At 50.5% G+C, this 56,284-nt stretch carries 59 protein-coding genes and 1 pseudogene (1 of these 60 only partly in view); 41 read left to right on the top strand and 19 right to left on the bottom strand.

Annotated elements, in window-relative coordinates; genetic code table 11:
- The 3 genes from mqo to ACSPHG_RS09955 all read left to right on the top strand — a co-directional run.
- Positions 1–260: the 3' portion of a malate dehydrogenase (quinone) gene (mqo, locus tag ACSPHG_RS09945; RefSeq protein ID WP_435953307.1), read on the top strand. It extends 1,399 nt beyond the left edge of the window; the window shows 260 of its 1,659 coding nt (coding positions 1,400–1,659); its start codon lies beyond the left edge, outside the window; it ends in the stop codon at positions 258–260.
- Positions 261–385: 125 nt separating this feature from the next.
- Entirely contained in the window at positions 386–1,699 is a 1,314-nt protein-coding gene (locus ACSPHG_RS09950) for a serine hydrolase domain-containing protein (protein ID WP_435953308.1), read from the top strand.
- A gap of 328 nt (positions 1,700–2,027) precedes the next feature.
- Positions 2,028–2,966 carry a hypothetical protein gene (locus tag ACSPHG_RS09955; RefSeq protein ID WP_435953309.1) on the top strand — a complete coding sequence of 313 codons (939 nt, stop codon included), beginning with the start codon at positions 2,028–2,030 and terminating at the stop codon, positions 2,964–2,966.
- A 45-nt stretch (positions 2,967–3,011) separates the two neighbouring features.
- Here the strand turns inward: ACSPHG_RS09955 and ACSPHG_RS09960 are convergent, their stop codons facing one another.
- Positions 3,012–4,352: an AppA family phytase/histidine-type acid phosphatase gene (locus tag ACSPHG_RS09960; protein ID WP_435953310.1), complete on the bottom strand. Its 1,341-nt coding sequence runs from the start codon at positions 4,350–4,352 to the stop codon at positions 3,012–3,014.
- Here ACSPHG_RS09960 and ACSPHG_RS09965 point away from each other — a divergent pair.
- Complete coding sequence (locus ACSPHG_RS09965; protein WP_435953311.1) at positions 4,330–4,548, top strand: hypothetical protein; 219 nt, start codon at positions 4,330–4,332, stop codon at positions 4,546–4,548. The genes ACSPHG_RS09960 and ACSPHG_RS09965 overlap by 23 nt on opposite strands.
- A 45-nt stretch (positions 4,549–4,593) precedes the next feature.
- On the opposite strand, the gene ACSPHG_RS09970 is transcribed toward ACSPHG_RS09965, so the two are convergent.
- Together ACSPHG_RS09970 and ACSPHG_RS09975 are read right to left on the bottom strand one after the other, a co-directional pair.
- Positions 4,594–4,755, bottom strand: a complete 162-nt coding sequence (locus tag ACSPHG_RS09970; RefSeq protein ID WP_435953312.1) for a hypothetical protein — start codon at positions 4,753–4,755, stop codon at positions 4,594–4,596.
- 105 nt (positions 4,756–4,860) lie between these two features.
- Positions 4,861–6,069: a hypothetical protein gene (locus tag ACSPHG_RS09975; RefSeq protein WP_435953313.1), complete on the bottom strand. Its 1,209-nt coding sequence runs from the start codon at positions 6,067–6,069 to the stop codon at positions 4,861–4,863.
- 241 nt (positions 6,070–6,310) lie between these two features.
- On the opposite strand from ACSPHG_RS09975, the gene ACSPHG_RS09980 reads away from it, so the two are divergent.
- The 10 genes from ACSPHG_RS09980 (at position 6,311) to ACSPHG_RS10025 (ending at position 15,315) form a co-directional block, all read left to right on the top strand.
- The gene (locus ACSPHG_RS09980; RefSeq protein ID WP_435953314.1) at positions 6,311–6,847 is read left to right on the top strand and encodes a fimbrial protein; all 537 of its coding nucleotides are present in this window, start codon (positions 6,311–6,313) and stop codon (positions 6,845–6,847) included.
- Between the two features lie 54 nt (positions 6,848–6,901).
- Positions 6,902–7,459, top strand: a complete 558-nt coding sequence (locus tag ACSPHG_RS09985) for a fimbrial protein (protein ID WP_435953315.1) — start codon at positions 6,902–6,904, stop codon at positions 7,457–7,459.
- Positions 7,459–9,975 (top strand): outer membrane usher protein, encoded by a 2,517-nt coding sequence (locus ACSPHG_RS09990; protein WP_435953316.1) that lies wholly within the window; start codon positions 7,459–7,461, stop codon positions 9,973–9,975. Before ACSPHG_RS09985 ends, ACSPHG_RS09990 begins: the two co-directional genes overlap by 1 nt.
- 88 nt (positions 9,976–10,063) lie before the next feature.
- The gene (locus ACSPHG_RS09995) at positions 10,064–10,816 is read left to right on the top strand and encodes a fimbria/pilus periplasmic chaperone (RefSeq protein ID WP_435953317.1); all 753 of its coding nucleotides are present in this window, start codon (positions 10,064–10,066) and stop codon (positions 10,814–10,816) included.
- 5 nt (positions 10,817–10,821) lie between these two features.
- The gene (locus ACSPHG_RS10000; protein ID WP_435953318.1) at positions 10,822–11,442 is read left to right on the top strand and encodes a fimbrial protein; all 621 of its coding nucleotides are present in this window, start codon (positions 10,822–10,824) and stop codon (positions 11,440–11,442) included.
- A gap of 10 nt (positions 11,443–11,452) precedes the next feature.
- A complete protein-coding gene (locus ACSPHG_RS10005) occupies positions 11,453–11,959 on the top strand; it encodes a fimbrial protein (RefSeq protein ID WP_435953319.1) in 507 nt (168 codons plus the stop codon).
- A 10-nt stretch (positions 11,960–11,969) separates the two neighbouring features.
- Positions 11,970–12,494 carry a fimbrial protein gene (locus tag ACSPHG_RS10010; protein ID WP_435953320.1) on the top strand — a complete coding sequence of 175 codons (525 nt, stop codon included), beginning with the start codon at positions 11,970–11,972 and terminating at the stop codon, positions 12,492–12,494.
- A gap of 9 nt (positions 12,495–12,503) precedes the next feature.
- Positions 12,504–13,064 carry a fimbrial protein gene (locus ACSPHG_RS10015; protein ID WP_435953321.1) on the top strand — a complete coding sequence of 187 codons (561 nt, stop codon included), beginning with the start codon at positions 12,504–12,506 and terminating at the stop codon, positions 13,062–13,064.
- Between the two features lie 17 nt (positions 13,065–13,081).
- Positions 13,082–13,999: a fimbrial protein gene (locus ACSPHG_RS10020; protein ID WP_435953322.1), complete on the top strand. Its 918-nt coding sequence runs from the start codon at positions 13,082–13,084 to the stop codon at positions 13,997–13,999.
- Positions 14,000–14,550: 551 nt separating this feature from the next.
- Entirely contained in the window at positions 14,551–15,315 is a 765-nt protein-coding gene (locus ACSPHG_RS10025) for a winged helix-turn-helix domain-containing protein (RefSeq protein WP_435953323.1), read from the top strand.
- Positions 15,316–15,493: 178 nt separating this feature from the next.
- Here ACSPHG_RS10025 and ACSPHG_RS10030 read toward each other — a convergent pair whose 3' ends face one another.
- The 8 genes from ACSPHG_RS10030 to ACSPHG_RS10065 are packed head-to-tail and all read right to left on the bottom strand — an operon-like array spanning position 15,494 to position 20,277.
- The gene (locus tag ACSPHG_RS10030; protein ID WP_435953324.1) at positions 15,494–15,997 is read right to left on the bottom strand and encodes a lytic transglycosylase domain-containing protein; all 504 of its coding nucleotides are present in this window, start codon (positions 15,995–15,997) and stop codon (positions 15,494–15,496) included.
- Between the two features lie 44 nt (positions 15,998–16,041).
- Entirely contained in the window at positions 16,042–16,398 is a 357-nt protein-coding gene (locus tag ACSPHG_RS10035; protein ID WP_435953325.1) for a hypothetical protein, read from the bottom strand.
- Positions 16,391–17,071, bottom strand: a complete 681-nt coding sequence (locus ACSPHG_RS10040) for a type III secretion protein (protein WP_435953326.1) — start codon at positions 17,069–17,071, stop codon at positions 16,391–16,393. The genes ACSPHG_RS10035 and ACSPHG_RS10040 overlap by 8 nt, the downstream gene beginning before the upstream one ends.
- A complete protein-coding gene (locus ACSPHG_RS10045) occupies positions 17,052–17,582 on the bottom strand; it encodes an OrgA/MxiK family T3SS sorting platform protein (RefSeq protein ID WP_435953327.1) in 531 nt (176 codons plus the stop codon). The genes ACSPHG_RS10040 and ACSPHG_RS10045 overlap by 20 nt, the downstream gene beginning before the upstream one ends.
- A 20-nt stretch (positions 17,583–17,602) precedes the next feature.
- On the bottom strand, positions 17,603–18,373 hold the full coding sequence (gene sctJ, locus ACSPHG_RS10050; RefSeq protein WP_435953328.1) for a type III secretion system inner membrane ring lipoprotein SctJ: 771 nt from the start codon (positions 18,371–18,373) through the stop codon (positions 17,603–17,605).
- Positions 18,373–18,696: a type III secretion system inner rod subunit SctI gene (gene sctI / locus ACSPHG_RS10055; RefSeq protein ID WP_038482293.1), complete on the bottom strand. Its 324-nt coding sequence runs from the start codon at positions 18,694–18,696 to the stop codon at positions 18,373–18,375. Before sctI ends, sctJ begins: the two co-directional genes overlap by 1 nt.
- 50 nt (positions 18,697–18,746) lie before the next feature.
- On the bottom strand, positions 18,747–19,010 hold the full coding sequence (locus ACSPHG_RS10060; RefSeq protein ID WP_435953329.1) for a type III secretion system needle complex protein: 264 nt from the start codon (positions 19,008–19,010) through the stop codon (positions 18,747–18,749).
- On the bottom strand, positions 19,003–20,277 hold the full coding sequence (locus ACSPHG_RS10065) for a PrgH/EprH family type III secretion apparatus protein (protein WP_435953330.1): 1,275 nt from the start codon (positions 20,275–20,277) through the stop codon (positions 19,003–19,005). The genes ACSPHG_RS10060 and ACSPHG_RS10065 overlap by 8 nt, the downstream gene beginning before the upstream one ends.
- A 469-nt stretch (positions 20,278–20,746) precedes the next feature.
- Here ACSPHG_RS10065 and ACSPHG_RS10070 point away from each other — a divergent pair, with 469 nt between their 5' ends.
- The 22 genes from ACSPHG_RS10070 to ACSPHG_RS10175 all read left to right on the top strand — a co-directional run bounded on the left by ACSPHG_RS10070 (position 20,747) and on the right by ACSPHG_RS10175 (position 43,171).
- The gene (locus tag ACSPHG_RS10070; protein WP_435953331.1) at positions 20,747–21,577 is read left to right on the top strand and encodes a helix-turn-helix domain-containing protein; all 831 of its coding nucleotides are present in this window, start codon (positions 20,747–20,749) and stop codon (positions 21,575–21,577) included.
- The gene (sctC, locus tag ACSPHG_RS10075; RefSeq protein ID WP_435953332.1) at positions 21,570–23,351 is read left to right on the top strand and encodes a type III secretion system outer membrane ring subunit SctC; all 1,782 of its coding nucleotides are present in this window, start codon (positions 21,570–21,572) and stop codon (positions 23,349–23,351) included. Before ACSPHG_RS10070 ends, sctC begins: the two co-directional genes overlap by 8 nt.
- Positions 23,352–23,365: 14 nt before the next feature.
- Entirely contained in the window at positions 23,366–24,487 is a 1,122-nt protein-coding gene (sctW, locus tag ACSPHG_RS10080) for a type III secretion system gatekeeper subunit SctW (protein WP_435953333.1), read from the top strand.
- Positions 24,488–24,534: 47 nt separating this feature from the next.
- Positions 24,535–26,586, top strand: coding sequence for an EscV/YscV/HrcV family type III secretion system export apparatus protein (locus ACSPHG_RS10085; protein ID WP_435955991.1), 2,052 nt, complete (start codon positions 24,535–24,537; stop codon positions 26,584–26,586).
- A 12-nt stretch (positions 26,587–26,598) separates the two neighbouring features.
- Complete coding sequence (locus tag ACSPHG_RS10090) at positions 26,599–27,006, top strand: InvB/SpaK family type III secretion system chaperone (RefSeq protein ID WP_038482313.1); 408 nt, start codon at positions 26,599–26,601, stop codon at positions 27,004–27,006.
- Between the two features lie 17 nt (positions 27,007–27,023).
- Complete coding sequence (gene sctN, locus ACSPHG_RS10095; protein WP_435953334.1) at positions 27,024–28,319, top strand: type III secretion system ATPase SctN; 1,296 nt, start codon at positions 27,024–27,026, stop codon at positions 28,317–28,319.
- Positions 28,303–28,764, top strand: a complete 462-nt coding sequence (locus ACSPHG_RS10100) for a SpaM family type III secretion system protein (protein WP_435953335.1) — start codon at positions 28,303–28,305, stop codon at positions 28,762–28,764. Before sctN ends, ACSPHG_RS10100 begins: the two co-directional genes overlap by 17 nt.
- Positions 28,745–29,779 carry a SpaN/EivJ family type III secretion system needle length determinant gene (locus ACSPHG_RS10105; protein ID WP_435953336.1) on the top strand — a complete coding sequence of 345 codons (1,035 nt, stop codon included), beginning with the start codon at positions 28,745–28,747 and terminating at the stop codon, positions 29,777–29,779. The genes ACSPHG_RS10100 and ACSPHG_RS10105 overlap by 20 nt, the downstream gene beginning before the upstream one ends.
- Complete coding sequence (locus ACSPHG_RS10110; protein ID WP_435953337.1) at positions 29,776–30,699, top strand: FliM/FliN family flagellar motor switch protein; 924 nt, start codon at positions 29,776–29,778, stop codon at positions 30,697–30,699. Before ACSPHG_RS10105 ends, ACSPHG_RS10110 begins: the two co-directional genes overlap by 4 nt.
- Positions 30,689–31,360: an EscR/YscR/HrcR family type III secretion system export apparatus protein gene (locus tag ACSPHG_RS10115; RefSeq protein ID WP_435953338.1), complete on the top strand. Its 672-nt coding sequence runs from the start codon at positions 30,689–30,691 to the stop codon at positions 31,358–31,360. The genes ACSPHG_RS10110 and ACSPHG_RS10115 overlap by 11 nt, the downstream gene beginning before the upstream one ends.
- Positions 31,357–31,611, top strand: a complete 255-nt coding sequence (gene sctS, locus ACSPHG_RS10120; RefSeq protein WP_006820278.1) for a type III secretion system export apparatus subunit SctS — start codon at positions 31,357–31,359, stop codon at positions 31,609–31,611. Before ACSPHG_RS10115 ends, sctS begins: the two co-directional genes overlap by 4 nt.
- Positions 31,612–31,623: 12 nt before the next feature.
- A complete protein-coding gene (sctT, locus tag ACSPHG_RS10125) occupies positions 31,624–32,388 on the top strand; it encodes a type III secretion system export apparatus subunit SctT (RefSeq protein ID WP_435953339.1) in 765 nt (254 codons plus the stop codon).
- Positions 32,389–32,400: 12 nt separating this feature from the next.
- Entirely contained in the window at positions 32,401–33,513 is a 1,113-nt protein-coding gene (locus tag ACSPHG_RS10130; RefSeq protein WP_435953340.1) for an EscU/YscU/HrcU family type III secretion system export apparatus switch protein, read from the top strand.
- A 132-nt stretch (positions 33,514–33,645) separates the two neighbouring features.
- A complete protein-coding gene (gene sicA, locus ACSPHG_RS10135) occupies positions 33,646–34,197 on the top strand; it encodes a type III secretion system translocator chaperone SicA (RefSeq protein WP_006820274.1) in 552 nt (183 codons plus the stop codon).
- Positions 34,198–34,199: 2 nt separating this feature from the next.
- Complete coding sequence (sctE, locus tag ACSPHG_RS10140) at positions 34,200–36,251, top strand: type III secretion system translocon subunit SseC family protein (protein WP_435953341.1); 2,052 nt, start codon at positions 34,200–34,202, stop codon at positions 36,249–36,251.
- Positions 36,252–36,298: 47 nt separating this feature from the next.
- A complete protein-coding gene (locus ACSPHG_RS10145; protein WP_435953342.1) occupies positions 36,299–37,543 on the top strand; it encodes an IpaC/SipC family type III secretion system effector in 1,245 nt (414 codons plus the stop codon).
- Between the two features lie 63 nt (positions 37,544–37,606).
- Entirely contained in the window at positions 37,607–38,713 is a 1,107-nt protein-coding gene (locus ACSPHG_RS10150) for an IpaD/SipD/SspD family type III secretion system needle tip protein (protein WP_435953343.1), read from the top strand.
- A 20-nt stretch (positions 38,714–38,733) separates the two neighbouring features.
- The gene (locus ACSPHG_RS10155; protein ID WP_435953344.1) at positions 38,734–39,201 is read left to right on the top strand and encodes a hypothetical protein; all 468 of its coding nucleotides are present in this window, start codon (positions 38,734–38,736) and stop codon (positions 39,199–39,201) included.
- A gap of 21 nt (positions 39,202–39,222) precedes the next feature.
- Positions 39,223–41,352, top strand: a complete 2,130-nt coding sequence (locus tag ACSPHG_RS10160; protein ID WP_435953345.1) for a hypothetical protein — start codon at positions 39,223–39,225, stop codon at positions 41,350–41,352.
- A 10-nt stretch (positions 41,353–41,362) separates the two neighbouring features.
- Positions 41,363–41,611, top strand: coding sequence for an acyl carrier protein (locus ACSPHG_RS10165; RefSeq protein ID WP_435953346.1), 249 nt, complete (start codon positions 41,363–41,365; stop codon positions 41,609–41,611).
- Between the two features lie 65 nt (positions 41,612–41,676).
- A complete protein-coding gene (locus ACSPHG_RS10170; protein ID WP_435953347.1) occupies positions 41,677–42,591 on the top strand; it encodes a hypothetical protein in 915 nt (304 codons plus the stop codon).
- Positions 42,592–42,670: 79 nt separating this feature from the next.
- Entirely contained in the window at positions 42,671–43,171 is a 501-nt protein-coding gene (locus ACSPHG_RS10175) for a LuxR C-terminal-related transcriptional regulator (protein ID WP_435953348.1), read from the top strand.
- A gap of 125 nt (positions 43,172–43,296) precedes the next feature.
- Here the strand turns inward: ACSPHG_RS10175 and ACSPHG_RS10180 are convergent, their stop codons facing one another.
- Entirely contained in the window at positions 43,297–44,499 is a 1,203-nt protein-coding gene (locus tag ACSPHG_RS10180; RefSeq protein WP_435953349.1) for an MFS transporter, read from the bottom strand.
- A gap of 63 nt (positions 44,500–44,562) precedes the next feature.
- Between ACSPHG_RS10180 and ACSPHG_RS10185 the strand changes: the two genes are divergently transcribed.
- Both ACSPHG_RS10185 and ACSPHG_RS10190 read left to right on the top strand, forming a co-directional pair.
- Positions 44,563–45,585 (top strand): AraC family transcriptional regulator, encoded by a 1,023-nt coding sequence (locus ACSPHG_RS10185; protein WP_435953350.1) that lies wholly within the window; start codon positions 44,563–44,565, stop codon positions 45,583–45,585.
- A gap of 225 nt (positions 45,586–45,810) precedes the next feature.
- On the top strand, positions 45,811–46,251 hold the full coding sequence (locus ACSPHG_RS10190) for a GNAT family N-acetyltransferase (protein WP_435953351.1): 441 nt from the start codon (positions 45,811–45,813) through the stop codon (positions 46,249–46,251).
- A 261-nt stretch (positions 46,252–46,512) separates the two neighbouring features.
- On the opposite strand, the gene ACSPHG_RS10195 is transcribed toward ACSPHG_RS10190, so the two are convergent.
- Both ACSPHG_RS10195 and ACSPHG_RS10200 read right to left on the bottom strand, forming a co-directional pair.
- Complete coding sequence (locus ACSPHG_RS10195; RefSeq protein ID WP_435953352.1) at positions 46,513–47,256, bottom strand: SDR family oxidoreductase; 744 nt, start codon at positions 47,254–47,256, stop codon at positions 46,513–46,515.
- A 102-nt stretch (positions 47,257–47,358) separates the two neighbouring features.
- On the bottom strand, positions 47,359–48,501 hold the full coding sequence (locus ACSPHG_RS10200; RefSeq protein ID WP_435953353.1) for an NADH-dependent flavin oxidoreductase: 1,143 nt from the start codon (positions 48,499–48,501) through the stop codon (positions 47,359–47,361).
- Between the two features lie 720 nt (positions 48,502–49,221).
- Between ACSPHG_RS10200 and ACSPHG_RS10205 the strand changes: the two genes are divergently transcribed.
- Positions 49,222–49,842, top strand: a complete 621-nt coding sequence (locus ACSPHG_RS10205; RefSeq protein ID WP_435953354.1) for a TetR/AcrR family transcriptional regulator — start codon at positions 49,222–49,224, stop codon at positions 49,840–49,842.
- A gap of 45 nt (positions 49,843–49,887) precedes the next feature.
- On the opposite strand, the pseudogene ACSPHG_RS10210 reads toward ACSPHG_RS10205, so the two are convergent.
- The 3 genes and pseudogenes from ACSPHG_RS10210 to ACSPHG_RS10220 all read right to left on the bottom strand — a co-directional run bounded on the left by ACSPHG_RS10210 (position 49,888) and on the right by ACSPHG_RS10220 (position 52,375).
- Positions 49,888–50,477 (bottom strand): annotated as a pseudogene (locus ACSPHG_RS10210) (flavin reductase family protein).
- A 225-nt stretch (positions 50,478–50,702) separates the two neighbouring features.
- Complete coding sequence (locus ACSPHG_RS10215) at positions 50,703–51,086, bottom strand: nuclear transport factor 2 family protein (protein ID WP_435953355.1); 384 nt, start codon at positions 51,084–51,086, stop codon at positions 50,703–50,705.
- Positions 51,087–51,439: 353 nt separating this feature from the next.
- The gene (locus ACSPHG_RS10220; protein WP_435953356.1) at positions 51,440–52,375 is read right to left on the bottom strand and encodes a LysR family transcriptional regulator; all 936 of its coding nucleotides are present in this window, start codon (positions 52,373–52,375) and stop codon (positions 51,440–51,442) included.
- 87 nt (positions 52,376–52,462) lie between these two features.
- On the opposite strand from ACSPHG_RS10220, the gene ACSPHG_RS10225 reads away from it, so the two are divergent.
- Positions 52,463–53,116 carry an SDR family oxidoreductase gene (locus tag ACSPHG_RS10225; RefSeq protein ID WP_435953357.1) on the top strand — a complete coding sequence of 218 codons (654 nt, stop codon included), beginning with the start codon at positions 52,463–52,465 and terminating at the stop codon, positions 53,114–53,116.
- Positions 53,117–53,191: 75 nt separating this feature from the next.
- Positions 53,192–54,247, top strand: coding sequence for an NAD(P)-dependent alcohol dehydrogenase (locus tag ACSPHG_RS10230; RefSeq protein WP_435953358.1), 1,056 nt, complete (start codon positions 53,192–53,194; stop codon positions 54,245–54,247).
- A gap of 196 nt (positions 54,248–54,443) precedes the next feature.
- On the opposite strand, the gene ACSPHG_RS10235 is transcribed toward ACSPHG_RS10230, so the two are convergent.
- A complete protein-coding gene (locus ACSPHG_RS10235) occupies positions 54,444–55,016 on the bottom strand; it encodes a TetR/AcrR family transcriptional regulator (RefSeq protein WP_435953359.1) in 573 nt (190 codons plus the stop codon).
- A gap of 96 nt (positions 55,017–55,112) precedes the next feature.
- Positions 55,113–55,979: an arginase family protein gene (locus ACSPHG_RS10240; RefSeq protein ID WP_435953360.1), complete on the bottom strand. Its 867-nt coding sequence runs from the start codon at positions 55,977–55,979 to the stop codon at positions 55,113–55,115.
- Between the last annotated feature and the right edge of the window lie 305 nt (positions 55,980–56,284).

The raw sequence follows: 56,284 nt of genomic DNA on the forward strand, positions 1-56,284 counted from the left end.
TTAACGTGCTCAAGCAGATGTTCCCGGAGCAGTTCAGCTCGCCGGAATGGCAGAGCAAAATCCGTGAAGTGGTGCCGAGCTACGGCCAGAACCTGAACGGCAATACGGCGCTGACCCAGCAGGTTTGGGATGATACCGCCGCTACGTTGCAGCTGACCAAGCCGCCGGTTATTCAGATGGATAATTTGGATAACGCGCCGCAGGCAAAACCAGCGCAGGAAAAGCCGTCGGAAGCGCCTCAACACGACATGGCGTTGTAACAACGTTATTAAAACCCTTCCCAACTCTGCGGGGGGATTTTCCCCCGCTGTCCGACCCTCGCATTTCCTTAACGTGCAGTAAAGTGGCCGCCATAACGGCTTCTTACCGCACTTAAGGAAATGACATGACCAAGCTGAACACCGGAATTTGCCTGCTTGCCCTTTGCATGGGCACCGCTCTACAGGTTCAGGCCGCCCCTGCCGCTAACGACTGCCGGACGCTAAAGCTCGCGACCTGTCCTGCGCCTGCCGATAAGCCGTTGCCCGACGTCAAAAAGATGCTGACCTGGGACCAGCAGCAGCGCGTTATCGGGTTTCGTAACGACTATCGATCCTATGAAGGCGACGTCTTTAAAGCCGGGAAGGCCGTGCCCATTCCGCGCGCGGCAAGAGATTTATCGAAGGTAGCCTATCGGTATCAGGGCAAGGAGATTGCCCTGGCAGAGTACCTCAAGCGTAACAGCGTCACCGGCATGATGGTGATTAAGGACGGGAACATCGTCTGGGATTATTACGGCAGCGGTAACACGCCGACCACGCTTTGGACGTCGCGCTCCGTGGGGAAATCCGTCGTTTCAACGCTTGTCGGGGTAGCGCTTAAAGAAGGGAAAATCGCCTCCCTTGACGATGAGGTGGTCAAGTACAACCCCGACGTGCGCGGCACGGCGTGGGAGCATGTTACCCTCCGCCAGCTTTTGCAGCACACCTCCGGCGTGACCTGGGGTGAAGACTACACCGATCCTAAGTCTGACTTTGCCCAGCTAACCCAGTGTGAGGCCAACGACGATACCTACTCCTGCGTCAACGGGCTGGTTAACGATCCGCAGCGCAGGGCGTATGCCAAACCGGGGGAGGCGTGGTCTTATTCATCCGGCGGCGCGTGGCTGCTGGGCGACACGCTGGAGAAGGCTACCGGCAAATCGCTTGCGCAAAATCTGCAGGAGCAAATCTGGCAGCCTTACGGCATGAATCACGACGGCGTCTGGCACAGCTATCAGCAGGGCAGGCACGACGTGGGCGCGCACGGCTTTAACGCCACGCTCGAGGACTGGGGCAAGTTCGGGCTGTTTATCATGAATAACGGCGTACTGCCTGACGGCACGAAAAAGCTGCCGGATAGCTGGGTTGCGCAGGCCAGAAGCTGGAACCAGGCCGCAAATTCCGTTACCGCCGCTCATCCTGACGGCAGCTACGGCTACGAATGGTGGAACAACAGCGTTCCGGCAAACGCGGGCGACGTGGGGCCGAAACACGGCCTTGAGAGCAAAGACACGATGTGGGCGCTGGGCATTTTCGGGCAGATGATCGTGGTGAACCAAAAGGAAAAGCTGGTCATCGTGCAGTGGTCAACCTGGCCGAAGGCCGAGCCGTCATTCAGCGCGCAGCCGCTTGAAGCCTCCCTCATGTTTAACGCCATCGCGAATCATCTGGCGAAGTAAATTTTCGCCGTTAGTAACTCAGCATTTAAAGATCCACGCTCCGGCGTGGATTTTTTCATTTCGAACAACGGGCGGGCCGTTTCTGGAATAAATGTTCGGACGCGTGAGACAGCCGCACGTTACTCATTAACCATTGTTATATATTGACTATATTCTTCCGTAACGCCATTTAATAAAAGTATTAACTATAAAAACGGCTGTTTTATGGTTAGTTAGCGCATTTCAGACTACTTTTAATAGTGTTACACGAATGAATTGTCTGTGGCCTTTTACTTTGTTTATCCCTGTCTGCGGTTTCATTAACCTCCTTAAATATGGGGAATTAATAATGGTCGATTATCAAACCACAAATCGTAATGACGATGTTGATGGATACCTGCCGGCTCGACGCCTGCACCTAAGAACGCTTTGCTGGAGCGCCGTTTTTGCAGGCGTGGTTATCTCTATGGTGGTCTATTTGCTGCTGATTATTCTCGGCACGGCAATTGGCCTGAGCACGATTGATCCTTTGAAGGAGCAAAATCCGCTTGATGGCATCGGTACGGGGGCGGCCATCTGGACGGGCCTGAGTATGCTGATTTCCATTGCGGCAGGTGGTTACATCAGCGGCTGGGTTGCCCGTCGTGAAGGCATGCTGCACGGCGTATTAATGTTTGGCGTGAACACTCTGCTGTGTACTTTATTTATGTTTGTTGTCGCCAACGGCGCAATGATGGGCGTATTTAACGTATTGGGTTCAGGCCTGCAGGCGGCCGGGAGCGGTATTTCCGCCGCCGCACCGCCGGTTACCGATATGGTAAAAGAGAAGCTGAATGAAAATAATATCAACCTGGGCAGCCTTCAGCGCGAGCTGGAAACGAATTTAACCCAGCCAAACGCGGGGAATACCCAGAACGGCAATAGCGATATCGCCGGGTTTATTAAAGGACTGACGGAAAGAAATGACGCGACCTTCCAGGATTCGGATCGGCAGGCGCTGAAAAATATCATCATGTCCCGCACCGGTAAAACGGATGCGGAAGCCGATCAGATCGTCGCGCAAACTGAGAAAAGCTATCAGGACGCGCGGGCAAAATATGAAGAGCTGAAAAAACAGGCTGAACAAAAAGCGCGTGAAGCGGGCGAGAAGGCTGCTGCCGCGGCGGCTAAAGCCAGCTGGTTTGCGTTCTTTATGCTGATTATCGAGGCGGTCATCGCCGGGGTGATGGGTAAAGTAGGCAGCCATACCAAACGTCACGAGCTGACGGAAGATCAACGTTACCTCTAAGCACGTTTAATACCGGCCCCTGAACTTTTAGGGGCCGGTATTTTTTTATTGCAGCTGACAATCCTTTTCGACACTCTCACTCACCAGGCGCGTAAACGTCGCCAGCGGGCAATATCCCTCGGGGGTTTGGTCCCTGCATCCCGGTATTTTTAGCGGCAATATTCCCGCCGGTTCTTTCAAACTTAGCGGCGTTTCATTACGCAGCTGCGCCAGCGTCTGATACATCATTTTAAGACTGACATAGCGTTGACCCGTTTTATCGGCCAGGCGCTCGAAGACCAGCGCGCCGCCGGGCGGCGTATTGTCCGGCTGCTCCGGAAGCGTCCAGCTGACGCCCAGCATGCCGGAGATGTTGGCGATATTGGTGTCGTGTCCCGCGATAAACAGAACGTTGTTGTTGGCATCCATCCCCGGGAAATTGCCTACGGTGGCCGTGGGTTCAAGGGCGCTTGCGACGCTTTGCAGCAGCGGCGTACCGTTGTGTCTGGCAATATAAGGCGTGCGCGACATCAGGTTAAACTGCGCGTTATGCAGCTTTAGCAGGGTCGTCCACTCTGCATCCGTTTGAATATTTCCCCACGCCGCCTTCGTCATGCCCTGCGCGTGTTCGAGGAGGAAAATTTCTGCGAGCGTTGACGAAAGCCCAACCGCACCCTCGAGCGCAATTTTGCTGCCGCCGTCTTTAATCGACAGCCTGCTCGGCATCCCCCGGGCGAAATCACAGGTTTCATCGCCTGTCTGCTTCTGACACCAGGCCGATTTCGGGAAATCCAGCACGCGGCTCATTAGCGCCAGGGAAGGAAGATACTGCTGGTTCAGCTTATCAACGGGCGCACCGGCCTGCTGTTCAACCGCCTTCTGGATCCGTGCCGAATCCATCTTGCAGATACCGGCTTTCAGCGGATGAAAAAGAGGGTCAACCTGCTTAACGTCCTGCTGATGATGGACGGTTAAACTGCAGCCGGGAGCGAAGCCTGCAAGAAACGCCTCGCCGGTTTTACGCGTGCGCTCATCCACATCTGCCCAGACGTAAACCGAACCCGGCGTCGGACACAGACCTTTTTCCAGAAGCCCCTGCTGTTGGAACCGCGCGCGATAAAACCCGCCCATCAGGCTGACTAAGCGCTCGCCACGCGGCGTGATATAGCCAAGCTTTACCGGCCATTCGGGCCAGGCGTTGGGCGTAACGTCGCGCATCAATGGAGTCATTTTGGTCGGCGAACGCACGCCGTGGCGGCTGAGGATAACGACCTTTTCTAGCCGATAGCCGGGAGATGGGGTGTCGGCTGCGTTAGCCGTCGTAGAGCTTAGCGAAAGGGCAGTGAGAAACGCGAGCAGGAGGGCGTGACCAGGAAGCTTATTAATGGCGAACACAGAGACGATCATTTACGGCCTCTTTATTATTAGCTTGATAAAGCAGAAGCGGCAGGGGTCAGATGAACACCATCATCAGGCTGCCGAGGAGAGTTACAGTCTGATAAATATACGCTTTAAACCCGGTTGGAACGATGCTTTTGTCGTATTTATGAAGGTTAATCAGGCACAAAATCCACGCCGTGGCGTGGATGCTGAAATTTTGTAAACCTAATAACAGGTGCGCACTGCGGGTGATAAAAATCAAGCGCGCTTAAAGAAAGGATTCCGCTACCAGATATAGCCAATAAATGCCGCCCACCATACCGGTCACTATCATGGCGAAGCTCAGCAGCGTAACCTGACCCGGCGTGAAGGTAACGCTTTTTGCCCAGTTATAATACTTGTCGTTAAGCCGATTTTTTAGCGCTAACATAAAGTTCCTTTTAGTGGTATGCCTGTTCGCCTGCAGGTGAATTTATGCAGTCAGGATAAAATCCACGCCGGAGCGTGGATTTAAGCTTCTGAGAAGCGGAATGACCTAGCTGTCTTGTTTTAACTGGGACTTAAGCTCGTCCATTTTCGCTGTGAGCGGGCTCTTCCTGGCTTCCAGTACAGATATATAGTCATGGCATGATTTAATTTCGCCTGATGCAATTTCCTTATTCTTTTCTAATGAGCGAATGGCTTCTTGCTTGTAATTAATTCGCTGCTCAATCTCCTGTTTTGCCGAAAGAGAATTATCAGATTTAACTTGACTGATTAAACTCCGATAATCACTCTTGGTTTGCGATATTTCTTTTTGCACAGCCTTAATGTTTTTCGGTGCTTCAAAGACATTTTTCACCAGCTGTTGCCAATTTTTTCCAGCGGAGTTAGGTTCTTTAGTCGTGGCAGAATAACTATGGGCACCTTCTTTTCGGACGTAACCAAAATTATCGATGGCATATTTATCGCTGCCCAGATGTTCACGCCAGCTGGTGGTGCCAAAGCCCGTATCGCGCTTATCATAAATATAGCCAGCCTCAGCTTTTTTAAGATCCTGCTCGGCGCTGCTTACGCCGTGCCTTCTTGCAAAATCGAGTAAAACCGCACGACTATTTTCATGCGCGGCAATTTTCTTATTTAATGCACTGATTTCGGCATTTTGTTTGGCCTCGAGCTTACTGATTTTTGCTTCAGTATCTTTTAAGCGCTTGGCATCTTTGAGCGCAAAGTCTTCCGGTGAGAGAGTCTTTAGCGCATTCTCCAGAGGCTTAATCTCATTATCCAGTTTTTTAATCTGCGCATCAGCTTTGGCAATGTTTTCCTGAAGCTTGGCAATCTCATTTTTTTCCTGAGAAACATCTCTGGCTATGCTTTGGAGATCGTTAGTAAGGCCTTTAATCTCGCCGTTTATTTTTGCATTGTGAGCATTGATTTCACTTTTGTGAATGTCCTGCACCACCGGAGCAAGCTTCTGTTGAATATTTTTAAGCTTCTCTTCTTTCTTGTCATGCATTTTGGAATTCTGCGCTTCAAGCTTGTCAAATAACTTGCTGAAAGTATCTTTTAACGCGGCAGGGTCTTTTGGACATGATTCCATTTTTGTCATTAGCAGCTGGCCGACCTCAACCTTATCGCATTTATTGAGGATTCTGTTCAGCGTGTTGACATCGCCTTTATGAATGCGTTTATCACCGTCGTTAAGTAAGTTTTTATAGGCTGAAATAAAGCTGTTTTGGTCGCGTACGCTTAATGAGTTAGACATGATTTAGTTCCGAGTGTCGATTTAGTAGGTAATTTAGCAATGTGATAAATCGTATAGCCCCTTCCGGAAAATTTCTTCTAAAAAACGCTTTTTATATATTTCGCTCGTAGGTGGAATTGAGGCGGTTTTTGATATCAGTTATTAAAACGCTCACGTAAATTAGATTATTCCCGTTGCGCAGTCGCGGCAGCGAGGCTTCTTGTGAATAACGCTAGTAAGAAACTTATAAAGGAATGAGTAAATGCAATTAACCAAATTGGTTTGGGCCTTTGGTATGGGGGCTGCCGTACTGGCAGGCCAGGCACAGGCAGGCGATCAGGGCCACGGCACGGTTAAGTTTACCGGCAGTATTATTGATGCCCCATGTTCAATTACCCCTGAAACCATTGAGCAGACCGTCGATTTGGGCGAAATCTCCAATAAATCTCTGCTCAACGGCGGAAAGTCCAACCCGCGGCCGTTTGATATCAAACTGGAAAGCTGCGACCTCTCGGGGCTTACGGATAAAACCGTCACCATTACCTTCACCGGGCCGGAATCCAGCGCTCAGCCCGGCTATCTGGCGATTGTCGGCAGCAGCGCCAGCGGGGCGGCTATCGGTATTACCAACGGTGAGGGCACCAACATTCCGCTTGGTACCGCCAGTTCCGCGACAAAAACTCAGCAGGGTGATAACACGCTGACCTACTCCGCCTACCTCAAAGGAAACGGCGGGAGCACAGCGGTCGTGCCGGGTTCCTTCACCTCGGTTGCCAATTTTACTCTGGCCTATCAGTAAGCACGCAGCAGGCCTTCTGCGTTTTTCTATACGGTTTTCGTTTGTGAGATACCTATGAATAGCAGTGCTTCGTTTGTAGTGCCCTCCCTGCTGGTGTGGCTTGTGCTATCCCTGGCCGCTTCAGGCGCGCTGGCGAAGGATGCGGCGAATCAGGGGCATGGAAAGGTAAGCATGCAGGGGTCGATCGTCGACACGCCCTGCGCGATCGCCGTGGCCAGCCGGGAACAGGTGATCGATCTGATGACTATCCCACTGGAACAGGTCATCCGTGACGGTGCTGGCCCTTCTAAGCCATTCAGTATTCATCTGGAAAATTGCGCTTTTGAGCAGCTGATTCCTAACCAGCAGGACTGGTCGCATTTCATGGTGACCTTTGATGGTCCCGTTACCGACGGCGAGCTGTTTGCTCTCCACGGTGGCGCTCGAGGTATCGGGTTAGAGATTTCCGATGCCACCGGAAACCGTATGCAGCCCGGCATTGCTTCGCAGGCGGGCCTGCTGCAGCCCGGTGCTATGCGCCTTGATTACTCACTACGTTTGGTGGGCAACCATCAAAAACTACGGGCCGGGGCTTACTCCACTACCGTGCGTTTTAAACTGGATTACTTTTGATGAGGCAGGTTTTAAATCACGCCGGCGCAGGGCTGCGCCGTTGTCCTGTAGCGCTGATGGTGGCGCTGGCTTTTCAGGGGGCAAAGGGATACGCGGCAGAGGCAATAGAATTCAACACGGATGTCCTGGATATTAGTGACCGTTCACACATCGACCTTAGCCAGTTTTCTCAGGCAGGGTACATCATGCCGGGTAAGTATCAGATGGTTATCCGTCTGAACAAAGCCGAGCTGCCGGAGCAAACGTTAGCGTTTATTAAACCTGACAACGATCCTCAGGGCAGCCAGGTGTGCCTTACGCCACAGGTCATTGCTCAACTGGGTTTAAAAGCTTCTGCCTTGCGCGATCTCAAGTGGTGGCACAGCGGGCAATGTCTGGATACCGCGAGCCTGCCGGGGGTAACCGCGCGGGCAGATCTGGGCGAAAGCGCGCTCTACCTGAACGTTCCCCAGGCGTATCTGGAATATACCGCCGACAACTGGGATCCGCCCGCTCGCTGGGATGACGGTATTGCCGGGGGCATTTTTGATTACAACCTTAACGGACAGTCGTCGCGTTTTACCGGCGCGAGCCGCAGGGATGTCCAGTCGCTTAGCGGCAACGGAACCACGGGGTTTAACCTGGGGGCATGGCGTTTTCGCGCCGACTGGCAGGGGCAGTACAACCATACCCGTGGCGCCATGAACAACACGCAGCGTGACTGGCAGTGGAGCCGCTACTACGCCTGGCGGGCGATCCCCTCGTTAAAATCGAAGCTGATGCTCGGTGAGAACTACCTCAATTCCGGCATGTTCGACAGTTTCCGCTACACCGGAACCAGCATGGAGTCTGATGACAATATGCTGCCACCAAACCTGCGCGGCTACGCGCCGGAGGTCGTCGGCGTGGCAAAAACCAACGCCAAAGTGACCGTGAGCCAGCAGGGAAGGGTTATTCATGAAACCACGGTCGCCGCAGGGCCGTTTCGGATTCAGGATTTGAACACCGCCGTTTCGGGCACGCTGGATGTGAAGGTTCAGGAGCAGGATGGCACTTCGCACAGTTTTCAGGTGGATACGGCAAGCATTCCCTATCTTACACGCCCGGGCAGCGTGCGTTACAAACTCGCCTTCGGTAAACCTTCAGATTACCGGCACGATAGCCAGGGGCCGGGGTTTGCCACCGGCGAATTCTCCTGGGGGGTGAATAACGGTTGGTCATTGTACGGCGGTAGCCTGCTGGCCGACGACTATCACGCGCTGGCGGCAGGGATTGGCCGCGATTTGCTGGCGTTAGGGGCGCTTTCATTTGACGTCACCCAGTCCCATGCGGAACTGCCAGGGGACAACACCAAAACGGGCGGCTCGTGGCGTCTTAGCTATTCCAAACGTTTTGACGAATACGACAGCCAGGTCACCTTTGCGGGCTATCGCTTTTCCCAGCGCGACTTTATGAGCATGAGCGAATATCTGAACGTGCGCTATCACGGCATCGTCGGTAACAACAGTAAAGAGTTGTACACCATCGCTTTCAATAAGCAGTTCCGCAGTCTGGGCCTGAGTGCCTATGCGAACTATAGCCACCAAACCTACTGGAACCGCCCGGATAACGATAGTTACAACCTCTCTCTGTCGCGCTATTTCGATGCCTGGCGTTTTAAAAACGTCAGCCTCAACCTGTCGGCCTATCGAACGCTTTATAACAACACCAGCGATGACGGCATGTATCTCAGCCTGTCATTGCCGTGGGGTAATAGCAGCACGTTGAATTTCGACAGCCAGGCGGGCAGCACGGGTAATAGCACTACGGTGGGGTATTTCGACCGCCTCGATAGCAATAACAGCTATCGGGTCAAGGCCGGAGCGGGCAGCAGAGGCAATGCGGTTGGCAGCGGTTACTTCACCCATCAGGGGAACAGCGCGGAGATGAGCGTCAACACCAGCTACGAAGGTAGCCGCTATCACTCCGTCGGCCTTTCTGCTCAGGGCGGCATAACCGGCACCGCGGAAGGCGTTGCGTTACACCGTGTAAGCACAATGGGGGGGACGCGAATGATGGTCGATACCTCGGGCGTCAGCGGCGTTCCGGTGCGGGGATACGGTGGCGTTACCGAGACTAACCGGTTTGGCAAAGCCGTCGTCTCGGACATCAGCAGCTACTACCGAAGCAGCGTGAGCGTGGACGTTAACAAGCTGGCGGATGACGTTGAGGCTACGCGCTCGGTGGTGCAGGGCACCCTGACCGAAGGCGCGATCGGTCTGCGTCGCTTCGGCGTTATCGCCGGGGAAAAAGCGATGGTCACCGTCCGTCTTGCGGACGGCACTACGCCGCCGTTTGGTGCTGTAGTGATGGGGCTTGGCGGTCATCAGGCTGGGATCGTTAACGATGGCGGCCAGGTTTGGCTAACCGGAATGAATGCCGGAGAAGCGATGCGCGTGGTATGGGACGGGAAAACCCAGTGCGAGCTGAGTCTGCCGAAACCCTTACCCAAAGATCCCGATAATCTCATGCTGCTGTGCCAAAGCGTACGGGCTTAAGCCTCCTGCTATCAGGCAAAAGCGTGAATGACACTTCGGTCGCCGCGCAAGACGGCACGGCGACATCCTGCAAAGCGAGTTTCAATTGATGAAAAACTATTCTTATTTGACGATGACCTCCACCGCCCTGATTGCCGTACTGATCAGCCAAAGCGCGACGGCGGCCATTGCTCTTGACCGTACGCGTGCCGTCTTTAACGGTGCAAATAAATCGATCAGTTTAAATATCACCAACCAGAATAAAATGTTGCCCTATCTGGCCCAGGCATGGGTAGAAGATGAGCAGGGTAACAAAATCACCCAGCCTCTGACCGCGCTTCCGCCGCTACAGCGGGTAGAGCCGTTGGCAAAAGGCCAGGTGAAACTGCAGCTGATGGGCAATGCCAGCACGCTGCCTCAGGATAGAGAGTCGCTGTTTTACTTTAATCTGCGTGAAATCCCGCCCAAAAGCACGAAAGCCAATACCCTGCAGATTGCCCTGCAGACGCGAATCAAGCTGTTCTACCGGCCGGAATCCATTGAAATCAATAGATCCGAAGGCGAAAGCGTGTGGCAGGAAAAAATTACGCTTAAGCGAGAAGGGGATAAATACCGCGTTATTAATCCCGGCCCCTATTACGTGACCCTGGCCGGGGCATACGAACGCCCGGACAGCCCTCCGATTGCAGGTTTCGATCCGGTGATGGTTGCCCCTCGTTCAGACGCTTTGCTGAACATCAAGGCATCGACGCTGGGACAGAAACCGATGCTGGCATGGATTAACGACTACGGCGGGCGACCGAAGCTTATCTTCAACTGCGCGGGCAACGTTTGCCGGGTCACCGGGAGTAAAGCCGGGTGAGGCTGATGGAGAAGCAAAACAGGTGGAATGACCACGTTCTGGCAGGGTGCAGCCGCGCTGCCAGCGCCCTGGCTTTGGCGCTGGTGCTGCCGCCGACGGCCTGGGCGCTGCCCGACAACTGGAACGTTGAAGGCGTAAACGGGGCACTGCATGTTTCGGGCGATTTTGTCGAGGGGGCATGCCGCCTCGACATGACTTCTCAAACTCAGGAAGTCAGTCTCGGCAACACGTCGACCGAGGCGCTGCGAAACCCGGGCGATCGCGGTGAGCCGGTAGCCTTTACGCTGAGGTTACGTGACTGCGTGCGCAGCGGGTCAGAGATGCTCAATACGCGGAGCGGGAACAGCAGCTGGGATCCGCTTCAGCCGGCCGTCAGCGTGACTTTTTTGGCCCCCGCGGATGCCGACAGCCCCGAGCTGGTGCAGGTGAACGGCCTCACCGGGCTGGGCTTGAGGATCGCCGACAGCGCCCGGCGTGACGTGCGGTTAGGCGAGCGTACGCTGCCGCAGTTTGTCACCCCGACCAATGATGCGCTGGTCTACTACGTGCAGCCCGAACGCACTCCGGCCCCGTTAACGGCGGGGACATGGCAGGCGACGGTCGGCTTCAGGCTGAATTATGACTAAGGATCCAAAGATGATATTTGCCCGATGGAGAGCCATCGCCCTGTTCGCAATGACGGGAATGCTGCTGGCGGATGATGCGGCAGCGGCGGGCTCCAGTAATTTAGATGTTCGCATTACCGGCACGGTGGTGGCGACCGCATCCTGTACTTTTAGCGGGTCTGACCCGATTAAGGTGGAATTCGGGGACGTCTATATCAATGAAATTATTGGTGAGGCCTATAAACAGCCCGTTCCCTATCAGGTGACCTGCAAAGGCGATCCGGACGGTAAAACGCTGCAAATGCAGATTGCCGGTAGCGCTGCCAGCTTTGATGGGCAACAGCTAAAAACCGATGCCAGCGGGCTTGGCATCAAACTGCTTAAAGGAAGCGAAACGCTGCCGGTAAACCAATGGTTCAACTTCGATAACGCCAGCCAGCCTTCGCTGTACGCCGTGCTGGAAAAACAGAGCGGCGCGCGTTTTCAGGACGGACAGGCATTCAACGCCAGCGCCACGTTAAAAGTGGCTTATAACTGAGGCAATCAGGGTGAAGAACAAAGTTTACGGCGGCTGCGCAAGAAGCCTGGCGCTGGCGCTGCTGCTGTCCGGGCCAGGCGTTCAGCTCACGTCGGCGCATGCCGCAGCAACCGGCGACAGCAACGACATATCCTTTCACGGTACGCTGAGGATCCATCCGTGCCACATCAATAACGATGGTGATGTAAACATCCACTTTGACAATGTTGGCATCCATAAGGTTGACGGGGTGCGTTACCAGCAGGCTATCGCCTGGCAGCTGATTTGTGACGACGTTGACCCCGCGTGGCGTCTGACCCTTGCGGTAAACGGCAGCGCAACGTCCTTTGACCGCAGCGCGCTCGCCACCAATATCCGCGGGTTGGGGATCCAGATTAAACAGAACGGTCAGCCGATGGAGATTAACAAACCCCTCGACATCCTTTATCAGCATCCGCCCACGCTTGAGGCCGTGCCGGTAAAAGACCCCGGCATCGATGAGCTGGGCGAAGGGGCGTTTTCCGCTACGGCAACGCTGCTGGCCGAGTATTTATGAGGAGCAGAAATGGGGAGTAGAACGTTAGCCGGACGCAGCGCGGGCATGCTGTTGTTAATGATGGCTTTAGCCGGGCACGCGGCGGCAGGAAACGGTGGCCTGAAAGCCACCGGCGACAACCTGAAATTTGACGGGACGCTGGTGGCCGATCCCTGCGAGCTGGACCCGAATACGACGGATATTACGTTGGATTTCGGCACGGTAATCGATACCTATTTATACCTTAACACCCGCACCCACGCGCAGCCCTTCACCCTCAGGTTGCTGGAGTGCGATCTGAGCCTGGGTAATCAGGTAGAGGTCACGTTTAAAGGGACGCAGAGCAAGGAATTGCCGGGTTTTCTGGCGCTTAGCAACTCGGCCGCCAGCGGCATCGCGCTTGGCCTGGAGCAGAAGGACGGCACACCCTTGCCGCTCAATAAGACCGTGCCCGCTTTTACGCTCGCCGCCGGAACCAACGATCTTGTGCTGTACGGTTACGTTATTGGAGAACCTTCCGCGCTGGCTGCACATACCTTACGCCGTGGAGCATTTGAGGCGCTGGCGACATTCGAGCTTAATTATCCCTAGGAGATTCACATTAAGATATGAAATTACCCCTATTTATTATGCTGCTGGCGGTGCATCAGGGCGCATGGGCCTACTCGTGTAATTCCATTGGCTGGAACGGCGGAGATGCTGACGTTAACGTAACCGTCAGCCCGGACGTCAATACCGGTAGAAACAAGATTGTCGATCTCCGTTCGCAGATCAGCTGCAAAAACGACTCTGTAGACGGCGGTTGGGTCGATTCCATGTGGCTTGCCAGTAACGGAGTGAGCCTCAATTCCGCCATCTTCAAGGATCTTAAGGGCGGCGTTATCATTTCTGGAAAGGTTTATCCTGAGCCTGTACCCGAAGTTGAGATCTTTAGTCTCAATGCCCAGGAAACGAAAAGCTTACCCGTAGAGCTTTATTTCGAGCTAACCAGCATGGGTAAGTCGTTGCAGATCAGGCGGGGAGACAGGCTTGCGCAAATTAAGTTTATCCAGAGAAATAACCACGGTGCGCAAAACTATTACACCTGGTATTTCATTGCGGCGAACGATGTAGATATAAACACGTCAACCTGCAAAATCCTCTCCGGAGAGACGTTGTTAGTTGAACTGGGAGAGCTTGAAAGAAGTGAGATTCAAAGCTCCGGGACTTCCGCACAGACGGTGGAAAAAAGCCTCAACATAACCTGTGATGTCACCCATGAAGTTGATTTTGAGGTAAAGATGAACACAACTCCTACCTCCTGGAATAATAATGCCATTACTACCAGTAACAATAATCTCGGGGTCGTCATGCGCTGGAACGGGAATATCGTTACCAACGGTAACACGCAGCAGCTCAGCGTGGTCAATGGCAGTATTTCGGTGCCACTGAGTTTTACGCCAGTCAAACCTACCTCGGTCAGTTATGAAGATATAAAAACAGGTGCTTTTAATGCCTCGGCAACATTGATCATCACCCAGCAGTAGGATCGCTTGAGGCGTTTTTTGATAGAGCGCCTTACCCGCGCGTGTTATGTTTCTGCCTGCAAAAAAGAGGGTGTATTAAGTATTCCCTTCTCATAACACGTATTCATATTGTTAGTTATCATCCAGGAAAAAGTAAATATTCATGTAGCGTGAGGACATTACTTTCAGTGGCGACAGGGACGTCCTTTTCCAATTCTTCTTATAAGGATGAACTGACTAAAAATATGTTCCTAAAAATAAACTGAGTGATTTGTTTTGGCTATTGACCAATATACATCGATCGTTGAAAACAATTTCACATGTTATGATTTGAATGGTACTGTATTATTGCATTCACAGTAAATTCGCATCGAGATCAATTCTGTTGTCTACATCGTGATAAAGAAGACATTATTCCCCGCTAATTTGTTAAACTAAAGTTATCAATAAGTTGGATTTTTGTCATCTGAAAATTTGGCAGGAGATATTTAAGATCATGGATTGAGATATTCACTCATGCGTTTTCCTGAAGGTACCTTCACTCATAAAGCTAAACGCCAGAGGGATTTAAAATGAAAAAATGCGTAGTAAATGCAGGAAAAATTTACTTTCTTAATTTCACATTTAATCCAAAATCCAGAACGCTGCAACAAGACGATACCGTTTTACAATTAAGGAAAAAGCAGTCAGATGTGCTTGCATTACTTTGCGCAAAATACCCTGAGCCGGTTTCTCAGGCTGAATTTCTTGCTGAAGTATGGGGGGGCGGTTATGTGACTTCGCAAAGTATTGCACAGATGATCCGTTCTTTAAGAGTAAGCCTGGGGGATGATGCGAAGAGTATTATTGTCACTATCCCAAAGTTGGGGTATCAACTCTCGGCCGAGCCCTGCTGGGAGGAGCCTGAAACAGAACCCGATAAACCTGGCTTTGAGTCTTCTTTTCCTGGAAACATCGAAGTAGATAACGTTTCCTTTTCAACCCAGTCGATGATTAACGTCATTCCCGTGAGTGCTAATTCGATGTCGGTCATCCCTTATTCCGCTCCCAGAGCGGTACCTGACAGAAAGAAGTTTTCACCGCAGACGTTATTTTTAAGTGCAGTAGCTGCGCTTTTTTTTAGTCTCATTTTTGTTGCCATGACGGCAAGAAGTAACCCGTTGGATTTTATTAAAAATCATAATGATATTGGCCAGATGCCATTAGCTAACCTCGTCCCGCCGGTAGGCAATAATTTTTTGTACTGTTGCAACACGGCTGAAGGAGCAATCTGCCACCCTAAGGCGAATGTGTTAAGCGCTCAATGCGTCACGCTGCAAGATATACCGTCAAAATAATTAATAACGTTAGATATTATTTTTTGAGAATTTATTAGTAGACAACAATTAAACAGCGCAATGAACTTTTCTTTAGTGGTTTTTAGTCGCTTACCTGTTGAAGCTTATCGACTTTGCGGCCTCGTCATTCTGATGCCAAAACGCAAGCAAGATGCTTGCGTTATTTCTTACTCCTCGTTTATCGACAGACAAAACGCTCGCGGATGCCTTCTTGTCTGGCCACTTCTATTTTATCAATGACCGCCGTTTGGTGTGCAATTAGGGAAATGATTTTTTTGACATACCTGTCATGATGCACCGGCGTCTTAGAATGATAGTTACCGATTCCATCCCACGTATAGCCATAGCGCTCAATACTTTGCTTGAGCACCCAGGCACCTGAAAAAACATTCGCGCAGCTATTCTCTCGCAACAAAGCTTCATCAATGCCCAGGGACTTTAAGGCCTTAAAATGCACCGTGTTAATTTGCATAATGCCAACATCAACGGTGCTATTTGTATTGCGGTTCATTGCCTGCTGACGGTTTCTGGACTCTTGCCAAATAATAGCCTTAATCAGCAGGGGGTTAATCTGGAAGCACTGCGCGGCTTCGACAATGCAATCAACCTTTTGTGCTGTAGCAAAAGGGGAGAACAAAAAAGATAAGGTTAGAGCAACGGGCGTAAATGATTTTATTTTCATGATTTGTATGCCCGGCACACTGCCGGGATTAATGGCGGAGAAGGTTATAACGACGGATCGCTGTCGGTCTCGGTAAAGCTCTTATACATCATATTATTAAAAAACATATTCACGCCGAGCAGCTGGAAGGTGCGCTTGTCCAGCACGTTATTCGCATAATCTTTGTACTCATCGGTATTGCGCAAATAGGTATCGGAGTAGAGCAGCGCTTCGTTCAATTGATGCATCGATACGTTCTTATCGGGGGAAAGTGCCCGCATTTGATCCATCATAACGCTCAGCTTGTCGTCGGGCTTATTCTGCTGGAAATAGTGGAGCACTTTATCGTTGAAGCTCTCATCCGACGATTCAACGTCTTTAACGTACGGCGAGGAAGAGGCAACACTGTTGATGCTACTCATTGTTTTCATCCTTATCTGAGTTAACGGTTTCTGAAGGCATTCGCTGGCTCATAGCGATGAGTTTCCCAGCCAGATTGCGAAGCATGTCGGGCGTCAGGTTGTTGATGGTTTCATTAAAACCGGCGGTCTTTTCATCCGCCTGCTGTAGCCACGTGCGGCAAAGCGTTTCACTAGGAAAGCGCACCGCATCCATGTCATTTTGCACGGTGATGTGATTATCATCGGTATACATGTAGTTCGAGATGTCCGCGCCGTCCGGCAGCTTTACCGCTCGGGGAATAATGATGCGCAGCGCTTTCTGATGCCCACACTGTTCCTGAAGGTGGTGGATAATGCGCTCAACGATCGTCGGATCGTGTAGGGACTGGTTGAGCGCCGTGGCGATCTGCTGGCGATAAACCTCCTGCCGCTTTTGCTGCTGGCGCTGATACTCGTCAATCAGCGTCACCAGCTGCGAGAAAAATAGCTCAAAGCCGGTCTGGAACGCTTGCCTCTCACAGTTTTCACGCAGCCTGACCGTCTGTAACTCATACTCGGCATGAATTTCACTGCAGCGATTCAGGGTACGTTCCAGCGCCACGGCCATCCGCTGATGGCGGGTTCGCTCAGAAGATTTAATCACCGTCAGGCGGTGCAGATCTTCGGGTAACTCATCAATAGTAATGGTGCGCATAGGTGAAGGCCATTCGTAGCAAATTAATGTGGTTTAGCGTTTTGGGGGCCGCGAATTGCGCAAGCGCCATGCCGGAAGGAAAGTGCAGCATCAGACGCTCTCGCAGCGCGGCAGGTAACCCCGGGAACTGCCCCAGAAGGAACGTTGCGCCGCAGGAAGCGGTATCAAACGGGATTTCGCCTTCATCAAGCGTTACCTCGTGAAGCAGCGGCAAAGAGATAAAGGCCAGCAGACGCGGATCAGACATCAGCACCGCGCCCATTTCAGGCAGCCTGTTCCGCTGCAGATAGCCACCAATCAAATGTGCAGCAAGGGGGATCAGATGCCAGTGTGAAAGCAATAGCGAACAGGTGGCTTCGTCGGGCTGCCAGCGTGCGGGTAGGTCAGAGAGTTTGCCGTGCCTCAGCAGCCAGAAATTAAGTAGCCTGTCCTCTCGGATTTCACTCGCCCGGAATATCTCCGGCAGGTGGCTGCGATGCGTGTAGCTTGCCGGAGCGTATAAAATGGACATTATGCGCGGATCTCCGACTCTCATGGTTTTGCGGCCTCGTCTTCAATCGGTTCGGCAGGGTTATCCTGGGCTGAAGGCGGGCGGCGGCTAAGCTTATAGAGCATGAAGCCCGCCGTGCCGGCTGCGCACAAAGCCATAGCGGAAAAGAGGATAATCCACAGGGCAGGGATGCTGGCAGGTACTTTGGTCGGCGCAACGTACTGGATAACCGGGGCGGGGAACAGAACCACCGAAATATTCTCGTAGCGCACGTCATCGAAACTATTTTTGATTAACGTTTTGATCTGCGAGATAAACAAATTATCGTCAATCTCGCCTTTATAGGAAATAAGCACGCCGACGTGGCCGGTGGCTTTTTTTCCGCTCGTATCGTTATTAAAGGGGGGATAGCTGACGTGAACGCGCGCGTTAACCACCTGAGCTATCATGCGCAGCGATTGCTCAAGCCGCTGCTCCTGTAATGAGAGTACGCGAGCCTGCTCGGCGTTGGGTGAAGCAACCAGAGAGCTTTCCGGAAAAGCCTGCCCGATCTGAACGTCAGCGGCCCACGGCAGCTGGTACTGATTAATGATAGACAGCGCGGCGGTACTTTCAGACTCCCCGACCGAGACGGTGTAGCCAGCCTTAAGATTGCCGTCCTTTTTCGCTGAAATATTATGCTGCTGCAGAATAGCCAGAACCTGGTTGGCCTGCTCCTGGGTAAGGTTGAAGAGTAGGTTCTCGTCATTACAGGCGCTAAGCATAAAAGTTAACAGCACGGCAGCGAGGACGCGTGAATATTTGTTCATCATTATTGCGATTTTTCCAGGGTTTCTATGGTGCTCACCGCCTTACGTGCGAGAGTACTCACCAGGGAAACGTAGTTACTGTATTCACCGATATAGTTTTGTAGCATCTGTAGCTTTTCCGGATTGCTGGTGTAATGCGGAGATTGGCTAAGGGTATTAATCACATTTTTAAACTGCGCGTCGGTTTCGCTGACTTTAGTAAAGGTGCTGGACACTAAATTATTAAAATTTCGATCGTGAACGCTTACGGATAGGTTATCTTCGGGGTTGATGGTATTTGGCGAGAGCCGGGTTAATGCCGACAGGGCTTCATTAAATTGACTCATAATTACTCCACGGTAGAAAAGGGTACGAGAGCGACACGTACCCGGGTTAATTAACGGAAGTTTTGAATAATGGCCGCGCCAATATCCTTATAGGCTTTTACGGTACTTGTCTGGGCGTTACGAAACAGCGTGTATTGCTGTAGCTTCGACTGATAGTTGGCCAATACGGCTGGGTCAGACGGGTCGGCTTTCAATTCAGCTTCAGCCGTCTTTAATTGTTCCATCATGTCTTTAGCACCTGCTTCGAAGCCAGCAGATACTTCATCCAGATAATAGCCATTGCTATCCACGGTAGGCGCGTTTGTGTCAGCCATTTAAGTCTCCTTGTTTTAGGGGAAAGTACCAATGACGAGGGTTCAAAAACAGATAGCCATTAGAAGAGTCAACGTATGACTTATCCTGTAACCAGTTTTCGTCGAGATTAATTGAAAAATTAATCACGCGGTTTCCCCATTGGTGATTGAACTGTTTAATGAAATGCTGCAAAGAACGTAGAGCGCTGTCGCTCAGGGCATCACGAACCACCAAAGCATAACCGCTAGTGGAATTGATTTGCCGGTAGTAAATGTGTAAACGATCCAGGCCCTGGCGAGCTTCCTGTAATAACTGAGCTTTAGTTTTTACCAGGACTTTGATGTCGAGAGCAAAAGGGATTTTTTGTAAAACAATAGCCTTGAAGTTTTTTTCTTCCTGTAGGGTTAATCCTCTGTAAAGTGCAATTGTCGGGTGCTGAGGTTTGGAATAGTCAATTTGTAAAACGGGGTAACCCGCATTCGCCAGCTGCGAAATGACGTCATTTCTTTGCTGCGTTAACCAAACGGGAACCACGCTGTCCTTGCCCTGCAATTTGAAGAGCGCTTCCCGCGTCCATTCCATTGCCTGAAAGTTCTGGATAAGAACGTAGATAAGATTATTATCACGGCCACGAACAATATCCACAGGCATCGGTGCGCCCGCCAGCGCTTCATTTAATGTTAAAACCTGCCGATCGCTTTCCAGTTTTTTATACCAGATAACGCCTGCGGTAATCACAAGAAATAAGAGAATGATTGAACCGAAAACGAGAGCATGATTTTTTTTAGCATTAAACTCTTCCAGCTTTTCCTGTTCGCTGAATTCAGCATCGAGGGCCGGGGGAAGATTGAAGTTTTTAATCTCTTCAGGCCAGTCATCTTCGCTACGTTTGATGGCAAAGCGGATGTGCTCATGCACGAAAACTTCATTTTCTTTCAGCAGCGCGGGGTAACTTCTCTCCACCCCCTGTACTTCAAGACGATATCCTTCTTCCGAATCTTCATCTCGGAAAAGCGCCGACAAACGCAGGATAATGTTGGGTGACGGCATATCACAGGGTAGGTAAAGCGTATTCTGCGTGTAGGCTGCGGCATGCTCTCCGGGCGACATCGTTCCCGTGGCGTTATCCTGGAGTGCAAGCCCCGGGTTGATGATGAGAAAGTAATCGTCTGCTGGCAGGTGGAGTTCACAGCCAAACATGGGTCCAAACAGCACCTTCAGGGTGAATTTTTTCAGTGCCTCTGGTACAGGCATATCATCGTTTAATTCGTTCATGTCGCTGTTCATAGAAAGGGCCATTAATAATGTAAAACAAGCAATCGAGCGAGCAGGGCCCGTGCGATTTTATTTTAATCTGCACTACAACTTCCTCATGCTAAGCCGTGCCATTTAATAGAAACGTTTTCAAAAGGAATGAAGTGCCTCGCGCATGAAAAAACATTTTTCCATTCGCGATGAATTTATTTGACGGTATACGGATATTGCCTCTTTAAGACGGCACACTGTAGCGCTACCGATTATTAAACTCAATGTTGTTTGTTGATTTTTTGTTGAAGCTTTTTTTATGATGTTTATTCTTTTTTTATCTCTTTCAACTTGCATTGACGAACGAGAATTTTCTGATAAATTCACCGGCACTTCGAGGCGCTGTATTAGATAGTTCTTAATCGAGTGCTTAAATATAATTTCTAAACACAAACTGAGGTAAGAGAAAACTATGCTAGTTAGCAATACTCAATGCCATCAGAAAAACATAATGCGGCAACGCGTAAATGATAGCGCAAATGCGGAAATGCCGCTTTACGTGAGTGACGAATGTATCGATTTAAATAACGGCGTATTGTTTGCGCGACCGCTAAATAGTGAATCCGTTATGAGCGTATCTGCCTCAGGTGAGCTGCGGGAGAACTATGACGATCGTCTGAATAATATTCTTCAACCCATTGTGCTATCGACCCTGGATAACATGGAGATCGCATTCCGGGGTGACTGGATGGTTGAAATACTGTCGATGTCACAGGCCACCACGCTGTTTTCATTCCTGGATTATCAGGCTAAATCTCGCAGCGTTAACGCCGAGCCGCGCGTGGGGGAGACAAATACTTCGTTACTGATGCACACCGAGCGGAATCTGGCAATTTTAGTCGACGATGAATGCAAATCGCTGATGGGGATGTTGATTTTTACATTATTAAAGCCCCAGGAGCGCCGCCTGGAAAATCTCTTTTCGTTTGTCAGGAATGTCGAAAGCTATTGGATTGCCCATTTTCTGTTATCTCAGGTAATGAATGAAGATAAAGAGAGTGACAGTCATAAGATTGGTAATGCCAGTAAGATCTACGGCGTATCTGAATCCTATTTCAGGAAGCTTTGCCACCATGCTTTTACCCGGGGGCCAAAAAAACAGTTACGCCTTTGGCGAGCGGCGCACAGTGCCCTGCAGTTGATAGAAAAAGATAACTCAATTGCGGCTATCGCAGGAAATAACGGCTATGCGTCGTCGTCTCATTTTTCGAGTGAAATAAAATCACTGTTTGGCATTACACCGAGGGAGTTTAAAAAATTGGAAGGTTTGCTTCATGAATAAGATGGTTGCGAAACTGCCGGTCCGCTATCTGCCGTATTTATTGCTGGGAGTATTGAGCTGTAATTCGGCGGTCGGCGCATTGTTGGATACCCAGGATTACTCGGGTGGCACGGTCGATGTCCGTAACGGTTCGCGGGATGACGAAAATACCTATGTCGCCAGTAATAACAGCGTTCAACAGCTATTTTTTGTGATCGGTGGCGCGCTGAATAAACCCTTTGTTGTCAGTACGGAGGCGGCCAAAAAGCGGGTGTCAGGAAATTTCGATCTTAGCAAGCCGAAGGAGCTGTTAAATACCTTAGCTTCACGTACCGGGCTTATCTGGTATGACGATGGCAGCTCCGTGTACGTTTACGACGCCAGCGAAATCAAAAGCAGCATCGTGCGCTTGTCCTATGCGCCGTTTGACCGGCTGGTGGCCTTCATCAAGTCGTCAGGGCTGTACGACGCGCGTTTCCCGCTGCGTTCAGACGGGCGCTCTGGCTCTTTTTATGTCTCAGGGCCGCCGGTCTATGTCGAACTTATCGCGGCGGCTGCAAAGTATATTGATGCAACCTATGCCCGTCCCGGAACGGGTGAAAACACGATCCGCGTGATCAAGCTTAAAAACACTTTTGTGAACGATCGCACCTTTACCCAGCGCGACAGCCCTATCACCGTGCCGGGGGTTGCGACGGTGCTGAACCAGCTGCTGAATAACTCGGCCGATAACCGTGGCGGACGTTCAGCGCCGGCCGGGGCGAACATCACCGTAGATAATGATACGCGAGGCGCGCTTGAGGCCGCTTCGGCCACGCAAAAGGGAAATTTTCCGCCGCTGCCTTCATTTAATTCGGGGTCATCGGCGAAGCGGGAGTATGAGTCCGATTCCCTCGGCCAATCGTCGATCAATATTGTCGGCTATTCGGATACCAACAGCTTGCTCATTCAGGGTTCCGAAAGGCAGGTAAGTTTTGTTGAGGATTTAGTCAGCGCAATTGATGTCCCTAAACAGCAGATACAGCTGTCGCTGTGGATCATTGATATTTCGAAGGATGATATTAACGAGCTGGGGATTCGCTGGCAGGGTGCGGCAAAAATAGGCAATACCGGCGTGACTTTTAATACCAGTTCGCTGACGCCGGAAAACAGCATTCATTTTCTGGCGGACGTATCCGCACTTGCGCAAAAAGGCAATGCGCAGGTGGTTTCACGTCCGGAAATCCTTACTCAGGAAAATGTTCCGGCGCTATTTGATAATAACAGCAGCTTTTACGCCAAGCTGGTAGGCGAGCGTAACTCGTCACTCGAAAAGATTACCTACGGCACCATGATTAGCGTATTGCCGCGTCTGGCGCAGCGCCAGCAGGAGATTGAGATGATCCTGAATATTCAGGATGGCGGTCTGCCTCTCAACTCTGAGGGTAAAACCGAAAATGTCGACAGCCTGCCAATGGTGAATAACACGCAGATAAGTACGGAAGCGCGCGTGCCCGTGGGCTATAGCCTGTTGGTCGGTGGCTACAGCCGCAACCAGGATGAACATCACAGCGTGGGCATCCCGCTCCTGCGCGACATTCCCGTGTTGGGCAAGCTGTTTGACTACAGCTATACCAGCCACAAGAAAATGGTTCGCTTATTCCTGATTCAGCCGGGTTTACTGGCAAGCGGCGAAACCTGGCAGGGTCGGGGGCCGGAGGACAATAACCCCGTGCTGGGCCGAACCTGGGTGGGGAACGAGGTAACGTTGAAATCGACGGTCTCCATGTTACGTGAAACGATGAAAAACAATTAAGGACCAGGTGAGTTATGGACATTCGTTCTGTTGCTGGCGTTGACTTTAATCGCATTGAACCGCAAATCCCGGAAAACCGTAGCGCCGCAGGCCAGCCCGTATTTGATGCGGGCGAAGAAGCGCTGCCGGTTAATTTGCAGGAAGAGATGAATAATGCCGCGGAGGAAATGGCCGATCTCCTCAGCGCGTTTGGTCGCTTTAGCAAAGCCGGGCGTAAAAACGACAGCGCAGATAACGATTTTGTCTCCTCTATGCTGGAGGATATGGCTGATGAAAAGCTGGACACATTAATTAAGCATGTGGCCAAACTGCGTGACCTCAATAACCTACTGAACTTCGCCCGCCAGCTTTTCCCGGATGACAGCGATTTAATGCTCGCGCTGCGTGAAATGCTGTTGAGCCGCCAGCTCTCTGAACTTCAGAAGAAGAAAATCAAAGAAGCGATCGCCGATTTAGAAAAATTTGGCGACACCAAAAAAATGCAGTCAGGAATGAACGTAGGTCGCCTGGCAAAACGGTTCAGCGACGGTAGCGGTGACAGGCCGCTGTCGGCAAAGGATCTGCGCAATAGCTATCTTAATTTTCTTGAACTCGAGATGCCCGCAGGCTTTATCTACAAAGACTGGATTGATGTTTACGGTTATCAGAACAGAACGCGTTTATTGGCCTTTACGCTGTCGGCGCTGATTGCTGATATGAAGGCCAATGAACCCGGCATTCATTCTTCTGAATTTGGCCCACTCAGCGCAAAATTGTCCGATGCACGCCTGCTCCATACGCTGGACCAGCTGCTAAATGAAAGTTTTGCTAAGTTCCCGTTTCGGGGACAGATGAGAAACAATCAGCTGATGCTGGGCGAGGCGGATATTGTCGGGCTTTATATAGCAGGCCTGGTGGATACTGACGAATTTAAATTGGCGTTAAAAGAGTTCAGTAAAAACTTTATGTCTTTACTGCTGCTCAAGCAGCGGTCGATGGTTATTCAAGAACTGCGCAATGTTTATAATATGACGCCTGAGTTTCTCTTCGTCGATACGCTATATCGGGAAGTCATTGTCAATCATCTGGCTGCTTTGCTGCGTAAAATGCTCGAAAAAGAGAAAAATACCGGCATCTGGAATGAATATTACAAATAGTCGCAGGCAAACTCGTTTGTCTGCCATGGATTGATGTGCAACTACTCATGCTTAGAAGATTTATTCTCGAAATTCGTAACAGGCCAGAGCTTATTATCTTAACGATAATGGTTATGGTCGTGGTGATGTTGATTATCCCGTTGCCGACATACCTGGTTGATTTCCTTATTGGACTTAACCTGACGATGGCACTGCTGATTTTTTTGGGTTCTTTTTATATTACAAGGATTTTGGATTTTTCGACTTTTCCATCAATTCTGCTCATTAGTACGATATTCCGTCTGGCAATCTCTATTAGTACCAGTCGTCTGGTGCTGGCGGATGCCGACGCCGGGGAAATTATTGCCAGCTTCGGGGAGTTCGTCATTGCGGATAACCTGGTGGTGGGCTTTGTTATCTTCTTTATCGTGACTATCGTGCAGTTCATCGTCATCACCAAAGGGTCGGAGCGCATCGCGGAAGTGGCCGCACGATTCTCTTTAGATGCCATGCCGGGCAAGCAGATGAGCATTGATGCTGACCTCAAGGCAGGGGTTATCGATGAAAAAGAAGTCAAGCGTCGCCGCAGCGATCTTGAAGCTGAAAGCCAGCTCTACGGCGCGCTTGATGGTGCGATGAAGTTTATAAAGGGCGACGCCATCGCGGGGATCATTATTATCTTTGTGAACTTACTGGGTGGAATAGCGGTGGGCACATTACAGCACGGCATGGATTTATCTCATGCGATGTCTGTGTTTACCTTATTGACCATCGGCGATGCTCTGGTTGCACAAATTCCGGCGCTGTTAATCTCCATCAGCGGCGGGCTGATCGTCACCCGCGTAAATAACAGTGAGAACACGAACCTCGGCGCAAAAATCCTGCAGGATATGTTTCATAATAAATTCATCCTGCTTGTTACGGCCGTATTGGCTATTGCTCTGGGGCTATTGCCGGGCTTTCCGCTGCCGGTCTTCGTTCTGCTGGCAGCGTTACTATTAGGCATATTCATCAAGGATAAGCTTGATGCTAAAAAAGGTAAAAAGCCGACGGTTAATTCTGTAGAAGAAGATGAAGAACCGGTACTGAAAAGCAAACCGGTGATGATCGACGGGGAGTACATTCCAGAAACGATTCCGCTCATCATTACTGCCTGGAAAGGCTACGAGAACTATTTCCAGGAACATAATTTGTGCTCGTTGCTCAAACGTAACTTCTTTATTGAGTACGGCGTTCGTCTGCCGGAAGTGGTGATGAACTACGACCAGCAAATGGTGCGCGGCAAGTTAACGGTTGCAATCAATGAAATTCAGGTTGCCACGTATGACATTTTACCGGGCATGTGCAAAGTGCTGATGCGCGGCGACGAGCTGCAGGTGATTGACTCTACCGTGCAGGCGGTAGAAACGGCTCAGGGTATCGCTTATTGGATCCCGGAAGAACGGAGTGAAACCGCCTTACAGCTTGGTTTTTATTCAAGAAACGCGATCGATGAATTCTATGCCTGCGTCTCGACGTTGCTGGTGCACAATATTTCCGAGTTCTTCGGCATTCAGGAGGCCAAAACGCTGCTTGACGATTTGGAGAAAAAATATCCTGAGCTACTCAAAGAGTGCTATCGAAATAATACCGTGCAGCGTATTACCGAAGTTTTCCAGCGGCTATTACAGGAGCGTATTTCTATCCGCAATATGCGTCTGATTCTTGAGGCCTTAGTTCAATGGGCGCCCAAGGAAAAGGACCCCATTATGCTGGTGGAGCACGTTCGCAGCGTGTTATCACGTTATATCTCTAACCGCTTTGCGGCCAACGGGCAGATTCGCACCCTGGTTATGTCGCACGATATGGAAAGCCTGGTTCGTGGTGGAATTCGCCAAACTTCCGGCGGGACATTTATCAATCTGCCGCCACCGGAAACTGAAAGTATTATCAGAAGCCTCGAGCAGTGTATTAGCAGCAACGGTGCTAACGCTCGCGATATTATTTTGATGGTGTCACTGGATATTCGTCGCTTTGTGAAAAAAATCATTGAAGGAAGCTACCCGGAAATGGAAGTGCTTTCTTATGGCGATGTTGCATCCGGCGTGGATGTTGATGTCATTGGTTCGTTAGAAAATTAATTGAGGTAATAAATGAAATACGACGTTGTTGCACTGCTATCCACCATGCTTAACGATGCCGGGATGGCTGATATTCTGGATAGCGATCTGAGCAACCACTCAACCATCTCTCTGAACATGAAAGATGATATTCCAACTATTCACGTCAGAAGTGAAGATGATGAAGTATGGGTGTGGGCGAAAATTGTTGAGCAGGCTCCAGCCTCTTTAAGCTATTGCAGCGCGAGCCTTTTGCCGCTGATGCTTAATCACAACGAAGAGTATTTTTACACCGGACAGCCGTGTTTATACCCCGTTGACGGCAATATCGAACTGCGCGCTCAGGTGAAAGAAAAATACCTGCAGGCGCCGGATGATTTTTTATCGATGCTGGATAACTACCTGAGTATTTTGCAGGAATACCGCGCCGTACTGGTTTAATTACTGAGGTTCACACAATGGTAGCCCAATGCCTGGTTCATCTGGCACACCCGTTACGTATTCAGGGAAATGTGATTGAAGCGCATTTGCCGGGGACGCGCATCGGTGAGATATGCGAGATTCAGAAATCATTACTTGAACCCGAAGTGCTGGGGACGGCCCAGGTGATTGGGTTCAATAAGGAGCATACGTTACTGAGCTTGCTTAACGATAATCAGGGCTTTTCACGCAGCAATGTCCTGCTGCCGACCGGCAAGCCTTTTCGTATCGATGTTCATAAAAATATCGCCGGGGCAATCATTGACGCGACCGGCACGGTTCGCGGGCGCCTGGACAACGCCGTGCAGCAGAGTTTGACCGGTGCGCAAAGCCTGGAGGCCTGCGGGGCGCCTAAAGATTTTACCCAGCGTAAGCCTATCGCTGAATCTCTGGCGACCGGCGTCAGGGCCATTGATGGCCTGCTGACCTGCGGCCAGGGGCAGCGTATGGGGATTTTTGCGGCGGCGGGCTGCGGCAAAACCTCTTTGATGAGCATGATCGTTGAACATTCCGAAGCGGATATCTACGTCATCGGGCTTATTGGCGAGCGTGGACGTGAGGTCACCGAGTTTGTTGAAGAGCTGAAGCGTTCGTCGCGCTGTTCACAGATCGTGCTGGTTTACGCAACGTCAGACCGTTCCTGCGTTGAGCGCTGCAACGCGGCGCAGATTGCCACGACGATAGCCGAGTTCTTCAGCGAGCAGGGTAAAAACGTACTTCTGTTTATAGACTCGATAACCCGCTATGCGCGAGCGCTGCGTGATGTGGCGCTAAGCATGGGAGAGCTGCCCGCCCGAAGAGGCTACCCGGCATCCGTATTTGAGGCCTTGCCGAAATTACTGGAGCGGCCAGGACGGTTTTTAACCGGTTCCATCACCGCCTTCTATACGGTGCTGATTGAGAATGAGGAAGAGTCGGATGTCATTGGCGATGAAGTCCGCTCGATTCTGGACGGGCATATTTATCTCAGCAAAAAGCTGGCCGCGAAGGGACACTATCCGGCGATTGATATTATGCAGAGCATTAGCCGCGTATTTTTACAGGTAACAGACGCGGAACACCGTCAGTTAGCAAAACGCTTTCGTGAATATCTGGTACGTCAAAAAGAGATGCAGCTCTATCTGGATCTCGGCGAATATCGACGCGGCGAGAATCCGGAAAACGATGCCGCTTTCGATCGCAAAAACCAGATGGAAGCTTTTCTCCAACAAAGCATGGACGAAAAAACCGACATGCGGGCCTGTCTGGAAAGCTTATATGGAAGCGTGGCGTAAAGGGCGCGAGTTTGTCTCCCTGCTGGAGCGCAAACAACAGATTCTGCAGGGCGATATCGTAAAAACGGAAAACCGATTAGCGAAAATAAGGCTGACAATTGCTGAGCATCAGCAGGAGTGCGCGGATATCAACCAGCAGATAAAAATGTTAACCCCTTCCGGTTTACACAGCCGTGCGGATATTTATAAGGGAATAAGACAGCAGGGGGCTTTATTGACTCACCAGCAGTTGGTTCTTCATAAAATAAATCAGCTGGAAAATGAAAAATATAATCTGGAGAACAACCTTGAGCAGCATCGCACCGCAATGAGCCTGCTGGATAAAAAGCACTACAAACTTTCTTATTATTTGCAGCCGCTGCGCCGCGAATATATACGCCGCTGCGACAATGATGCAGAAAACGAAATTCAGGAGATTGCGGGTTATGGTAGAAAAAGTTTCTGAAGTCAGTATGAGCGTTGCAATTAAAGGGGATTCAACGCCGGATGACAACGCGCTGCTAAAACATATTGCGAAAAAGAAAAAGCAGGATGAGGGCGGCGAGAATATTTCGCTGGCCGCCATGCTGCCGCCGGGCGCGCTGGTTCGGTTAACGACGCCCTTAGCGCAGGGCGGAGGCCTGCAGAAAACCGAAAAGCAGGCGGCTAAAGAAATCTCTGCCGCCTCTTTGGGCCTTGCCGCCGATGCACGCCAGACGAAGAAGGGCGATGGCCTGCGTCAGCAGGTGGCGTTGGCCGTTGCTGGCCAGATGGCTAAGCCGAACGCAGGCAAAAACGCCGTCGTCGTCCAAAAAGGCGAGGTCACCGGCCCGTTAAGCAACGGGGCTGCGGCGAGCGCATCCAGAACCGAGGGGCAATCCACCGCGCCTGTCGCCGTAAACGTTGCAGCAAATACGCTCGTAGACGCGGCGACAAAACTTCATCAATCCGCCACGGCCCAGCACCCTCAGGCTGCCGCCGTAGTTAACCCGGTCATCGTCGCTGCATCAGCCCCGGCGGCTGAAGCGGGCCGCCAGGAAAAGCCGTTACGAATAAAGGAAGATTCTGGCGAAGCAAGGCCGCTTTGGCAGGGGGCGAAGCAGCCGGAGAACGTGGCGCCAAAGCAGGGCGAAGTAGCGGCACAAAGCAAGAATAGCCCCACAACGCTCCAGCAGCTGAAGAATCAGGCCGGTTTGGCAAGCGGGGTGAAAGGCGGAAACGAAGGCCAGACGCTCGAAGTGAACTACCAGTTTCAACGCTGGTCCGGCGACCATTCGGTCAAAATTTCGGTGCCAACCGAAGCACGCCGGGAAGGGAATGTCACTTTGCTTCCTTCCGACGCGCGTGCGGCGGATGTGCTGCTCCGCAATATGGGCCATTTGACGGGTCTTAGCCCCGATCTTCTGCGCCCACAGCAGGAGCGAGATGAACAGCAGCAGCAGCGGCGGCAGCAGCAACAGCAGGATGAGGATCAGGAATGAGTTTGAGAGGTCATTTACGCAAGCTTGACGGCCGCCGGCTGACGCTTGAGCTGCTGCGTAATCATCACCCCGGCAGCGAGATCGCTGGGTTTAGCGGGCAGGAGCGCTACCTGCAGGTGCAGCTTGAGGATAAGCAGGGCAGCCGGGCACAGGCCTGGCTTAGCGTTGACGCCTGGCTCGGCTACATGGATGTCCATCTGCCCGATATCCCCTGGTCCGAGGTTCCCCTCGACTATCTGGCGCGCTGGTTAAACCATCTCGAATTGAGCTTTTTGGTCGAGGAGCAGGTGTGGGATGCGGTACAGATTGCGCTACCCGCAGGGCCCCTGCCGGAAAAGGCGCTTGCGATCCCCGCGCAGCCTTGCCGGCTGCTGTGCCTTGACTGGCCACAGAGCGGGGAGCGCGCATTGCCTGTACCGGCCATCTCCGCCAATCAGGTGCCTTTCCAGCTGAACTACGTGCTGGGATACAGCCAGCTCTCCCTTGCCCAGTTAGCAGACGTGGCCGCCGGGGATTTGCTGCTGATAAAACAGAACTTGCCCCATCTGGCGGTAGGCGATCGCCGACTTTTTAAACTGAGTTATTACCCCGATCAGGAGGTTATTGTGGAAGAGCAGTTAGAAGAGCATTACCAGGAATATTATGAAGATGAGGTTTTGCACGACTGGACCAGCCTGCCCGTCAATATTGAATTTGTGCTGGATGGCCGGACGGTGACGCTGGCGGAATTAGATGCAATAACGCCGGGCACGTCATTGGCGCTGACCCCAGAAGCGGAACAAAATATTAAGATCTACCTCAACAAAAAGCTATTTGCCCGCGGTGAGCTGGTGGCTCTGGAGAACGGATCTCTGGCGGTTGAGGTTAATCACGTGAACCCCACTCTGCCAGGTAACAGGGTACAGCCTGATGTTGAGTAATGATATTTCTTTAATTGCGCTATTATCGTTTTTCACCTTATTGCCTTTTATTATTGCCGGGGGCACCTGCTTTATTAAGTTCTCCATCGTGCTGGTGATGGTGCGCAATGCCCTCGGGATCCAACAGGTGCCTTCGACCTTAACCTTAAATGGCGTAGCGCTTATTTTAAGCGCTTTTGTCATGATGCCGGTGTGTCAGAAAATTTCTGGCTATATAGAAGATAACCATATCGACTTCAATGACAGCAGCTCGGTAACGCAGCTTATGGATCAGGGATTGGGAAGTTACCGGGCGTATCTGGTGAATTATTCCGATCATGACTTAATCCGCTTTTTTAATAAAGTACAGCAGCAAAGAACCGGTGAGCCGGAGCCTGAAGTGGAAGACCATGAATTAACGGGCCTGCCGCTGATGACCCTGATGCCAGCCTATGCGCTAAGCGAAATTCAAAGCGCATTTAAAATTGCGTTTTATCTTTACGTCCCGTTTGTGGTCATCGATATGGTGGTTTCCAGCATCCTACTGGCGTTGGGGATGATGATGATGAGCCCGGTGACCATTTCGATTCCTATTAAGCTCATTCTGTTCGTGTCAATGAACGGGTGGAGTTTATTAACCAAAGGACTGATCGCCCAGTACGCCGATCTGATGACATCATGAGTAATGTATTATTTATTGGCAATTCCGCGCTGCTCGTTGTGCTGAAGCTAACGGCGGTACCTATCGCCTTTGCTACCATCGTTGGCATTATCGTTGGCCTGTTTCAGACCATCATGCAAATTCAGGAACAAACGCTGCCTTTTGGGCTGAAAATGCTGGCGGTATTTGCCAGCATTTTTATGCTGATGGAGTGGTTTTCAGCCGAAATGATGAATTTCGCCACTCAGGCTTTTTATATGGCTTTTCGTTAAAACGGAAAATATATGCTGTTTGTGGCGTTCTATCTTAATTTTCAGCACAGCGTGCTGACTTTTGTCATCGTTTACGCGCGGTTGGCGATCGTCTTTTATATGCTGCCGGTGCTGGGCGAACGGGTTCTATCAAATCTGATTATTAAAAACACGATTATCTCTCTGACGATTATCGGTCTTTGGCCCTGTTTTGAAACGATGTTAAATCCAGAGCAGGGCTGGCTTATAATTATAATTAAAGAATGTATTATCGGGTTAATTTTAGCGTTTACGCTGTGTATGCCTTTTTGGGTAGTCATCGGCCTCGGTGAAATTCTTGATAACCAACGCGGCGCGACAATCAGTGACAGTATCGACCCGGTTAACGGGGTGCAAAGCTCGATATTATCGGGTTTTTTAAACTTTGCCTTCGGTGCTATTTTCTTTGCCAGCGGAGGCATGCGGCTACTTATGGAAGTGATGGTGCAAAGCTATCAAATGCTTCCACGAGGGAGTTCCTTAGACGGTGTTCACTGGGATCAGGCCGGACACCTGCTGGTGGTATTAATGCAAAACAGCATTCTCCTTGCTGCGCCGGTGATGTTAGTGATGATGATCGCCGAAATGTTGCTCGGCGTGTTTGCGCGTTATTGCCCGCAGCTCAACCCTTTTTCACTGTCTCTAACCATCAAGAGCTTTATCGCCTTCGCAGTTTTCCTTTTCTACGGCTTTCACTCGCTGTCTGAGAAACCGCTGCACATGTTCTCGCTTTCAGGTTTTCAGCAATTCCTTCCCTGAGGAAATATTTCTATGGCAGAAAAAACAGAGCAGCCTACCAGTAAAAAGCGCAGGGACTCGTCCAAAAAGGGCCAGACGTTTAAAAGTAAGGATCTTATTACCACGGTGATACTGCTGGCCGGGATCTTTTACCTGGCCTATGGCATGAGTTTCAGTGACTTCACCCATTTTTATTCCATGACCCTGCTGTACAGCACCCAGATTGGAATAAATGATTTCCTCATGGGCTTAATGCGTATTTTCTTTCTGCTTAGCCTGCCATTTATTGCGCTCTGTGCGCTGGTGGGTATGGCCGCAACCCTGTTGCAGACCGGGTTTTCTATCGCAACCGAAGCCATCAAGCTAAATTTCAAAGCGCTAAACCCGGTGGAAGGGGTGAAAAAGATCTTCAGCATGCGCACGGTAAAAGAGCTGGTGAAATCTGTTTGCTATCTCATTGTATTTGCGGCGACCTGCTACAGCCTGATTCACAACGACCTTCGCCAGGCATTAACGCTTTATCGGACCGATATAGCCGGACTTATTGCTTGTTGGGTTTCGCTGACGCTGAAGGCCGTGCTGGTGTTTATCGGCTGGTCGGTTTTTGTGCTGATTGCAGATTTTATCGTTGAATATTTTCTCCATTTCAAAGATCTCAAAATGGATAAACATGAGGTCAAACAGGAGCGTAAAGAGAGCGACGGCAATCCACAGATTAAAAGTGCCAGACGGCGAGCGCACCAGGAGATACTTTCCGGTGAGGAAATGGCGGCGGTCAGAAATTCCGAGGTGGTGATGGCGAACCCAACGCATATCGCGATGGCCATCTATTTTAACCCGGAAGTGGCATCGCTGCCCTTTATTGCCCTGCGTTGCACCAACATGAAAGCCAAAGCGGCGATTGCCTATGCGGAAAAAATCGGCGTGCCGGTGGTACGCAATATTCCGCTTACCCGCAGGCTGTATCACACCTATAGCCAGTACAGCTTCATTTCGCTAAATGATGATGTGCTGATTGACGTTATGGACATTCTTATCTGGCTGCGTCAGGTCGAAGCCGCGGGCATGACCCAAATGGCGGCGGCCGACGAGGAGGCCGAATCTACATTGCCGGAAAGTCAGCAACCGCCAACGGGCCAATCGTAGCGGACACCTGTGCGGTTTTTTTGTATTAACTACCGGGGCGCAACAGTATGATGATTATATCTTCTTCACTGTTCGCCTTTGGGTTAATTGGCTGTTTTTAGATGTTAACAACTAATAAGGATAGAGGCTGCAATGGCTAATAAAAATATGTTGGATTTACTCAACGACGAAGAAGAATTTAAAAGCGATGAGCAACTCGATGCTTATGCTGAAAGCCTGCTGGACGCCATTCAAAACGGGGCGACGCTTAAGGATGTCTATGCCGTACCTAATGACACCATGCAGGACGTATATAAGCTGGCGTACGATTTTTACCATCATGGAAAGTTGGACGATGCCGAGTCTCTGTTCCGTTTTCTGTGCATTTATGATTTCTATAACCCTGAATATGCAATGGGTCTTGCGGCGGTCTATCAGCTTAAAAAGAACTATGCCAAAGCTATCGAATTTTATGCGCTTGCTTATTCCTTATCGAAAGAAGACTACCGCCCGATGTTTTATGCCGGTCAATGTAACCTGATGCTGCGCCAGGGCGTTCAGGCTCGTAAATGCTTCGATATTGTTATTAGCAGGTGTAAAGACGAATTATTAAGTGAAAAGGCGAAAGCCTACATTTCCGCGCTTAATAAAATAAATAATGACAAGACCGATACTCCTGAAGAGGAGAAACTTAATGAGGAATAATAATGGAGATAATCAGGCAGGTGGCGCGGCCAGTCGTTCTGGAGCAAGCGACCCAAGAGCCGGTAGATCAGCATCAGGCGGTTGTAGAAGCGGGTGATGTCGAGTTAAAAAAACAAACCGGGCAGGCCAAACGCCTCGGCAATGCGGAGTTAAAAGATCATCCGCAGCTGAATTCTGTTAAGGGGGCGCTGCAAACCCTCCAGCCCGATCAGCTGCTCAAGCTGTTGAAATCGACGATTAATACCGTCAACGGGAATACCCCCAGGACGAACTTAGATAACCAGGACATTCCTCAGCTTAAGTCTCCGGCGAGCCGCGAGCCCGCCACGGCAAAAAGCGGCAGCGAAGCGAAGCTTTCCGCTTCGGCCTGGGCGACGGCACTGCTCGGGAAGGTCATGCAGCTCACGAATGAAACGTCGATGAGTAACCTGCTCGCCCAGCTGCAGGGCATCAACGCTATGATGGACGGTGCTGCGAATGCCTATTCCGAGATGGCAGCCCAGCTAGAGCAGCAGGGGACGCAGTGGGCCAGCGACGCTGACGCGCTTAAGGCTGCGCAACAGCAGGCGGATGCGCTTTCGCAGGATGTCGGAAAGGCCCAGTCCGCGCTTGATGACGCGCAGCGAAAATTAGCGGCGCTTGAGGCCGAGGCCGCTACACAAGACCCGGTTTCTGAAGAACTGCAGGGCAAAATTGATGCTGCTAAAACGGCGGTGAACGCCGCGCAGGCTAACCTCACCCAGGCCACAACCGCCTATAACAACTTTGCTAATAAGACGTTGAATCCTGCAATAGCTGCGGAGAAAAGCTCGCGATCGGCATTAGATGCGACGCAGGCTAAGTCGCAGAAGATGGTTGATTCGTTCAACCCGCAGCAGCAAAGCACCATTGAACAGCGGCGTAAGGAGGCTGACGCGGAGTCTAAAACCCTGACGTTCCTCATGGCCCTGATGGCGCAGCTGATTAACAAAAGTTCCAGCGACGATCTTCAGGCGTCGGCGGAGCTGAAGCAAAAATTGGCGGAAGCGGCGGCCAAGGACGCGGAGAAAAAGGCCAAGGAATACGAAGAGGAAGTGCGTAAAGCTGAAGAAATGCAGAAGACGATGGGCTGCATTGGCAAGGTTTTGGGCTGGATTGTTACGGCCGTCAGCTTTGCCGCTGCGGCATTCACCGGTGGCGCTTCTCTGGCACTGGCGGCCGTTGGTCTAGCGCTGGCCATTGGTGACGAGATAAGCCAGGCCGTGACCGGCCGCTCGTTTATGGCCGACGCGATGCAGCCGCTGATGGATGCGATCGTGAAACCGCTTATGGAGATGATGGGCAAAATATTCTCAGCCATTCTGCAATCCTTCGGCCTGGATAAAGACACGGCGGATATGGTGGGACAAATCCTCGGCGCGATCGCGGCGGCGGCGGTGCTTGTCGCCGGTGTCATGGTGGCGGGCAGCGTGATGAGCAAAGTTTTTGGCACGATCATTAAAAAGATTGGCGTCGACGTGGCAGAAGAAGCCGGCAAGACCATGGCCAAAAACGTGGCTGTTGAAGTGGAAAAAGAGGTCGTTAAGGACGTCACCAAAAACGTGGTGCGCACCGCGGTGAAGGAAGTTGCGGAAGAGGTAGCGCAGGAAGTGGCTGAAAAAGCCACAAAATCTACCATGCAAAAACTGATGGACAGTGCCATCGGCCAGGTTATTAAGCGGCTAAGCAGAGGTTTTGGCCGTTCATTGGGTGCAGACGAGCTGCAAATGGCCAAGGTTTCTAATTACAGCCAAAAGGCTGTGGTGGGTCTGAGCGTGGTCAATAACTCAAGCCAGGCGGCGGTCGGCATCGTTACGGCGAGTATGCTGCTGGAAGCCTCGAAGATCATGGCTAAATTATTAAAAAATCCAGCGCTTCAGGACTTGCTTAACAAAATGATGGATCGCGCCATCGATAGCCATACCCATCGAATGGAATCGGTCAATGAGATTGTACGCAATATCTCAACGGTTGCGGAAAACCAGGCGCAGGCCGGTAAATATATTACTAAACAGATGAGTGCAGTTGCCGGATAAACGGCGGGACTATTTTTACCCGCAATAATATAAAGGAGTTTTCAATTATGTCCGATCCAATTATTGGTGCTGGTGCGTCAGAACGTTATTTACGCGTGCAGGACGTTCAGACCGAAACAAAAACTGTTGTTATTCAGGAAGAGAAAAGAAATGTCCAGGACATGTCCGATCTCGCAAAAAAAGAGGGCATGCTGACGTTGATGATGGAAAAGCAGAGTCTGCGTACCGATACGACTCAGGCATCATCTGCGGCACAGAAACGCAAAGGGGGAGATATTGAAACGGATACTCCGGCTAAAACTGTGAAATTATCCGTCGCAGGGGAAGGGGATGCAAATAAAGCAGAGCGCCTGGCAGCCTCCGTGCCTGGCGTATTAACGTCACAGATCAATATTACGCAGCCAAATAATAAATCGGCAGATATCGGTAAAAGTGACAGTCAGTCAACCGTGAGCAACGCTTCGTCTTCCGCTGGTCAAGCTCGTTCGCAGCCCGCTGTTGAAGGCGGCACTGATATCACCGCCGCAGATGCAGCAGGCCCACGGTTCATCAACGTTGTGGGTTCCATGAAGCAGCTCGAGGTGAGCAATACCATCACCACCGTAATGCTAAACGCTGAACGAGATGCCAACAAAGCGGCGGCGGCGGCAACAAACCGCAGCGTAGATGCGGCGGCTCGCGCAGGTAATAAAACCATTGAGGCTGCTCGACAGAATCTCAACGGGGCAATCACCTCCGGCGCGCTGGGTATTGCAGGCCAGGGAGCAACGACCGCGACCCAGATGAAGGCGCTAAATAAAGAAGGCACTTCCATCACCAAGAATCTGAAACCGGCCCGCAACCTTGAGCTTGGCGTTCGCGAGCATCAGACCGCGATTAAGAGTGGCAAGGACACCATGGTTCATCAGAACAAAAAGCTGTCCGGCGATGTTGAGGCCACCATGACACATCCGCAGGCCGCTGATCTGCACGCCAGCGCGCTTAAGCGCGATACCCACAACTCGGTACAGCTTGCGACGCAGAAGAGCCGTGTTACCGCCGAGTACGCCAACCAGGGCATTCGTTCCGGGCAGGGGGCTGTTGAAGGGGCATTTGGCGTATCGGCCGCTGAGAAGCAGAAAGAGGCAGAGCTGGCCCGCGCCGACCGCGATGTTAACAACGAACTGGCCAATACCCAAAGTCAAACGGCCAAGAAGGCCGCAGAGACCAATGCGGCCATCCGGAGTATGACCGACACCATACTCAACGCTAATAACAGCGCGGTATCTTCCATCGCGGAACGTACACGCTAAATCTGAAGAATAAGCAACGTATGCAGGGAAACCCGGCATACGTTGCTCAACAGGAATATCGCCATGCTTAACGTAAATAATGCTGTACCCAACCCCGTTAGTTACTCTCCCGCTGATACCAACGCAACCCAGGCTGCGCCGATGGCTGAAACCCACGCAGGTTCAACTTCGGAACTGAATACGAAACTCATTAAAGAGCTTATTGCCCAGTTGGATACCCCTAATAAGGCGGATAAGTTTGATGAAATTAGGGCACTGCTTAGTCAGTATGGTTTGGATACCAGCGGCGAAGATTTTAATAACAGCAAACTGCTTGCCACATTAGAGCGTCTCAAAACGGCCAATGACGGCGCGCAACCGTCGGATGACGTTGCTGAGATGGTCGCCAATCAGGAACAGCGTGTAAAGAGTAGCGCTCAGGCGTTATCGGATATCCAACGCGAGATCGATACAAATCGTACGAAGGCGAACTATTCGTTAAGCCAGTTTTCGGCTGAGAAACAAAGAGCGGCGCAGGAACCTGCACCGGAGACAAAGAGCGGTGATGACGAAATTTCTACCCACACCAGCTATGCCGAGCTGTGGGCCAGAATGGCCCTCGCCATTAAAGAAATCAAAGGCGATTACGTAGATTTCTATGCTGATTTGATGAAGAAGTATACGGATATGTACGAAGCTTATAATACGCACGTAGTGGGGGCGGCATCCAAAGCCGTTTCCACAGGTGATGACGGTAATAATGTTAAGTTCGATACCTCCGTTATGCAAAAAGGGTATGACGACTTCAGGAACGAAGTTAACGGTATCGACCTGGGCAGCGTAAAAAACTGGGACAAGATGACGCCGGAAGAGCGTAAAAGTATGGAAACCACGCTCGCACCTGCCTTTAAGGTAAACGATAACGGTAAAATTGAATTCAACCTCGATCAGTACAGCGCCGCACCAAATTTTCCATCAGGTATCAACGGTGGCAAAGTTTCTACTGCCAGCTACCAGGCGTGGCTTGCCTCCTTTAATGCAGGCGGCAGCGCCCTGCAAAGTAATATGCAGGCTTTTGCCCAACGTTATAGCCAGGCAAACAGCACCTTCGATAATTTAAATAAAGTATTGAGTGGTGCGATCGCGTCCCTTGCTGAAAGTGCAAAAGACGTTCTTAAAGCCTTAGGTTAAAAATTTGCTGAGTGGGTTATATGGACAGCCTCTACAGGTTCGCCTCGCAAGAAAGTTTAAGACAAGATATTTATCTGACTCAGGGAGTAAATGAAACCTATGGTGCATTCGCCTGCCGCGCTTTCGGCTTTAAGAGAGTGCACCCGGCACCAGACACTATTTTAAGACGTATGAACAGCGGGTCGTCTAACAGCTCGCAGGAGAGTTTTAAAGACCATTTTGGCTATGCTTCTGTATCAGAAGAACATCATTCATTGCCCGGTGAGGGGGTTTGCGCCGCACAACGTTATTATTTTCATATGCGAGCAGATACTCTAAAACACGCTTCTTCGCACAATAATGACCGTGCCGATCGGGCTTTACTCGAGCAGCCTGAAATACACGGTCGCTATCGAGAAACGAGTGATAAGCCAAAAAAAACGGTCTTTCAGCGGCTGTTAAATTTCCTAACCCGCTGCTTTATGCCCTGCATCAAAGTCAAAACATAGGACAGTTGAGGAGTTATTATTATGCCTGGATCTATTCATGGTGCAGTCGGACAGGATATTCAATCTATCTATGCCAGAGGCATGGATAGCTCTGCATGCGCGACTGAGAGACCCGCTTTTATCAATCTGATTACAGAAGGTAGAAACGATCCGATAGCCCTATTTAGACAACAGCCGCATCAGACCGTTAATGCAAAAGAGCTTGTTTTGCATGAGGCGCAAAAAAATCTTCCCGCTGACTTCCTTCAAAAGGATTTAAGCCCAGAAGGGAATAAGATCAGGACGCTTATCGGTGTTATCTATAAGGATGTGCAGGATAGCGGTAATGCAGACGATATAGCCAAGCTTGATAAAGTTTGTAAGAAACTTGCCGAAGCTCGCGGCGATGAAAATAAAGAGAAGAAGGTAGCAAAAGATCTCTCAGGCCTCGTTTCAAAATACGGCGAGGGCGCTTTTGAGAAGGTGATCAACAAGTATATTGAACACTGTATGGCAGCCTGGGAAGAGCATCACCAGGCGAAGTCGGTGGATACTCGCGACAAGGCCATCTTTAAGCAGTGTCTGGATGTTTGTAAATCGACGCTAAAGCACGACGTGGAAGGTCTGACACAGCCCGATAAGCCTTGGGAAACGATGGCCCAGAAGCTGAACTTTTTCGTCAATGACTGTGCCTCTATTTCGAAAACGCTGACATTTTATGACGCAGAGCCGGTGACCCCTGCACCACAAGGCCCGGAGACGCTGAATCCTAACCCCGACGGTGGTGCGGATAACCAACGAGTCTTTATTCCAACCGGGCCAGGGCAGGGCGGCATTACCCTGAATATCACCAGCCAGGGGGGAAGCGTTGGCGATATTACCCACTCGGTTGGTGCGGCGAATACCGCGCCTGCGGACTCCAACTCTGCGATTGTTAAGCACATTCTCGATTCCGGGCTTACCAATGTTGAAAAAGTGGGGCTAATTAAAGACCTGTTTAACGCCGGCATTGGCGACGGTAGCCGTTTCCTTGGAAATCTGGCTGGCGTACAGGGCTACAGGCAAGAGCCGGCTGTCGACACTCCGCAGGTGCAGGCTGTCGACACTCCGCAGGTACAGGCTGTTGACACTCCGCAGGTAAAAGCGGCCGGGCGGGAAATTGAAACCCAGACACCAAAGCCTGAACTAAAGAGCATCGCTACTCAAACTGAGGGGGCGCCTGACACGGAAACCGTTAACGATGCGAGCCCTGGCCCTGAGCCCAAGGTTCAGCAACAGCAAACCATTGTGGTTGAACAAAACAGGCTGAAGACGGCGGTTGACGGCGAGGCGTCCAAAAAGCAGGATGCGCATAATTTGGAAGCGGACAACGTCGATAGCGTCGTGCTGCGCGAGAAAAAGGAGCCGTCCGGCCGCACATCTTTATCAAGCGGTGATTTTATTTACACCACCTCGCGCAACATCGACCCGCTGAATCGCAGATCTTCAACGCCGACGCATTTTGTACCCCCTGGGCCAGAGACTAAGCCCGAGCGGGCAAGCGGAAACGTCGTGACGCTGGCGGAAAAGTTTGAAGCTTTGAAGCAGAGGCCTACTTCAGCCTTCGCTCACCTGGATAAAGACGGTGCCGCGGCTGCTGAAGGGGAAAAGGCACAACCGGCCGCGGAGCATGACGTTGAGAAGAGCTTAACGGATAGCCTGATAAGGCCTGAACCTGAACCACCGCTAAATCCTCAGGCGCGCAGTGACGGTTCGGCGGCGAGCAGGGCGCCCGCAGGTATCAAAACGGCCAATCCAGGCATGGATTCAACGGATGGCGGAACGCTTCGCAAGGATGGTGAAGAGGTTAGCCGTAAATCTGCGGCTGATGGTTTCCAGCCAACGCGAATCAATGCTGCGGCCGTAAATACACCCGGGAATAAATCTGGCGACGACCAGGTTTACACAACGGTACGCACGGTGAATTCCTGGAACAGGGATCCAAAGCCGGTGAGTTTCGTTCCAAAGGGTTCCCAATCTATTTCAGACGAACTGGATGCGGTGCTTGCGAGGTTAAAGCCACGGGATCTCTCTAAATTCGATGCTCTGGAAAATAAGAGTGTTGAGCAGGACAAAGAACAACTTCCTTTTCAGGAAAAGTTAGCTGAGTTCAAACGCCGACGCGAGCAATAGGTTATCAACCATGAATGAATCAGTGATTGATGAAACGGTAGCTTCGCTGGTGGCTAACCTCATTTATCAGGTAAACGGCGTTCTACCCACAAATATTAAACTGGAGGACAGTTTAATTACCGACCTGGCAATGGACTCCGTTGAGCTTATAGACCTCCTTATGCGGCTCGAAGAGATAGGCGTAACGATACCGGAGTCCGATATCAGTAGCAGCCTGACCGTTGCGGATATTATCCAGCGCGTGCAGGAAAGTGCATAACGCAGTTCGTTCAATGTCGCCTGAACATGGGGAGGGCGACAGTAAATTAATAAGGAAACTATGTAATGATTACAATGCCGATTCCGCCTGCTGAACTGTACCAGGCGATGGCAAGCGCGAGCGCCAAAGCCGCCACGGCCGCAGGGAATGCCATGAATAGCGTCCAGCAGGGATTTCTTTCTTGCGTGACAAAAGTATATAACTCGCTGGTAACGATGAAAGACGCGGTCGTTGCAGGTTTCCATCGCCTTAGCGAGAGGATGAGCCCCTCGGCTGCTGAAGCTCCTGCGTCTACACCGCCTGCATCTACACCGCCTGCGTCAACGCCGCCTGTGACTACGCTTAATCCTATTTCGGGAGCCGACACGAGGACATTCTGTCAGGAATTAACGCGCAAAATGGAAGCTGACCCTGGCTCTATAAACGGTATGTTTCGACAGAGTCCAACGATCAAACTCAGCGAATTTAATCAACGTTTGACCGACCCGGCTGCATTTTTGAATGCGATCAAAAGTGATGAAATTAATAATGTTGAAGCAAGTTTTTTGATCAAAAAATGGATGGGGCAAACGCTGGCGGAAAATAAATTTTCTCCAGAAGAGCGCAGGGCGCTGGTGGCCAATAAGGACAATAAAGCGGAAGTGAATAAAATTTTTGAACATAAATTTAATTCATCTGATGCTAACGCACGGGAGAATAAAGATAAATTTATTTCGCTACTTTCTGTCATGCGTTCATATAAAGAAATATCTTTAGCAAACATCAATACGGAGAGCCGTCAACACGATCCTAGCGTTGTTGGGATTATGGGTATCGCACAAACATTTGATTTGGATGTAAATCTAATGCTTGCCAGTACCCCAGCAGAGATAGCGTTGCGTAATAAAGAAAAAGATGAGGCACTGACAGCCTTTACGGCGCTGCTGGACCATTGCCCTCCGGGCGTGCCGCCGAAACCGGTCTTTATGCGATCCAACTAACCCCCGCTTTGTCAGCATACTCAAGGCCTGCCTGGCAGGCCTTTTAACTCACTATTTCAGCTTGAGATCGGACGGTGTTGTGCAGATTTATTCCTGCGATAATTATTTTATTCTTGGCGTACGTTCATTAATCGAAAAACTTAATATCAGTGATACCTCCGGAATGATAGTTTTTGATGCGGGCAGCGAGTACGTCTATATTTTCCATGGTGATAAATTACGCCATGCAGATATCAATGATTCATTCAGCGCTCTGGTATATTGCAGTCATGCGTTTTTAGGCAAAAATGCTACTCTCAACGCATATGCTAGTCGCCTTCAGGCGAGTCGTGAAAAGGACTTCGATGACGAGACAACGGCCATTTTGACCCGCAGAGAAGAGATGATAATTAAGGCGTTATATACAGTCTCTAACCGTAAGCATCTTGCCGAGATGTTTAGCATCAGCGAAAAGACCGTTAGCGCGCATACGATAAGAGGGTTACATAAGCTAGGCGTGAAAAATACCAACACGCTGCACCGTATTCTTCAGTCATGGCAGGCTGTATTACCGGCTATTATTCCCGGCTCGCAATTGTAGAATCCGCCGCATTTATAAAAAAATCCACGCCGGAGCGTGGATTCTTATACGGCGTTAAGGTTGGATTTAGGTATTACTCACGTTCATAATTTGTGGTGTGGAGCAGACGTATATCCGTAAAGTGGTCAGGTCAGCGCGACCCTTACCTTTAGTCCAATAACGAGCGTGGCAAAAAACATTATGCAGCCAGCGGTGATGAATACACCTGTTACCCCGCTGATACCAAAGAGTAATCCTCCCAACGCGGCACCCGCAGCAATGGAGGACTGAACGGCTGCGACAACCATGCCGCCAGCGGTTTCAGCCTGATCGGGAACGGAACGCGCTACCCAGTTTGACCACGCAACAGGTACGCCACCAAATGCCATCCCCCACATCGCGACGAACAACATCAATCCTTTTTCCTCTAGCGGCAGCAGAATCATGCTTAATGCCGCGAAACCGACAAGCGCTGGCATAAGTATCAGGGTAAGACGCAGGCTTCTCTCCATCAGCCATCCGGCCAGCAGCGTACCGATAAAATTAGCGATGCCAAATCCAAGCAGTATCAAAGACAAACGATCGACATCAAGTTGGACAATATTTTCAAGCGCCGGACGAATATAGGTAAACAGCGCATACTGACCGGTATGGGCAATCACACACCCCGTCATTCCTATTGCAATGCCCGGGCGGCGTAGCAAATCCATCACAGAAGCCGTTATCGTCATTCTACGCGGCGCCATTCCAGGTAGGGTAAACAGCTGGAAGAGCAGTGTGAGCACGCCTACTGCGGTTGCAGCGATAAAAGCACTACGCCAGCCATATAGCCCACCTAAATAGCTTCCCAGCGGGATCGAAACTACGGTACCGACAGCAATACCGCTAAAAATAATGGAGAGAGCACGAGGCACGCTTTTAGCAGGGACCAGCCGCATCGCGACGGCAGCAGCCATACTCCAGAATCCTCCCAGCGCGATGCCCAGCAAAATGCGCATGACTAACAGAACTGCGAGACTGGATGAAAGCGCGACAAGCAGGTTGGAGGCGATCATCAGCACGGTAAAGCCAAGCAAAACATTTCGGCGATCGTAATTACGCGTCAGGCGGGGAACCGTCAGGCCAGCAAACAGGGCCACCACGGCGGTTACCGTCACAGCCTGACCAGCAAGAGCTTCGGTCACACCGAGATCGGCGGCCATGGGTGTCAACAGGCTGGCAGGAAGATATTCTGCAGTCAGCAAGCCAAACACCCCCATAGTCAGTGAAATAACGGCCATCCATGCGGATTCTTTGGGTTCCGAACTGTTCAAACTAGCGGATAAAGCTTCGGTTGCTTCATTTCTCATAACACACTCTTCTTGGAGTAAAAATTACAAATCCAAGTCTAGAGTTGCTTAGTCGGACGATCTATGATGCCACATCCTGATTTTTTACCCGAAACCCCGGTTATGCATGTGAATAAACATTTTGCCCTTTCATCCGAGCTCATCAGTGAACTGCTGCTGGAAATGCGCCTGCGTGGCGTTCAGTATCGTCGTTTACAGACTGGCTCCGAGTTTGGCGTCGGTTTTAGCAACAGGCCGGGACATGCCTATTTTCACTACATCGCGGTGGGTACGGCTCTGCTTCGCACACACGATGGTACATTGCACGAACTGAAGGCCGGAAGCATGGTATTCCTGCCGCAGGGTGAGGATCATCAGCTTGTATCGGATGTCAGCTGCTCATATCAACATATCGACACGTTAGGCGCTGCTCCTTTAGGCGAGGCCGTCAGCGGAATCAATACTTGCCCGAGTTCGCATCCGACCCCCAGTACGGTTCTGTTTTATGGATGTATGGAGTTCGATCTCGGTGGGATGCAGGAGCTTGGGAAACTGATGCCACAGGCCATAGTGGTTGAGGCAAATGAACAGATCTTTCCGGGGCTGGTTCCCATTCTGGACGCGATGAAATTTGAAATCTGTTCAGGACGCGCTGGCTTCGCGGGCATTCTGGCACGCCTCGCAGAAGTGGCGGCGGCCATGATTGTGCGTGGATGGATCGAAAACGGCAGCGAGAACGCCGCTGGCCTGATCGCTGCGTTACGCGATCCACGACTCGCCCGTGCAATTCTGGCCATTCATCGCGATGCGGGTCGGGAGTGGTCTGTTGCTGAGCTTGCCGCACAGTCGCATGTGTCACGTTCTGTTTTTGCAGAACGCTTCAAATCAATCATCGGCATACCTCCCCTGCGCTATGCAAGGGAGGTGCGTATGCGCATCGCAGGTCACTGGATTATTCACGATAAGATCTCAATTGACACCGTTGCTCTTCGCCTCGGCTATGCCTCACAGGCAGCCTTTAGCAGAGCTTTTAAGCGCATCAATGGATATCCGCCGGGCGCTATGCGTCAGCGATCGGCGAGGGGCGTTAACACGGCAAATGAGTGAATGCTATTTTTATCATTTGCTGGGTTCACGGGAGGAAGCCGTTCTCAACAATAAAAACTGAGCGGAAACGACTTTTCACTACTCAAAGTATCGCAATTTACTTTATGTCCGCTTCGAGCGGGGAGCGGATATTATTAAAAGCCCTGGCGTTCAAATTACTATGGTTCCCTACATATAATAACGGATATTATTATCAAATTTATTAGAAAACATGGAGTAAGACTAATGAGTATCGATGTGAGAACAGCTCAAATTTCTGATGTTGATGGTATGTTCGAAGTGAGAACATCGGTAATCGAGAATCATCTGAGTCGTGAAGAAATGCGGCAAATGGGGATTACCGAAAGCGTCGTGGCCGATATGATTGAGAAGAATCATTGCGCATGGGTTGCGACTGAAAATGAAAAAATCATCGGTTTTACAATGATTTTGCCGGATGAAGGTTGTCTTTTTGCGGCCTTTGTTCTCCCGGAATATGAAGGCAGAGGTATAGGTCGCAGGCTTGTTGTGCTAGCAGAGCAGGAATTATTCAAACATCATGAAATTGCCTGGCTGGAAACCGATAAAAATAGTCGCGCGGCGAAGTTCTACATGCAGCTGGGCTGGGGCAATGAAACAAATATTAACGGCACTGATATCAAATTAGAGAAACATCGCGGTATTTAAAGCAATTCAACTTCCCTCAATGTTTTCTTAGGACACGTTGTATACGTTCGATTAGTCTGACCTCACAGCGAAATGCGCACCGTTGCACAGGAAGTTGGAATCGTAATAAGGTCGCTGATTAGCAGGTCTGATGGGAATTAATCGTTAAGCATGTAAATTCATGATTTGATTGTTTCACCACCAACGGCAAAAAATGCCCCAGTTTTTTCTACCTTTCGGTAAGCCAGGGCATTTTCAGTTACCCAATGATATGTCGTGTGGTTACCAGTTCTGACGGGTAGGGGAAATGATCAAATCGTTGACTGTGACGTTATCCGGCTGGTTCAGCGCATAAATCACGGCATTGGCAACATCCTCTGAGCTAATGGCAATCTTGTTAAGTTCCTGAGCGGCCTTACGGCCTTCAGGATCGCTAACTTTATCAGCCCATCCCGTATTGATCACGCCTGGGCTCACGGTATTGGCACGTATGCCGTGATTAACGCCCAGATCCTTACGCATGGATTCAGTCATCGCCTGAACGAAGAACTTGGTGGCGCTGTAGACGCCCGCAGCGGCGTCAACCTGGTGCCCGGCTACGGAGGCCATATTAAGAATGTGGCCTGACTTCTGCTTCATCATCTGCGGCAGCACGGCGGCAATCCCGTTCAGGTAACCCTTAATATTAACGTCAACCATTTTGTTCCAGTCATCAATTGCCACGTCTTCCCAGTAAGAGAACAGCATCAGACCGGCGTTATTCACCAGAATATCAACCGAGCCATAGGTTTTTACGGCAAAGTCAGCAACGGATTTCATTGAGTCCAGATCCGCCACGCTGGCAGCATAGCCAGCAATGTTATACCCAGCCTGCTTCAGAGGGTCCACGAACGCATTAAGACGTTCGATATTTTGCGCAACCGCGACCACATTAACGTTTTTATCGAGCAGGGCTTTCACCGTGGCCGCACCAATACCTGAGGAGGCGCCTGTCACAACGGCAGTTTTGTTCTGAATGTAATTCATGCTGTATTCCTGTTTGGGGATTTTAGCTGACGAACACGTCAGCTACGGAAGTCATTCGCCAAGTCGACGGAAAGGAGGATTTATTCTTTATGACCTTGCACATTAAATATCCGGCGACTGCCAGTTGACGTCGTCTTTTACCGGAGGCAGGTAGGAAAGACGCTGCATATTCTGGTTCCACAGATTATCCGGAATGCGGTAACGGTCTTCCTTATGCGGGTCGATTGCTGTCACAATCCGCTCCTCCTGACCTGAGGCGATCAGATTGATAAGATCCGGATTCATCATTACGGTTTTACCTAAGGCAATAAATTCCGCCCAACCCGTCAGATAGGCTTCGAGGATCTGATCTGCAGTAAAGAGGTTACCGACGCCAATGAGCGGCAGTTTACCGTTAATACGCTCGTGCAAAAGTTGCATGCGGGTGAGTGAGGTATCTGCCCCGCGACGAGCTTTCTTGTAAAAGTCCCACAGCGAAACGTGTAGATATTGCAGTGGTTTCTGTACCAGGGCATCAATCAGTGCAAAGGTGTCTTTCATTGTCAGACCATGCGCACCCGGCTCTTCCGGAGAAAAACGATAACCGACGATAAATTTATCGCTGGCATATTTTTGCTTCACTTCCATGACTGCATCAACAATCGCAAGCGGGAACCGTAGACGTTGCTCAATTGTGCCGCCCCATTCATCGGTACGGCGGTTGCTTTCTCCTGATACAAACTGCTGAATCAGATAGTTATTGGCCCCGTGTATTTCAACGCCATCAAACCCTGCCTGAATAGCTAAGTGTGCCGCATTGGCAAATGCTGCTATCAGATCGTGAATTTCCCGATCGGTGAGAGCCCGTGCTCCCGATTTCTCATCTGCTGAAGGCGCCACCATATCCCGGCCACTTAACAGTTCAGGAATGCTCAGGTGGCCGCCGTGGTGGATCTGAAGGATGGCTGTAGCACCCTGGTTTTTAGCTATTTGGGCTACTTCACGCAGGCTGGGTAAGTCTTTCTCACCAATAGCTTCTGGCTGGCCGACGAACGCTTTACCTTCCGGAGATACCAGAGTTGCGGCAGCGATAAAAAGGCCAAATCCGTCAAAGCGATTGGTCAGAAAGTTACGCTCTTCATCACTGATGCTGCCGTCTTCGTGGGAGGCAAAATGGGTCATTGGCGCAACGGTAAAACGATTTTTAATAATGACGCCGTTGTTAAGGGTGTAGGGTTCAAATAAAGGTGCATATTTCGGTTTCATTTTGTTTCCTGTGTCATTTCTTTCGACGTAATGCCGGTGTCTTAGTTGATAAAACGTACGGTGCGGCAAAAACTGTCTTACACACAACATTGTGTAGTGGTCACTAAAGATATGGCAATTTATAGCGATCACTACATAAAAAGGCAAGCCTATTTTTGCTTTTTGTAACCATCGCTGCTGTTTTGGACGTGGTGTGATATCTATCGCGGGCATTCTGGACTGCGAGGGCAGGGGTTAAACAAACGGTGAATTCGCAGGCGTCTGCGTCCGGGGCAACGGACGGTCAGCATGTTTTATAAACAGCTCTGCTTTGTTTACCTCCTGGACAAATTTCTACTTTTATGTAGCACTCGATACATAATAACACTATTATGTAGTGACCAATACAATTAAACGGTCATCACATTGTACTGAGATGGACTTGAGGGCAAGAACCCTGCCACACGCTCCATCAAGGTAGAAGAACAGGAAAATGCCACGGGCGTCATTGAAACCCTGGTGACCTGGTCTGCGAGTTTTGACGTTCAGGAGTCGGGAAGGGACGCTGAAAATGAGGTGTTACTGCGTCAAATGATTCAGGCCGGTTATACTGGGGTCCGCGCCTTCTGCTCGCTGGAATGAGGGGACGGGGAGGGCGTGATAACATTGCCCATTAACGACACCTGGCCTCAGGGTCTTGTATAGTGAACCATCAATTTTGACTTTTCATCAGGCAGGAATATGACAGATTCAACGCACAGTACTCCCTCACGAAGAGGGCGCCCACGTAATTTTGACCGGGACAAGGCCCTGATTCGCGCCCTGGGTGTTTTCTGGCGCTGTGGATACGAACCAGCCTCCGTGGGTGAACTTTGCAGGGTGATGGATATCAATCCGCCCAGCTTGTACGCAGCCTTTGGTAGTAAGGCGGAGTTGTTTCTGGAGGCGGTGAACTACTACGAAAGAACATTCTGGGATGAGCCATGGGAAAGGATGCGTCAGGAAGAAAACGTGTATGACGCTATCCATAACTTTTTTACAGAAGCTGCCGTCATCCTCACAAGTCAGGAAGCACCCTGCGGCTGCCTGGTTGTTCTGGCGGCCATCAACGTTTCACCGGAATCAAAAGATGTCTACGATGCGGTTAAGGCGTTGAGAGAGGAGGGCAGGATTTACTTCAGGGAACGCCTGCAGGCTGGTGTACAGGCCGGACACTTACCGGCCGATACGGATGTGGATAGCCTCGGTCTGACATTAAATACGCTGCTCGAAGGCATGTCCATACCCGCTCAGGATGGTATCTCACAGGCTGAACTACAGCGTATCGCAGCACAGGCCGTTCGGCTTTTGCCCCGATTATAGGGCATCCGGCACTGAGCCTGGCCTGGCCTGGCCTGGGCGAGTTAATCATGGCATTTCCGGGCCACCCATCGTCATACCCTCACCGGTGGCATAAAACTGCCCTCCAGCAATGTAGTGGAGGCTTCGCCAGGCTGGATCGGCGGAATCAAACTTCCAGCGGCCGTTGCTGAAGATTCGCGAATCTGCCCAGGCTCCTGTGATTTCACCGATAAACAAATCATAAGCGTCTTGATTATGTGGCTCCGGGATAACCTTGCAGGCAAGCCATCCAGCGCAGCCTTCAATAAAAGGCATATCCGTACCGGGCATTTCAAAAGTCCGTACGGCAGGATGCCTCATTTTTTCGGATCGGTGCGGAGGCTGTGTGTACATGCATGGTGTGTCAGGGCAATCTGTGCAACGGTGGGGATCTGAATAACAAATTGTCCGCTTTTTTCTATAAGCTCTCGTGTGCGAGCCATCTTGTCGAGCACCACGGTCAGCTTTGGCGGAGCATAATCCAGGGCGCAAACCCATGATGCCGCCATCACATTATCCACACCGTCATGTCGGGCTGATACCAGCGTTGTCGGTCCATGGTTTATCAGACGAAATGCCTTTGATAAATCTACCGGGGTAATTGTTACCGTCGCCATAGTTCATTCCTTTTTCAAAATTAGCATTAGCCAGAGGTTTCAGAGCAACTGTACCGACTGCACCACATTCTACTCTTCCAGCATCAGGGCTTTTCCATATGCATTACTGCTGGATGAGAGGTCATTCTTTGTTCTGGTCACAGAACGAGAAAAGCGATGCCTGTCACTCCGGCGTCGAGGCGGGAGTGACAGGCATCAGGGGATGAGATCCCGACGGTCAGTTAATCAGGGTGCAACGTGGGTGTGATAGATTTTGCTGACCACGGTCCATTTGCCATCGACTTTGAGGAGATTGAAAAAGTCGGTGAAGCAGAAACCAGAGATATCGTTAGTATCAATACGCGCACTGGCAGCGGTGCCCACAATATCTATATTAACGATAACGCCCTGTGCTTCAGGAGATGGGCGGAAGGCAGAATCAATGGTGTCAAATAATCCCTGGATAGGGCCACCGGTCAGTTTGCCGTCGCCGTCCACTCCGTAAATGGTAGCTTCCTTACTGAAAGCAGGTTTCATGATACTGCTGTCAGCCTGTTTGCCACCTTCATTGTACTGATTCAGTACCTTAACGATCTCGTTGTATTCCTGTACGTATACTGGCTTGGTCATGGTTTAATCCTCGTTTTTGAATGATGCTTTACGGATGACTTTCTGATTAAGGCGTAGCAAGAATAAAAACACCGGCAAACATAGCCGGCCCGAGTGACCCCATCGTCTGTAGCCAGGCAATCAGTTGGTCTGAAATTGTTGGAGTCATCATTCCGGTCCTGCCGTTAATCATTTATCGATGCACTGCTAGCGCTCAGCGGTATAATTTATATGTAGTGATCACTAAGTAATTTGTAATTTATAGTGATCACTACATAAAGAGTCAACATGAAATTCGATATGTCCTGACGGCGCTGTCTGCCGGGAGGCGGATCGGCCGTGTGCTATGGAGAGGGGGAAAGAGGGGTGATAGGTCAGGCTTGCGGTTGTTTCCAGCCCCCGGTGAACGCGCTGACAATTTCATCCACAAAGACCCGCGTTTTCGCAGGAAGAAGTGGCCCGGGAGGCATTACCGCATAAATTTCACCTTCCTCTGACCCGCGCCAGTCCGGCAGAATATGAATAAGTTCACCACTCAGTAGCGCGGGGCCCACGAGCCAGTCGGGAAGCATGGCGATCCCTGTGGAATGAATGGCCGCAAGCAGCAGTGTTTCGGAGTTATCGGCTGTCAGGGGGCCTTCGGGGTGCAGAATTTCGATCTGCTTCCCTTTTTTCAACGTCCAGTCTGACGACGTTGAGGGGCGGACAAAAGCCAGGCACTGATGTGCTGTCAGCCCCTCCGGATGTGAGGGTGTGCCGTGCATGGCAATATATTCTGGGGATGCGACCAGCAAATTCTGAAAGGAGGCTACCCTACGGGCCTTGAGGGAGCTGTCTCGCAGCGTACCCGCACGTATAGCTACATCAAAACCCTCGGCGACCACGTCTACATAGCGGTCGATATAACGGGCATCAATACGTATTTCCGGATATTTTTTGATAAATCCAGGCAGGAGTGGAGCAATCCATAGTCGACCAAAGGCCACTGGAAGGGAAATGCGAAGCTGACCTCGTGCGCTTGCAGCAAAGTTACTGGCCTCCCGCGTGGCGATATCCAGCTCATCCAGAAGTGTGCGAACGCGCTGATGATACATGATCCCAACTTCAGTCAGCGCCACCCGCCGGGTGGTGCGAGAAAAAAGCTGCACCCCGAGAAAATTTTCGAGACTGCCAATACGACGGGACAGCACCGTTGCATCCCGACCAAGCCTCTCGGAGGCTCCCCTGAAGCTACCGGTCTCCGCCACCGCGACAAAGGCGGTCAGTTCCTCAATACTAACCCTGCTCATCAATTCCTGCATAATTTGCATTACTCAAATGTGTTTTAACGCGATTGTTGATTAATTAAGTGTTTTCTACACTGTTTTCCTCGTCGTGTAACTACAGAGGCAAATTTGATGAAAACATTTCTGAGTATTGGTACTGGCCCGGGCATGGGTTATGAAACAGCCGCGCGCTTTGCAAAAGAAGGATTCCGCGTCGTGCTTGCTGCCCGTCAGGAAGAAAAATTGCGTCAGATGGCTGATGCTCTACAAGCGCAAGGTTACACCGCTGAATTCAGAATCGTCGATGCCCGCAATGCTGAGAGTATCAGCAGACTGATTTCGCAGACTGAAGCTGAATTCGGTGCCATTGATGTTCTGCATTACAACGCAGCTGTGATGCGCAATGAATCAATTACCTCTCAGCCGCAGGGATCTTTCGTTGATGATCTGGCCATCAACATCGGTGGTGCACTGACTGCTACGCAGTCTGTTCTGCCGGTAATGAGCAAGCGTGGAGCGGGAACCATCCTGCTGACCGGTGGGGGCTTTGCGCTTTATCCCGATCCAGAATTTCTGTCACTGAGCATTGGTAAGGCTGGTATCCGAAATATGGCGTTTGGCCTGTTTGATACTCTTAAAAAGCAGGGGATTCATATTGCCAGCATCACCGTCTCAACGGTTGTGGCACCTGATTCAAAAGAAGCGCGCGACGTGGGTAACCAGTTCTGGGATCTACATAACCAGAGTACGAAAGACTGGTCAGCTGAAGCGACCTATCCGGGTTGATAATTTATCCCACTGCTACATGGCCTGTGTACAGTCCCTTTATCTCTATCCGTCACGTAAACAGGACGATACCAAGTGAATATCATTAAAGCATACGCGGCTCAGTCGCCGACAACCCCACTTCTGCCAACGACCGTTCCAGCGAAAGCCACCGGTGAAAATGATGTTGTCATTGACATACTTTTCTGTGGTGTCTGCCATTCAGACCTTCACGCTGCACGCGGTGAATGGCCAGGGATCCGCTATCCTATCGTCCCGGGCCACGAGATTATTGGCCGTGTAACTGCCGCAGGCTCAGCAGTTACACGCCACAACGTGGGGGATATTGTGGGTGTTGGCTGCATGGTCGACAGTTGCCAGCATTGCGAATCCTGTGAAGAGGGATTCGAGCAGTATTGTGAAGGACCGCACGGCTGGAAGCAGACCTATAATGGCTGGCTGGATGGCTCGGGTGAAAATACCTACGGCGGTTATGCAGCAAGTATCACCGTTAACGAAAAGTTTGTACTGAAGATTACCCATGATCATTCCAGCCTGGCGGCTGTTGCGCCTCTGCTGTGTGCAGGAGTAACAACCTGGTCGCCACTGCGTCACTGGCAGGTTGGTCCGGGTAAAAAAGTCGGTATCGTAGGAATTGGAGGCCTTGGTCACATGGGCATTAAACTGGCTCATGCAATGGGCGCAACCGTGGTTGCCTTTACTACGTCCGCATCAAAAATTGAAGAAGTCCGCAGACTGGGCGCGGATAATGTTGTTGTGTCCAAAAATTCGGATGAGATGGCCGCGCATCAAAAGTCTTTTGATTTCATTCTGAATACCGTAGCCGCACCGCACGATCTGGACGCTTTTATGGCAATGCTTAAACGCGACGGTACCATGACAATGGTGGGCATCCCTGACAGTCCGCATCCTTCCCCCAGTGTCTCAAATCTTGTTTTTCAGCGTCGTCAACTTGCTGGGTCACTGATTGGTGGCATTGCTGAAACTCAGGAAATGCTCGATTTCTGTGCCAGCAACGGTATTACTTCTGATATCGAAATGATAAAGATGGAAGATATTGAAATGGCATTCAGTCGAATGCAGAAAAGTGATGTGAAATATCGCTTTGTCATAGATATGGCAACACTGTAAGTGTTTGAAAGGGTTTTATCTTGATAGGTAAAACCCTTTTCTTTATCCCTAAATGAATAATGCATGGGAATTGATTATCCTAATCATTGTCATCCGACATCGTACATATTACATCCGGCGTATTTCTGAGCTAATGTTCGCAATGAGCGGACGTTTTCGATTCCCTGGCTGTCGCGTTGACTAAAGCTGTTTAGCATTATTTTAATAATTTTGACATCAATGCATAAAAAGTTGGCAGGTCACGGTTGAAAGAGAAGGATGCGTTTATGGCCTTACGTGCGATTAAACCGTCAATAAAGGCAAAAAGTATTATTGTGATTTCCTCCAGGTTAATGTCCTGGCGAAATTCTCCCGCCGCGATACCTTCGGCGATAATCCCTGCAAGACTTTGCCGCATGATGATATCACTGGATATATACGTTTTTTGCAATTCAGGGTTCCGCGCAGACTCCGCTATGATTTCAACCCATAGTTGATGTGTGACTGGGTAACCTACATCGCTTATGCATGAATTAACCTGGGCACAAAGGCGGTCGAAATACGTACCGCCAGAGGGTGCATTGTGGGCTATCAATGCTGAATTCTGCTCTTCAAGAACGATTGCCTTGATGAGGTCATCCTTGCTTTTAAAATACGTGTACATCGCTCCCTGACTGATCCCTGCCCGGGTGGAAATTTCACGCACGCTTGTCGCACTAAAGCCTTTTTCTGCAAAGCAGGCAGCAGCAGCGGTAATCAGCTTATGGTAGGTTTCAGTTTTCTTTAACATGTCGACTATGATGTTTAATCTGGTGCCCAGACTTTAACGCTCTTTTGTACCAGGAGCCAGGGTAGAACTCAGTAGTCTGGCTCCTGGAATCCGTTGTTACTTCATAAGCGGTAACGCACTGAGCATATTCTTGAGGTTTAGCATATCCCACGGCAAATGTTCAGCAATCGTAAGGCCGACAGGTTCTGCTTTTGAGGTAGCTTTAGCTATCAGGTTAAGTACATCTTCAATCGTCAATTTTCCTTCTGCTACGTCCCCAAAATCGTGAGGTCCTCTGCCAGGCCTTGCGAAAAGAACGGAACGGAAAAGTGACGGATCGAGAACGTCCAGATCAATGTGTATCGCCAGATATTCAATATTTTCCCTTTCAATCCATCCTATAACCTCTTGCCCGTCGTTTTTGACTTGTTCAGGACCGATAGTCGCAATGTTATGACGCGCAAGGTATTCCGTTTCATAAGCGAGTGGGTCGTGGATACCTGCAATCATTATTTTTGAGGGATTGAGCCTGGTGGCCACATGAGCAAGTAAATCTTTATCACCCGTTCCAATGAGTGCTCCCAGAACATGGGCATGAGCGTTTGGATATTGTTTTGCAGTCTGCACGTCGGGATGAGAGTCAATCCAGAGCACACCCAGTTTTTCACCGTATTTATTGAGCAGATGTGAAAAAGGGGCCAGTGATACCAGACAATCGCCACCAAATACGACTATTGAATCGGGATCATGTTTGTCAATCAGAGCGGCTGCATCGTTGAGCTGCCTGATAATTTGAGGTTTAGCGGTAACGCCATCCACCTCAACCAATAGTGGCTCCGGTGTGGGCTCATCGACCGGAACAGACTCAACAGGGCCGTCCGATTCGGGGGAAAGATACGAAAGAAGAAGTGAGCCAAGATAATAGGGTGGGTTATTGCCACCTTGCCATTGAGGAAATATTAGTCTGAGCGTTTTACGGGTCATAATTTGCCTGTGCTTGTTTGATCAAAGGACTGGTTTTATTTAAGCTACAATTTAATGAATGAACGATCATTCATTTATGCAGCCATTTTTCTTTCGCAAGCAGCGCAGCACATTCAGTTAAGTATAAGGTTATCGTTGCAGACGAGTTGCAGCCAACGTCCGCTCCTGGCACGAAGCAGGCAGACTAACCGAACTAAAGGCCCGTTCTGAGCGAGAGGCGGATCTAAGACCGTGAACGATCCGCTTCAAGCCAAGCGGTCTTTCTTGCTATCTGTAAGTTTGTTTATAATTTATGGAGCAGCATT

The organism is Dryocola baronae (assembly GCF_051297175.1).
Taxonomy (GTDB): domain Bacteria; phylum Pseudomonadota; class Gammaproteobacteria; order Enterobacterales; family Enterobacteriaceae; genus Dryocola.

Bases quoted from the DNA above. Each gene is read 5' to 3' on its own strand.
- ACSPHG_RS09950 (WP_435953308.1), top strand. From the start codon at position 386: ATGACCAAGCTGAACACCGGAATTTGCCTGCTTGCCCTTTGCATGGGC.
- ACSPHG_RS09955 (WP_435953309.1), top strand. From the start codon at position 2,028: ATGGTCGATTATCAAACCACAAATCGTAATGACGATGTTGATGGATAC.
- ACSPHG_RS09965 (WP_435953311.1), top strand. From the start codon at position 4,330: ATGGCGAACACAGAGACGATCATTTACGGCCTCTTTATTATTAGCTTG.
- ACSPHG_RS09960 (WP_435953310.1), bottom strand. From the start codon at position 4,352: ATGATCGTCTCTGTGTTCGCCATTAATAAGCTTCCTGGTCACGCCCTC.
- ACSPHG_RS09970 (WP_435953312.1), bottom strand. From the start codon at position 4,755: ATGTTAGCGCTAAAAAATCGGCTTAACGACAAGTATTATAACTGGGCA.
- ACSPHG_RS09975 (WP_435953313.1), bottom strand. From the start codon at position 6,069: ATGTCTAACTCATTAAGCGTACGCGACCAAAACAGCTTTATTTCAGCC.
- ACSPHG_RS09980 (WP_435953314.1), top strand. From the start codon at position 6,311: ATGCAATTAACCAAATTGGTTTGGGCCTTTGGTATGGGGGCTGCCGTA.
- ACSPHG_RS09985 (WP_435953315.1), top strand. From the start codon at position 6,902: ATGAATAGCAGTGCTTCGTTTGTAGTGCCCTCCCTGCTGGTGTGGCTT.
- ACSPHG_RS09990 (WP_435953316.1), top strand. From the start codon at position 7,459: ATGAGGCAGGTTTTAAATCACGCCGGCGCAGGGCTGCGCCGTTGTCCT.
- ACSPHG_RS09995 (WP_435953317.1), top strand. From the start codon at position 10,064: ATGAAAAACTATTCTTATTTGACGATGACCTCCACCGCCCTGATTGCC.
- ACSPHG_RS10000 (WP_435953318.1), top strand. From the start codon at position 10,822: ATGGAGAAGCAAAACAGGTGGAATGACCACGTTCTGGCAGGGTGCAGC.
- ACSPHG_RS10005 (WP_435953319.1), top strand. From the start codon at position 11,453: ATGATATTTGCCCGATGGAGAGCCATCGCCCTGTTCGCAATGACGGGA.
- ACSPHG_RS10015 (WP_435953321.1), top strand. From the start codon at position 12,504: ATGGGGAGTAGAACGTTAGCCGGACGCAGCGCGGGCATGCTGTTGTTA.
- ACSPHG_RS10020 (WP_435953322.1), top strand. From the start codon at position 13,082: ATGAAATTACCCCTATTTATTATGCTGCTGGCGGTGCATCAGGGCGCA.
- ACSPHG_RS10025 (WP_435953323.1), top strand. From the start codon at position 14,551: ATGAAAAAATGCGTAGTAAATGCAGGAAAAATTTACTTTCTTAATTTC.
- ACSPHG_RS10030 (WP_435953324.1), bottom strand. From the start codon at position 15,997: ATGAAAATAAAATCATTTACGCCCGTTGCTCTAACCTTATCTTTTTTG.
- ACSPHG_RS10035 (WP_435953325.1), bottom strand. From the start codon at position 16,398: ATGAGTAGCATCAACAGTGTTGCCTCTTCCTCGCCGTACGTTAAAGAC.
- ACSPHG_RS10040 (WP_435953326.1), bottom strand. From the start codon at position 17,071: ATGCGCACCATTACTATTGATGAGTTACCCGAAGATCTGCACCGCCTG.
- ACSPHG_RS10045 (WP_435953327.1), bottom strand. From the start codon at position 17,582: ATGTCCATTTTATACGCTCCGGCAAGCTACACGCATCGCAGCCACCTG.
- sctJ (WP_435953328.1), bottom strand. From the start codon at position 18,373: ATGATGAACAAATATTCACGCGTCCTCGCTGCCGTGCTGTTAACTTTT.
- sctI (WP_038482293.1), bottom strand. From the start codon at position 18,696: ATGAGTCAATTTAATGAAGCCCTGTCGGCATTAACCCGGCTCTCGCCA.
- ACSPHG_RS10060 (WP_435953329.1), bottom strand. From the start codon at position 19,010: ATGGCTGACACAAACGCGCCTACCGTGGATAGCAATGGCTATTATCTG.
- ACSPHG_RS10065 (WP_435953330.1), bottom strand. From the start codon at position 20,277: ATGAACAGCGACATGAACGAATTAAACGATGATATGCCTGTACCAGAG.
- ACSPHG_RS10070 (WP_435953331.1), top strand. From the start codon at position 20,747: ATGCGGCAACGCGTAAATGATAGCGCAAATGCGGAAATGCCGCTTTAC.
- sctC (WP_435953332.1), top strand. From the start codon at position 21,570: ATGAATAAGATGGTTGCGAAACTGCCGGTCCGCTATCTGCCGTATTTA.
- sctW (WP_435953333.1), top strand. From the start codon at position 23,366: ATGGACATTCGTTCTGTTGCTGGCGTTGACTTTAATCGCATTGAACCG.
- ACSPHG_RS10085 (WP_435955991.1), top strand. From the start codon at position 24,535: ATGCTTAGAAGATTTATTCTCGAAATTCGTAACAGGCCAGAGCTTATT.
- ACSPHG_RS10090 (WP_038482313.1), top strand. From the start codon at position 26,599: ATGAAATACGACGTTGTTGCACTGCTATCCACCATGCTTAACGATGCC.
- sctN (WP_435953334.1), top strand. From the start codon at position 27,024: ATGGTAGCCCAATGCCTGGTTCATCTGGCACACCCGTTACGTATTCAG.
- ACSPHG_RS10100 (WP_435953335.1), top strand. From the start codon at position 28,303: ATGGAAGCGTGGCGTAAAGGGCGCGAGTTTGTCTCCCTGCTGGAGCGC.
- ACSPHG_RS10105 (WP_435953336.1), top strand. From the start codon at position 28,745: ATGGTAGAAAAAGTTTCTGAAGTCAGTATGAGCGTTGCAATTAAAGGG.
- ACSPHG_RS10110 (WP_435953337.1), top strand. From the start codon at position 29,776: ATGAGTTTGAGAGGTCATTTACGCAAGCTTGACGGCCGCCGGCTGACG.
- ACSPHG_RS10115 (WP_435953338.1), top strand. From the start codon at position 30,689: ATGTTGAGTAATGATATTTCTTTAATTGCGCTATTATCGTTTTTCACC.
- sctS (WP_006820278.1), top strand. From the start codon at position 31,357: ATGAGTAATGTATTATTTATTGGCAATTCCGCGCTGCTCGTTGTGCTG.
- sctT (WP_435953339.1), top strand. From the start codon at position 31,624: ATGCTGTTTGTGGCGTTCTATCTTAATTTTCAGCACAGCGTGCTGACT.
- ACSPHG_RS10130 (WP_435953340.1), top strand. From the start codon at position 32,401: ATGGCAGAAAAAACAGAGCAGCCTACCAGTAAAAAGCGCAGGGACTCG.
- sicA (WP_006820274.1), top strand. From the start codon at position 33,646: ATGGCTAATAAAAATATGTTGGATTTACTCAACGACGAAGAAGAATTT.
- sctE (WP_435953341.1), top strand. From the start codon at position 34,200: ATGGAGATAATCAGGCAGGTGGCGCGGCCAGTCGTTCTGGAGCAAGCG.
- ACSPHG_RS10145 (WP_435953342.1), top strand. From the start codon at position 36,299: ATGTCCGATCCAATTATTGGTGCTGGTGCGTCAGAACGTTATTTACGC.
- ACSPHG_RS10150 (WP_435953343.1), top strand. From the start codon at position 37,607: ATGCTTAACGTAAATAATGCTGTACCCAACCCCGTTAGTTACTCTCCC.
- ACSPHG_RS10155 (WP_435953344.1), top strand. From the start codon at position 38,734: ATGGACAGCCTCTACAGGTTCGCCTCGCAAGAAAGTTTAAGACAAGAT.
- ACSPHG_RS10160 (WP_435953345.1), top strand. From the start codon at position 39,223: ATGCCTGGATCTATTCATGGTGCAGTCGGACAGGATATTCAATCTATC.
- ACSPHG_RS10165 (WP_435953346.1), top strand. From the start codon at position 41,363: ATGAATGAATCAGTGATTGATGAAACGGTAGCTTCGCTGGTGGCTAAC.
- ACSPHG_RS10170 (WP_435953347.1), top strand. From the start codon at position 41,677: ATGATTACAATGCCGATTCCGCCTGCTGAACTGTACCAGGCGATGGCA.
- ACSPHG_RS10180 (WP_435953349.1), bottom strand. From the start codon at position 44,499: ATGAGAAATGAAGCAACCGAAGCTTTATCCGCTAGTTTGAACAGTTCG.
- ACSPHG_RS10185 (WP_435953350.1), top strand. From the start codon at position 44,563: ATGATGCCACATCCTGATTTTTTACCCGAAACCCCGGTTATGCATGTG.
- ACSPHG_RS10190 (WP_435953351.1), top strand. From the start codon at position 45,811: ATGAGTATCGATGTGAGAACAGCTCAAATTTCTGATGTTGATGGTATG.
- ACSPHG_RS10195 (WP_435953352.1), bottom strand. From the start codon at position 47,256: ATGAATTACATTCAGAACAAAACTGCCGTTGTGACAGGCGCCTCCTCA.
- ACSPHG_RS10200 (WP_435953353.1), bottom strand. From the start codon at position 48,501: ATGAAACCGAAATATGCACCTTTATTTGAACCCTACACCCTTAACAAC.
- ACSPHG_RS10205 (WP_435953354.1), top strand. From the start codon at position 49,222: ATGACAGATTCAACGCACAGTACTCCCTCACGAAGAGGGCGCCCACGT.
- ACSPHG_RS10215 (WP_435953355.1), bottom strand. From the start codon at position 51,086: ATGACCAAGCCAGTATACGTACAGGAATACAACGAGATCGTTAAGGTA.
- ACSPHG_RS10220 (WP_435953356.1), bottom strand. From the start codon at position 52,375: ATGCAAATTATGCAGGAATTGATGAGCAGGGTTAGTATTGAGGAACTG.
- ACSPHG_RS10225 (WP_435953357.1), top strand. From the start codon at position 52,463: ATGAAAACATTTCTGAGTATTGGTACTGGCCCGGGCATGGGTTATGAA.
- ACSPHG_RS10235 (WP_435953359.1), bottom strand. From the start codon at position 55,016: ATGTTAAAGAAAACTGAAACCTACCATAAGCTGATTACCGCTGCTGCT.
- ACSPHG_RS10240 (WP_435953360.1), bottom strand. From the start codon at position 55,979: ATGACCCGTAAAACGCTCAGACTAATATTTCCTCAATGGCAAGGTGGC.